General features: G+C 50.3%; 61 protein-coding genes (2 of these 61 running past the window's edge). 31 read left to right on the plus strand and 30 right to left on the minus strand.

Annotation, left to right across the window (positions count from 1 at the left end; genetic code table 11):
* Positions 1–74 carry the 3' end of a Re/Si-specific NAD(P)(+) transhydrogenase subunit beta gene (gene pntB / locus QMN38_RS03065; protein WP_005121173.1) on the plus strand. 1,315 nt of this gene lie to the left of the window's left edge, so the window shows 74 of its 1,389 coding nt (coding positions 1,316–1,389); its start codon lies off the left edge, out of view; the stop codon is at positions 72–74.
* A gap of 46 nt (positions 75–120) precedes the next feature.
* Here pntB and QMN38_RS03070 read toward each other — a convergent pair whose 3' ends face one another.
* The gene (locus QMN38_RS03070; protein ID WP_323604452.1) at positions 121–972 is read right to left on the minus strand and encodes an aldo/keto reductase; all 852 of its coding nucleotides are present in this window, start codon (positions 970–972) and stop codon (positions 121–123) included.
* 263 nt (positions 973–1,235) lie between these two features.
* Here QMN38_RS03070 and QMN38_RS03075 point away from each other — a divergent pair, with 263 nt between their 5' ends.
* On the plus strand, positions 1,236–2,432 hold the full coding sequence (locus QMN38_RS03075) for a multidrug effflux MFS transporter (RefSeq protein ID WP_271440547.1): 1,197 nt from the start codon (positions 1,236–1,238) through the stop codon (positions 2,430–2,432).
* A gap of 31 nt (positions 2,433–2,463) precedes the next feature.
* Here the strand turns inward: QMN38_RS03075 and QMN38_RS03080 are convergent, their stop codons facing one another.
* Positions 2,464–3,498: an AI-2E family transporter gene (locus QMN38_RS03080; RefSeq protein WP_323604453.1), complete on the minus strand. Its 1,035-nt coding sequence runs from the start codon at positions 3,496–3,498 to the stop codon at positions 2,464–2,466.
* Positions 3,499–3,628: 130 nt separating this feature from the next.
* Here QMN38_RS03080 and QMN38_RS27175 point away from each other — a divergent pair, with 130 nt between their 5' ends.
* From QMN38_RS27175 to mdtI, 3 genes are all read left to right on the plus strand, one after another.
* The gene (locus QMN38_RS27175) at positions 3,629–3,799 is read left to right on the plus strand and encodes a protein YdgV (protein ID WP_086523670.1); all 171 of its coding nucleotides are present in this window, start codon (positions 3,629–3,631) and stop codon (positions 3,797–3,799) included.
* Positions 3,800–3,906: 107 nt separating this feature from the next.
* Entirely contained in the window at positions 3,907–4,272 is a 366-nt protein-coding gene (gene mdtJ / locus QMN38_RS03085; protein ID WP_271450424.1) for a multidrug/spermidine efflux SMR transporter subunit MdtJ, read from the plus strand.
* Positions 4,259–4,588, plus strand: a complete 330-nt coding sequence (gene mdtI / locus QMN38_RS03090; RefSeq protein WP_040233868.1) for a multidrug/spermidine efflux SMR transporter subunit MdtI — start codon at positions 4,259–4,261, stop codon at positions 4,586–4,588. Before mdtJ ends, mdtI begins: the two co-directional genes overlap by 14 nt.
* Before the next feature lie 34 nt (positions 4,589–4,622).
* Here the strand turns inward: mdtI and QMN38_RS03095 are convergent, their stop codons facing one another.
* From QMN38_RS03095 to asr, 3 genes are all read right to left on the minus strand, one after another.
* Complete coding sequence (locus QMN38_RS03095; RefSeq protein ID WP_271456442.1) at positions 4,623–5,444, minus strand: trypsin-like serine peptidase; 822 nt, start codon at positions 5,442–5,444, stop codon at positions 4,623–4,625.
* Between the two features lie 100 nt (positions 5,445–5,544).
* On the minus strand, positions 5,545–5,628 hold the full coding sequence (gene ydgU, locus QMN38_RS27180; protein WP_049259791.1) for a small membrane protein YdgU: 84 nt from the start codon (positions 5,626–5,628) through the stop codon (positions 5,545–5,547).
* Between the two features lie 86 nt (positions 5,629–5,714).
* Positions 5,715–6,170, minus strand: a complete 456-nt coding sequence (gene asr, locus QMN38_RS03100) for an acid resistance repetitive basic protein Asr (RefSeq protein WP_323604454.1) — start codon at positions 6,168–6,170, stop codon at positions 5,715–5,717.
* A gap of 271 nt (positions 6,171–6,441) precedes the next feature.
* Here asr and QMN38_RS03105 point away from each other — a divergent pair, with 271 nt between their 5' ends.
* From QMN38_RS03105 to QMN38_RS03115, 3 genes are all read left to right on the plus strand, one after another.
* Positions 6,442–7,524 carry a site-specific integrase gene (locus tag QMN38_RS03105; protein ID WP_323604455.1) on the plus strand — a complete coding sequence of 361 codons (1,083 nt, stop codon included), beginning with the start codon at positions 6,442–6,444 and terminating at the stop codon, positions 7,522–7,524.
* Between the two features lie 537 nt (positions 7,525–8,061).
* Positions 8,062–8,628 carry a hypothetical protein gene (locus QMN38_RS03110; RefSeq protein ID WP_323604456.1) on the plus strand — a complete coding sequence of 189 codons (567 nt, stop codon included), beginning with the start codon at positions 8,062–8,064 and terminating at the stop codon, positions 8,626–8,628.
* Positions 8,625–8,885: a pyocin activator PrtN family protein gene (locus QMN38_RS03115; protein ID WP_416348247.1), complete on the plus strand. Its 261-nt coding sequence runs from the start codon at positions 8,625–8,627 to the stop codon at positions 8,883–8,885. Before QMN38_RS03110 ends, QMN38_RS03115 begins: the two co-directional genes overlap by 4 nt.
* Before the next feature lie 128 nt (positions 8,886–9,013).
* Here the strand turns inward: QMN38_RS03115 and QMN38_RS03120 are convergent, their stop codons facing one another.
* Positions 9,014–10,501: a carboxypeptidase M32 gene (locus QMN38_RS03120; protein WP_323604457.1), complete on the minus strand. Its 1,488-nt coding sequence runs from the start codon at positions 10,499–10,501 to the stop codon at positions 9,014–9,016.
* Positions 10,502–10,738: 237 nt separating this feature from the next.
* On the opposite strand from QMN38_RS03120, the gene QMN38_RS03125 reads away from it, so the two are divergent.
* Positions 10,739–11,362: a CPBP family intramembrane glutamic endopeptidase gene (locus tag QMN38_RS03125; RefSeq protein ID WP_416348250.1), complete on the plus strand. Its 624-nt coding sequence runs from the start codon at positions 10,739–10,741 to the stop codon at positions 11,360–11,362.
* Between the two features lie 26 nt (positions 11,363–11,388).
* Here the strand turns inward: QMN38_RS03125 and QMN38_RS03130 are convergent, their stop codons facing one another.
* Positions 11,389–12,642: an MFS transporter gene (locus QMN38_RS03130; RefSeq protein WP_323604459.1), complete on the minus strand. Its 1,254-nt coding sequence runs from the start codon at positions 12,640–12,642 to the stop codon at positions 11,389–11,391.
* Positions 12,643–12,800: 158 nt separating this feature from the next.
* Between QMN38_RS03130 and QMN38_RS03135 the strand changes: the two genes are divergently transcribed.
* From QMN38_RS03135 to bioD, 3 genes are all read left to right on the plus strand, one after another.
* Complete coding sequence (locus QMN38_RS03135) at positions 12,801–13,700, plus strand: LysR family transcriptional regulator (protein WP_137381232.1); 900 nt, start codon at positions 12,801–12,803, stop codon at positions 13,698–13,700.
* Positions 13,701–13,828: 128 nt separating this feature from the next.
* The gene (mlc, locus tag QMN38_RS03140; RefSeq protein ID WP_271450419.1) at positions 13,829–15,049 is read left to right on the plus strand and encodes a sugar metabolism global transcriptional regulator Mlc; all 1,221 of its coding nucleotides are present in this window, start codon (positions 13,829–13,831) and stop codon (positions 15,047–15,049) included.
* A 124-nt stretch (positions 15,050–15,173) separates the two neighbouring features.
* A complete protein-coding gene (gene bioD / locus QMN38_RS03145) occupies positions 15,174–15,869 on the plus strand; it encodes a dethiobiotin synthase (protein ID WP_271440541.1) in 696 nt (231 codons plus the stop codon).
* Here bioD and clcB read toward each other — a convergent pair.
* The 6 genes from clcB to QMN38_RS03175 form a co-directional block, all read right to left on the minus strand.
* Complete coding sequence (gene clcB, locus QMN38_RS03150; RefSeq protein ID WP_323604460.1) at positions 15,825–17,114, minus strand: voltage-gated ClC-type chloride channel ClcB; 1,290 nt, start codon at positions 17,112–17,114, stop codon at positions 15,825–15,827. The genes bioD and clcB overlap by 45 nt on opposite strands.
* A gap of 120 nt (positions 17,115–17,234) precedes the next feature.
* A complete protein-coding gene (dmsD, locus tag QMN38_RS03155; RefSeq protein WP_271440539.1) occupies positions 17,235–17,849 on the minus strand; it encodes a Tat proofreading chaperone DmsD in 615 nt (204 codons plus the stop codon).
* 42 nt (positions 17,850–17,891) lie between these two features.
* Complete coding sequence (locus QMN38_RS03160; RefSeq protein ID WP_323604461.1) at positions 17,892–18,746, minus strand: dimethyl sulfoxide reductase anchor subunit family protein; 855 nt, start codon at positions 18,744–18,746, stop codon at positions 17,892–17,894.
* 1 nt (position 18,747) lies between these two features.
* The gene (locus QMN38_RS03165; RefSeq protein ID WP_323604462.1) at positions 18,748–19,365 is read right to left on the minus strand and encodes a DMSO/selenate family reductase complex B subunit; all 618 of its coding nucleotides are present in this window, start codon (positions 19,363–19,365) and stop codon (positions 18,748–18,750) included.
* Positions 19,366–19,375: 10 nt separating this feature from the next.
* Complete coding sequence (gene ynfF, locus QMN38_RS03170) at positions 19,376–21,802, minus strand: selenate/tellurate reductase subunit YnfF (protein ID WP_252362802.1); 2,427 nt, start codon at positions 21,800–21,802, stop codon at positions 19,376–19,378.
* A gap of 150 nt (positions 21,803–21,952) precedes the next feature.
* Entirely contained in the window at positions 21,953–22,261 is a 309-nt protein-coding gene (locus QMN38_RS03175; RefSeq protein ID WP_271456451.1) for a DUF1161 domain-containing protein, read from the minus strand.
* 103 nt (positions 22,262–22,364) lie between these two features.
* Between QMN38_RS03175 and QMN38_RS03180 the strand changes: the two genes are divergently transcribed.
* Positions 22,365–23,075 (plus strand): YnfC family lipoprotein, encoded by a 711-nt coding sequence (locus QMN38_RS03180; RefSeq protein WP_271448885.1) that lies wholly within the window; start codon positions 22,365–22,367, stop codon positions 23,073–23,075.
* A 6-nt stretch (positions 23,076–23,081) separates the two neighbouring features.
* Here the strand turns inward: QMN38_RS03180 and speG are convergent, their stop codons facing one another.
* Both speG and QMN38_RS03190 read right to left on the minus strand, forming a co-directional pair.
* The gene (gene speG, locus QMN38_RS03185) at positions 23,082–23,642 is read right to left on the minus strand and encodes a spermidine N1-acetyltransferase (protein WP_271448884.1); all 561 of its coding nucleotides are present in this window, start codon (positions 23,640–23,642) and stop codon (positions 23,082–23,084) included.
* Positions 23,643–23,679: 37 nt separating this feature from the next.
* Positions 23,680–24,021, minus strand: a complete 342-nt coding sequence (locus QMN38_RS03190) for a DUF1283 family protein (protein ID WP_137383113.1) — start codon at positions 24,019–24,021, stop codon at positions 23,680–23,682.
* Between the two features lie 154 nt (positions 24,022–24,175).
* Here QMN38_RS03190 and QMN38_RS03195 point away from each other — a divergent pair, with 154 nt between their 5' ends.
* From QMN38_RS03195 to QMN38_RS03215, 5 genes are all read left to right on the plus strand, one after another.
* Positions 24,176–24,502, plus strand: coding sequence for a YnfA family protein (locus QMN38_RS03195; protein ID WP_005121149.1), 327 nt, complete (start codon positions 24,176–24,178; stop codon positions 24,500–24,502).
* 107 nt (positions 24,503–24,609) lie between these two features.
* Positions 24,610–25,824 (plus strand): starvation-sensing protein RspA, encoded by a 1,215-nt coding sequence (gene rspA, locus QMN38_RS03200; RefSeq protein WP_005121148.1) that lies wholly within the window; start codon positions 24,610–24,612, stop codon positions 25,822–25,824.
* Between the two features lie 13 nt (positions 25,825–25,837).
* A complete protein-coding gene (locus QMN38_RS03205) occupies positions 25,838–26,857 on the plus strand; it encodes a Zn-dependent oxidoreductase (protein WP_323604463.1) in 1,020 nt (339 codons plus the stop codon).
* Positions 26,858–26,910: 53 nt separating this feature from the next.
* Complete coding sequence (locus tag QMN38_RS03210; RefSeq protein WP_271455610.1) at positions 26,911–28,290, plus strand: MFS transporter; 1,380 nt, start codon at positions 26,911–26,913, stop codon at positions 28,288–28,290.
* A gap of 165 nt (positions 28,291–28,455) precedes the next feature.
* Complete coding sequence (locus QMN38_RS03215) at positions 28,456–29,931, plus strand: mannitol dehydrogenase family protein (protein WP_323604464.1); 1,476 nt, start codon at positions 28,456–28,458, stop codon at positions 29,929–29,931.
* 66 nt (positions 29,932–29,997) lie between these two features.
* On the opposite strand, the gene ydfZ is transcribed toward QMN38_RS03215, so the two are convergent.
* From ydfZ to ydfG, 3 genes are all read right to left on the minus strand, one after another.
* Positions 29,998–30,201 (minus strand): putative selenium delivery protein YdfZ, encoded by a 204-nt coding sequence (ydfZ, locus tag QMN38_RS03220; RefSeq protein WP_003032393.1) that lies wholly within the window; start codon positions 30,199–30,201, stop codon positions 29,998–30,000.
* 190 nt (positions 30,202–30,391) lie between these two features.
* A complete protein-coding gene (locus QMN38_RS03225; RefSeq protein WP_323604465.1) occupies positions 30,392–31,078 on the minus strand; it encodes a GntR family transcriptional regulator in 687 nt (228 codons plus the stop codon).
* An 86-nt stretch (positions 31,079–31,164) separates the two neighbouring features.
* Positions 31,165–31,911, minus strand: a complete 747-nt coding sequence (gene ydfG, locus QMN38_RS03230; RefSeq protein ID WP_137383108.1) for a bifunctional NADP-dependent 3-hydroxy acid dehydrogenase/3-hydroxypropionate dehydrogenase YdfG — start codon at positions 31,909–31,911, stop codon at positions 31,165–31,167.
* 137 nt (positions 31,912–32,048) lie between these two features.
* Here ydfG and dcp point away from each other — a divergent pair, with 137 nt between their 5' ends.
* The 3 genes from dcp to QMN38_RS03245 all read left to right on the plus strand — a co-directional run bounded on the left by dcp (position 32,049) and on the right by QMN38_RS03245 (position 35,931).
* Positions 32,049–34,094: a peptidyl-dipeptidase Dcp gene (dcp, locus tag QMN38_RS03235; protein WP_323604466.1), complete on the plus strand. Its 2,046-nt coding sequence runs from the start codon at positions 32,049–32,051 to the stop codon at positions 34,092–34,094.
* 90 nt (positions 34,095–34,184) lie between these two features.
* Complete coding sequence (locus QMN38_RS03240; RefSeq protein ID WP_323604467.1) at positions 34,185–34,718, plus strand: hypothetical protein; 534 nt, start codon at positions 34,185–34,187, stop codon at positions 34,716–34,718.
* A 286-nt stretch (positions 34,719–35,004) separates the two neighbouring features.
* On the plus strand, positions 35,005–35,931 hold the full coding sequence (locus QMN38_RS03245) for a diguanylate cyclase (RefSeq protein WP_271442141.1): 927 nt from the start codon (positions 35,005–35,007) through the stop codon (positions 35,929–35,931).
* Between the two features lie 238 nt (positions 35,932–36,169).
* On the opposite strand, the gene QMN38_RS27185 is transcribed toward QMN38_RS03245, so the two are convergent.
* Both QMN38_RS27185 and mgtS read right to left on the minus strand, forming a co-directional pair.
* Positions 36,170–36,214, minus strand: a complete 45-nt coding sequence (locus QMN38_RS27185) for a hypothetical protein (protein ID WP_424953288.1) — start codon at positions 36,212–36,214, stop codon at positions 36,170–36,172.
* Positions 36,214–36,309 carry a protein MgtS gene (gene mgtS / locus QMN38_RS03250; RefSeq protein ID WP_003032406.1) on the minus strand — a complete coding sequence of 32 codons (96 nt, stop codon included), beginning with the start codon at positions 36,307–36,309 and terminating at the stop codon, positions 36,214–36,216. The genes QMN38_RS27185 and mgtS overlap by 1 nt, the downstream gene beginning before the upstream one ends.
* A gap of 485 nt (positions 36,310–36,794) precedes the next feature.
* Between mgtS and urtA the strand changes: the two genes are divergently transcribed.
* The 5 genes from urtA to urtE are packed head-to-tail and all read left to right on the plus strand — an operon-like array spanning position 36,795 to position 42,262.
* On the plus strand, positions 36,795–38,066 hold the full coding sequence (gene urtA / locus QMN38_RS03255; protein ID WP_271442140.1) for an urea ABC transporter substrate-binding protein: 1,272 nt from the start codon (positions 36,795–36,797) through the stop codon (positions 38,064–38,066).
* A gap of 43 nt (positions 38,067–38,109) precedes the next feature.
* On the plus strand, positions 38,110–39,684 hold the full coding sequence (gene urtB / locus QMN38_RS03260) for an urea ABC transporter permease subunit UrtB (protein WP_323604468.1): 1,575 nt from the start codon (positions 38,110–38,112) through the stop codon (positions 39,682–39,684).
* Positions 39,684–40,757: an urea ABC transporter permease subunit UrtC gene (gene urtC / locus QMN38_RS03265; protein WP_323604469.1), complete on the plus strand. Its 1,074-nt coding sequence runs from the start codon at positions 39,684–39,686 to the stop codon at positions 40,755–40,757. Before urtB ends, urtC begins: the two co-directional genes overlap by 1 nt.
* Positions 40,757–41,554, plus strand: coding sequence for an urea ABC transporter ATP-binding protein UrtD (gene urtD / locus QMN38_RS03270; RefSeq protein WP_323604470.1), 798 nt, complete (start codon positions 40,757–40,759; stop codon positions 41,552–41,554). Before urtC ends, urtD begins: the two co-directional genes overlap by 1 nt.
* Before the next feature lie 9 nt (positions 41,555–41,563).
* Complete coding sequence (gene urtE, locus QMN38_RS03275) at positions 41,564–42,262, plus strand: urea ABC transporter ATP-binding subunit UrtE (RefSeq protein WP_323604471.1); 699 nt, start codon at positions 41,564–41,566, stop codon at positions 42,260–42,262.
* A 40-nt stretch (positions 42,263–42,302) separates the two neighbouring features.
* On the opposite strand, the gene ydeE is transcribed toward urtE, so the two are convergent.
* Positions 42,303–43,490, minus strand: a complete 1,188-nt coding sequence (gene ydeE, locus QMN38_RS03280; RefSeq protein WP_323604472.1) for an efflux MFS transporter YdeE — start codon at positions 43,488–43,490, stop codon at positions 42,303–42,305.
* Positions 43,491–43,688: 198 nt separating this feature from the next.
* Between ydeE and eamA the strand changes: the two genes are divergently transcribed.
* Positions 43,689–44,588: an O-acetylserine/cysteine exporter gene (eamA, locus tag QMN38_RS03285; protein ID WP_271442134.1), complete on the plus strand. Its 900-nt coding sequence runs from the start codon at positions 43,689–43,691 to the stop codon at positions 44,586–44,588.
* A 30-nt stretch (positions 44,589–44,618) separates the two neighbouring features.
* On the opposite strand, the gene marB is transcribed toward eamA, so the two are convergent.
* The 3 genes from marB to marR are packed head-to-tail and all read right to left on the minus strand — an operon-like array spanning position 44,619 to position 45,704.
* Positions 44,619–44,837 (minus strand): multiple antibiotic resistance protein MarB, encoded by a 219-nt coding sequence (gene marB, locus QMN38_RS03290; RefSeq protein ID WP_005122747.1) that lies wholly within the window; start codon positions 44,835–44,837, stop codon positions 44,619–44,621.
* Between the two features lie 30 nt (positions 44,838–44,867).
* Positions 44,868–45,251 (minus strand): MDR efflux pump AcrAB transcriptional activator MarA, encoded by a 384-nt coding sequence (gene marA / locus QMN38_RS03295; RefSeq protein WP_003032424.1) that lies wholly within the window; start codon positions 45,249–45,251, stop codon positions 44,868–44,870.
* An 18-nt stretch (positions 45,252–45,269) separates the two neighbouring features.
* Positions 45,270–45,704: a multiple antibiotic resistance transcriptional regulator MarR gene (gene marR / locus QMN38_RS03300; protein ID WP_137383096.1), complete on the minus strand. Its 435-nt coding sequence runs from the start codon at positions 45,702–45,704 to the stop codon at positions 45,270–45,272.
* A gap of 257 nt (positions 45,705–45,961) precedes the next feature.
* On the opposite strand from marR, the gene QMN38_RS03305 reads away from it, so the two are divergent.
* On the plus strand, positions 45,962–46,627 hold the full coding sequence (locus tag QMN38_RS03305) for a MarC family NAAT transporter (protein ID WP_137383095.1): 666 nt from the start codon (positions 45,962–45,964) through the stop codon (positions 46,625–46,627).
* Positions 46,628–46,661: 34 nt separating this feature from the next.
* Here the strand turns inward: QMN38_RS03305 and QMN38_RS03310 are convergent, their stop codons facing one another.
* The 5 genes from QMN38_RS03310 to QMN38_RS03330 form a co-directional block, all read right to left on the minus strand.
* Entirely contained in the window at positions 46,662–47,858 is a 1,197-nt protein-coding gene (locus QMN38_RS03310) for a sugar transporter (protein ID WP_323604473.1), read from the minus strand.
* 184 nt (positions 47,859–48,042) lie between these two features.
* Entirely contained in the window at positions 48,043–49,362 is a 1,320-nt protein-coding gene (locus QMN38_RS03315) for an MFS transporter (protein ID WP_271457446.1), read from the minus strand.
* A gap of 65 nt (positions 49,363–49,427) precedes the next feature.
* Positions 49,428–50,378, minus strand: coding sequence for a phosphoglycerate dehydrogenase (locus QMN38_RS03320; RefSeq protein ID WP_271457447.1), 951 nt, complete (start codon positions 50,376–50,378; stop codon positions 49,428–49,430).
* A 50-nt stretch (positions 50,379–50,428) separates the two neighbouring features.
* Entirely contained in the window at positions 50,429–51,313 is an 885-nt protein-coding gene (locus tag QMN38_RS03325; protein ID WP_323604474.1) for a dihydrodipicolinate synthase family protein, read from the minus strand.
* 3 nt (positions 51,314–51,316) lie between these two features.
* Positions 51,317–52,474 (minus strand): iron-containing alcohol dehydrogenase, encoded by a 1,158-nt coding sequence (locus tag QMN38_RS03330; protein WP_323604475.1) that lies wholly within the window; start codon positions 52,472–52,474, stop codon positions 51,317–51,319.
* Positions 52,475–52,645: 171 nt separating this feature from the next.
* Between QMN38_RS03330 and dtnK the strand changes: the two genes are divergently transcribed.
* Genes dtnK through QMN38_RS03345 form a run of 3 tightly spaced genes read left to right on the plus strand, consistent with a single transcriptional unit; the run spans position 52,646 to position 55,632 of the window.
* On the plus strand, positions 52,646–53,890 hold the full coding sequence (gene dtnK / locus QMN38_RS03335) for a D-threonate kinase (RefSeq protein ID WP_323604476.1): 1,245 nt from the start codon (positions 52,646–52,648) through the stop codon (positions 53,888–53,890).
* Positions 53,883–54,869, plus strand: a complete 987-nt coding sequence (locus tag QMN38_RS03340) for a D-threonate 4-phosphate dehydrogenase (RefSeq protein WP_323604477.1) — start codon at positions 53,883–53,885, stop codon at positions 54,867–54,869. The genes dtnK and QMN38_RS03340 overlap by 8 nt, the downstream gene beginning before the upstream one ends.
* 1 nt (position 54,870) lies before the next feature.
* Positions 54,871–55,632: a DeoR/GlpR family DNA-binding transcription regulator gene (locus QMN38_RS03345; RefSeq protein ID WP_137383087.1), complete on the plus strand. Its 762-nt coding sequence runs from the start codon at positions 54,871–54,873 to the stop codon at positions 55,630–55,632.
* Here the strand turns inward: QMN38_RS03345 and ptrR are convergent.
* A protein-coding gene (gene ptrR / locus QMN38_RS03350; RefSeq protein WP_061067887.1) for a putrescine utilization regulator PtrR crosses the window boundary here: on the minus strand, positions 55,629–56,341 show its 3' portion. The gene runs 163 nt beyond the window's last position; the window shows 713 of its 876 coding nt (coding positions 164–876); its start codon lies off the right edge, out of view — the gene reads right to left on this strand; the stop codon is at positions 55,629–55,631. The two genes, QMN38_RS03345 and ptrR, sit on opposite strands and share 4 nt — an antisense overlap.

Raw genomic sequence — 56,341 nt, forward strand, 5'->3', positions numbered from 1 at the left:
TCTTTAAAGAAAACACCCATATGCTGTTTGGCGATGCCAAAGCCAGCGTGGATGCGATTCTAAAAGCGTTGTAATGCGTGCCTAAAAGTAAGACGGCCTCTGCGGAGGCCGTTTTTTTTGTTAAACATCCAGTTTACGCTGGGTAATCCATTCCACACGAGCCGGATCGCGATGCGAGAAAAATGCACTGATCCCGGCGTCCATAGCGGCAATTTGCGTCATTTCTTCAACCGTTAAGGTAAAATCCAGTATCTGAATATTCTCTGTCATACGCGCTTTACGCACGGTTTTCGCCAGAGAAATAATTCCGCGTTGATAAATCCAACGCAGCACCACCTGGCCGACGCTTTTCCCGTACTTCTCACCAATCGCGGCCAGTGTCGGATTTTGAAACAGGTCATTACGCCCCTCGGCGAACGGCGCCCAGGCTTGTGGTTGAATATTGCGGCTCTGCATCCAGGCTACGGCATGCGGTTGCTGGTGGAAGGGATTCACCTCTATCTGATTCACCGCTGGGATGATGCGGTTGAAGGCCATCAAATCTGCCAGGCGGTCCGGGTGAAAATTGCTGACGCCAATCGCGCGAATTTTCCCTTCCTCGTAGAGTTCCTCCATAGCACGCCAGGCGCCGTGCACGTCGCCATAGGGCTGGTGGATTAAATACAGGTCAAGGTAATCAAGCTGAAGACGCTGTAACGAACGCGCAAACTGAGCTTTCGCGCCAGCGTAGCTGGTATCTTGTAACCACAGCTTGGTTGTAATGAAGAGTTCATCGCGGGGTACGCCGCTTTGTTTCAGCGCATTGCCGACCTGAGTTTCATTCAGATAGGAGGCGGCGGTATCGATCAGGCGATATCCCGTTTCGATGGCATCCCGCACGGCTTGCTCACACTCGTTTGCTTCGGTCATTTGGTATACGCCAAAACCGAGCAGAGGCATCTCAACACCGTTATTTAAGACAGTTGTATTCATGGAACGCTCCTGAACATCATTTTTTGCATTGGCAGCAGATTAGCAAAAATCTGTTCACACCATTAGTCGGTCAAATCGGCATAGACCTATGAGCTAAATTCATTTTTAGCAGGATAATATGCGAAGTTTGTCACATATGTCTGGTGCGAAAAGGGTGTTATTCATGATTGATACTCATAAACTTATGCTTCTTTCGCTATCTAATCACTGCCATTCACCCCGTATATACTGCCACCTGACTTTTCCCAAGATAACAGGACGCTATGCGTACACGTGAACAGCGCTCACCGGTTGCGACGGCAAGCCACACCGGTCTCTCTTTTATTCTTATCCTCAGCGGCTTGATGGCCTTTACTTCACTTTCAACCGATATCTATCTCCCGGCAATGCCGACCATGGCAGGGGATTTAAACGGTAATGTGGAGCTTACTGTTACCGGTTTTTTGGTGGGTTTTGCTATTGCGCAGTTGATCTGGGGACCGATCAGCGATCATCTGGGCAGGCGTACGCCGCTGTTTATCGGCATGGTGCTGTTTATCATCGGTTCGGCGGGGTGTGCGTTGTCTACAGATATCACGCAAATTGTTTTCTGGCGGGTCTTTCAGGCGCTGGGGGCCTGTACTGGACCGATGCTGGCGCGTGCCATGATTCGTGATCTCTTTGCTCGAACTCGTGCGGCACAAATGTTGTCAACCCTGGTACTGGTTATGGCGATTGCCCCCATCGCAGGGCCATTGATTGGCGGGCAAATTATTCGACTGAGCACCTGGCACTCTATTTTTTGGTTGCTGGTGGTCATTGGCGTGCTGATGTTTATTTCGTTGCTGTGGTTGCCGGAAACACTTCCTGAAGAAAGACGCGTAAAAGCCTCACTGGCAGGCGCATTTCGTCATTACCGCGCGCTATTAACCAATGGTCGATTTATGCGCTACACCCTGAGTCTGACCTTTTATTACGTGGGTGCGTATGCGTTTATTACCGGTTCGCCATTTGTTTACATTCGCTATTACCATGTCGACCCACAGCATTACGGCTGGTTATTTGCGTTAAATATTGTCGGCGTTATGGCGATGAGTGCGGTCAATCGCCGGCTGGTGCAACGGCATGCGTTAGAACAGTTACTGAAGTACGCGACGATGTTAGCGGCACTGGCTGCTGTTGCATTGGCACTGCTGGTTAAGCTGGAAATAGGGGGGGTTATTGCCATTATCATCACTGTGTTTCTGCTGTTTTCGATGAATGGGATCATTGCAGCAACGTCGACGGCCGCCGCGCTGGATGCGGCCCCCAATATCGCCGGTTCAGCTTCGGCGTTGATTGGTTCATTACAGTATGGCAGTGGCATCATCTCATCGTTACTGCTGGCGAGATTGAGTGACGGCACCCCCTGGACTATGGCATGGATTATTGCGCTATTCACACTGATGAGTGCTGCATTGGTATTCCGTGTCAAACAGTAGGTGAACAGCCCCGCGATAGCGGGGCATACATTTATTCTTTGTTAAGATCGCTCAGCAGGACGGCAATACTTTGACCACCATTTGTTTGCTCAAGGGCAATTTTTACGATGATGGTCAGCGGTACTGAAAGCAGCATTCCAACGGGGCCGAGCAGCCAGCCCCAAAAAATCAGCGACAGGAATACCACCAGCGTAGAAAGTCCCAACCCGCGCCCCATGATGCGGGGTTCCAGGATATTGCCGAATACCAGGTTAATCACAAGATAACCTGCCAGCACGAGCAGCGCATCGTAAAAACCACTGAATACCAGGACCTGAGCAATAGGAGGAATCGCTGCCAGCACCGAACCAATGTTAGGAATATAGTTCAGGGCAAAGGCCAGCAGTCCCCAGACAAACGCGAAGCGGACATCCAGTGCAGCAAGCATGCCCCAGGCGACCAGGCCGGTGACGATACTGATGGCGGTTTTTAGCACCAGATAGTGTGAAACACTGTCGATAGCGCGTTGGATCGCGGCCATTCCTTCAAGAGGGCGGTTCATCATTTGTTTAAGTTTGCCGGGGAGTTGTGGTACTTCCAGCAGCATAAAAACCACGGTCAGCAACAGTAGAAATATCGAGGACATCGCATTGGAGAGTTGCGTCAATAAATTGGTGACCAGCGTCATCGCAGCATTCGGATCGACATATTTCGCCAACTCGTCGACGGAAACACCGATCCCCGCACGTTGTAGCCACGGTTCGATATTTTTCAGCGGGATAACTAATGACGAACGATATTGCGGTAGTGTCCGTGCCAGCTCATTTAAGGATGTACCTAAATAAGCCAGAAGCAGCACCATTAGCATGACAATAATAACAACCAGCAATGACACGGCGAATACACGCGGTATACGGAGCCTAACCATGCGCTGTACTACGGGATTGAGCACGACGGCGATAAATAACGCCAGAATAAACGGTACAATGATATCGGCGGCAAATCGGATACCGGTTAAAATGATAACCAACATGCCGAGCATAATAACTATTTTTAGGCCGTTAAGCGTGATGATCGGTTTTGCCATGTGAATCCCTGAGTTTTTTATCAATATAATAATGTGATCTGCCTCGAGCCGTTATAACAAAAATCAAACGAGTCGGGTAAAGAAGTGAAAAGATTTTGAGTTCGCATTGAACCTATGATACAAATCACCTGTGTTTAACTACCGAGGACAATTATCATCCGCGATGATGAGAAGCAACACTGCGGATAATTGTAATATTATGGACAATACGTTCAGGATGTTTTTGCGTTTACCTACACTTCTTCGTACCTCTTCCACTTTCTTGCTTGCGGGTGAGCAACACTGGCGCAACGCGCTTTAGTCCCTTCTTCTGCCTGAGCTGGCGTTATGCGCTGAGCTATTTGATTCTATTTTTTGGTTTACTGCATGCAGTAGGCCCAAAGGACTATATTCTCAAGCAGGAGAAGCATCATGTTTTACTGGATATTATTAGGTCTGGCCATTGCGGCTGAAATAACCGGTACGCTGTCAATGAAATGGGCAAGTGTAGGCCATGGTAATGCGGGCTTTATTTTAATGCTGGTAATGATCGCTTTATCGTATATTTTTCTAAGTTTTGCCGTTAAAAAAATCGCCCTTGGTGTGGCCTATGCCTTATGGGAAGGTATCGGAATTTTATTTATTACGCTGTTTAGCGTGCTGTTATTCGACGAAACCTTGTCAACGATGAAAGTTGCTGGACTGGTCTCGCTGGTGTTAGGCATTGTGTTGATCAAATCGGGTACACGCAAGCCGGCAAAAGCGAGGAGGGAGGTGACCCATGCAGCAGTTTGAGTGGGTTCACGGCGCCTGGCTTGGAATGGCGATTGTTCTTGAAATCGTTGCTAACGTCTTCTTAAAATTTTCCGATGGTTTCCGCCGTAAGGCTTATGGCGTGTTGTCGCTGGTGGCGGTGTTAGCGGCCTTTAGTGCGCTATCCCAGGCGGTAAAAGGGATCGACCTTTCTGTCGCCTACGCGCTGTGGGGAGGATTCGGGATCGCCGCAACGTTAGCCGCAGGATGGGTGCTTTTTGGTCAGCGTCTGAATAACAAAGGCTGGATTGGCGTCGCCTTGCTTCTGGCCGGAATGATAATGATCAAACTTGCCTAATCTACGTGCTGCCCGCAAACGTGGGCAGCATGTGTTATCCCTTCGCCAGTGCTTCGAGTTTATCGCGAAAACCCGTCACGGAAATGGCGCGATTATCTGCCCGCCAGCGATCTTTTGCTGCTGGAGCGGAGCTTTGCACACCAATCAATTGCCAGCCTGAATCTGTCTTTAACATCAATGGGGAGCCGCTGTCGCCAGGGAGCGTATCGCACTGATGCGACAAGACGGTATTTTGCGCCCAGCCAGTTACCACGCAATCCTGATGCGTGTACAGGTCATCCAGGTGATCTTCTGGGTACCCCGACTGAGTCACTTTACGGTCTGCCGTTTTTAGCGCAGCGGTTAACGCGGCTTTATCACCGTCAAATAACGGTAGCGGCGTGATCCCGGAAGGGGGATAACGTAGCACCACCAGGCCAAAATCCCACGGGGCCGCAGAAGGTGGGACAATCCAGCCGTCACCATCTGCTTTTAAACGCTTGCCGAGAGAGGGATCAACCCGTCCTTCAATGCCGTGGATTTCATAGCGCCAGATACCCTTTTTCGACACAAAACGTAGCGCGACGGCTTTATCCGGCTTGCCTTTCGGTGGGGTGAGTAAGCAGTGCCCGGCAGTCAGGGCCAGGTGAGGTGAAATGAGCGTAGCCGTGCACAGGTTACCGCTGGCGGTTTCCAGTTGCCCGATAGCGTCCCACGGTGATTGCGTCGGGTCAGTCACCCTCACACGATCGTCATGACCAAAAAACAGCGTTTTTATGTTATCGGCTTCAGCAACGGTCGTTGCAGGCTGCTCCGCATGTGCAACGACAGGAAATAGACAAATTGAACCCAGTAATACCGCAATGGTTTTATGCATATCACACTCTGGTGGGGAATTATGATTATTAACAGCAAACCCTCAGTTAATACTATAGACGGGACGGCGGGAAAGTGGGAGTAAAATCAGATAACTACACTCAGGAAAGATAAAAATGCATGGCGATAAGAGCGCAAATTATCAGGGTAATAAGAATGAACTCAAAGCGGTAATGTGACACCATTTTACCCTCCGAAAGGCGGCGCTAAATCAGAATGATTTAGCGCCGTATGCTATGGCATGGGGGACGCCATGGTTACTACAGATGTTTTATGCAGCCGGTTGAGCAGCTGGTTTAGCGGTTTCGTGTTTTACTGCTTTTTTGGTGTGTTTTTTAGCGGCCTGAGCTTTCTGCTCTGCGGCTGGTTTGGTTGCAGCTGGTTTAGTTGCTGCTTTTTTGGTGTGTTTTTTGGCAGCCTGAGCTTTCTGCTCTGCAGCTGGCTTGGTTGCTGCTTTTTTGGTGTGTTTCTTCGCAGCCTGAGCTTTCTGCTCTGGCGCTTTTTGTTCTACAGCCGGTTTAGCTGCGGATTTTTTAGCGTGCTTTTTGGCAGCCTGTGCTTTCTGCGGCGCTGCTTTGTGTTGTTTTTTATGATGAGTGGTTTTTGCCGGTGCGGCTTTCGTGGTCGCAGCAGCAGTCGGAGCGGTAGTAGCAGTTGTTTCAGCAGCAAATGCAGCAGAAGACAGACCCATAGCAGCGGCAACAACCAGAGCTAATACTTTTTTCATTCTCATACCCTCGATTTGGTTTTTCATTCAACCCCACTGCGGGGCCGTTGAAATAACTATATCGCTGTAATCTCTGGGCTTCCGTGAGTCATTGGTTTCGGCGTGTAACCGTTTGTACACTTCCTGCCTAAATAAAATATCCCTTCAAAATCAGACGCATGCGAAAGCACTCTAAGACCTTGTCAGGGGAATTGCCCGCTATTATTGTATATTTATTGATATTTATCGCGGGGTAGTACCCCCAGCAGCACCCCCAGGGGAGGCATTTACGATGGCGTTTTACACTATTGAAAAGAGGATTACTACCAAGGGCGATATACGCTACCGCGTAACGGTGGGAGTAAAGGAGGGCGGAAAGTACATCCACCGGGAAAACAAAACATTCCCAAGAAAGCCCTTGGCGGTCACGTGGGGTGCACAGCGTGTCACAGAGATAGAAACAGTGGGGTTAGTAAAGAAAACGCCGGGAGTCAATTTGCGGGGGCTTATCTTGCGATACTTAAGCGATAGAACCATAACCAACGGCGTGAGCAAGAAAAGCTCGCTAAACACTATAATGAATTCATCGTTAGGCGATCTGCTATTGGGTGACCTGACCATGAATAGATACATTGAATACGCCAGGGTGAGACGGCAGACGGTCAAGCCGTCAACGCTTGGGACTGAGCTTTCTTACTTAAAAACGGTCTTAGATGTGGTCTTACCTTTCTATGATATCCAGACGCTACCAGCGGAACTGAGCGCCGCAAAAATCTACCTGACACGTAAAAACATTATTACGCCATCAGACAAAAGAACGCGCAGACCAACAAGGGAAGAATTTAATTTACTTTATCAGGAGCTAACGAGGGCGTTTAATGGTTCGCGCCTGAAAATTAGATATCACGATGTTTTTGAATTCGCCGTTTATTCGTGCATGAGGCGCGGTGAAATATGTCGCATAACATGGGGTGATGTTGATTTTAACAGCCGTTCTGTAATTGTTCGTGACCGTAAAGATCCAAGAAAAAAGCTTGGTAATCATATGGTTGTTCCGCTTCTTGGGAGGGCTTGGGATTTGCTGGAGGCTCAGCCAAAAATAAGTAATTATATTTTCCCTTACAAGCCATGCACTATTAGCGAAGCCTTCAGAAGGGCACGTGATAAATTAAAAATATCGGATATAAGGCTTCATGATATGCGGCGCGAGGCGGCGAGCCGCTTATTTGAACATGGTTTTTCAGTTGAGGAGGTAGCTCAAGTCACGGGGCATAAAAACCTAAAAACACTCTGGACCGTTTATCGAGAGATTTACCCCGAATCGTTACATGACCGTTTCAACGAACTACAGGCACGCAGTAAAAATAACTCATAAAAGAGCCGAAAATGTGCTTCCCTAAAAAGGAGCCGGGGTTTCGGCTTGCTGTCTCGGTAACTATTCCGGGATAGAGCGTGGTCATATTCGTTGAGGCGAAATGCTTGGTGCTTGAGGCCACGTAAGGGAAAAATCCGACAAGCCCCCCAAAAGTATCGCCGAGGATTTGCGCAAGAGTTCCGGGAATGCTGCTCAACGTTGATGAGTGACAGTGAGCTGAGAGTTAGCGCCACGTAGAGCGGTAATCACTTCAACGATGCAACCCGGATGGTGAGAGCGTTAGGCGGCCTGAAAAGTTAGCAGGTTAGGGTATCTCACAGGGAGAACGAAAGGCTAAACCGGGTCTCCCCGCGAGTGAAGGGCATCAGCGAGAGCTGGTGTCTTTTTGCTCCCGTACAGAACAACCCACTATTGGTGTGTGTGTGATCACCAAGAGTCACTTGCGTGAAGGGGGTGCGGGGGAGGAGTAATATTTTTTTGGCAGGAATAATTTCTGCCACCACATCGGCCATGGAGCCACATCAGCGAGATATGCTGATGAGTACCAAATCATCACGACATCGTAGCAAGGCTCGGGATAACCCCACGACAGAGTTACAGGAACGCCGCAGGGCTCAAGATGGTTTTATGATGCCGGACCGCATCAAAAATGTTGACCTGCGCTCACCGCTCGAAGTGGAGGACATGTACAGGGACAGGATGAGGGCTATTTGCAGGGCGGGAGGCGCAAATTTCCAACGCGTGCTGGAACTTGAAAGCGTACTCGAAGTGGCAAATGCCGAGCTACAGGAACGCCGCGAGGCTGGTAGTGCTGAGCCAGTAATGTACGCATTAACATGGGCTGATGGTGAGGTGTTTTGCACGTACGCACAGCGAAGCTACGCGGAAGTTCATCGCGATTTAATAATAAGTGAAGATGAAGATTACGCCGCGAGTTTGAGTCTTGTACCACTGTACGCCACACCGCGGCCAGCACCAGACAGCGAAGCGCAAGCCACGCTAAAGAGGCTTGCTGTGATTCTTCACGGCTTGGAGGTTGATTTAGGCATGCTAACGATAACTGCTCAATCGCTGATGGATAGATGCAAGCAAAGGTCGTCATGATGAACACGTTGTATTTCCTGATGGCTGAGTTTGAAACCGTCACCCCGGCGCTATCAGATATATGTGAAAAGTACCTGGGAATGAAGCCCAGGACAGCAGAGGATAAGGCGGCAATAGGGAAATTGCCGATACCAACATTCAGACTTGGCGATACGCAGAAGGCACCGCGCCTGGTTCACCTGGAGGATTTGGCCTTTCATATCGACAAAATGAGGCAGGACGCCAGGGATTTACACAGTAAATTTTTCCCATCATAACCCCGCATTGCGGGGTTTTTCTTTGCTGCTTAGCACCCCATACAGCACCCCTGCCGAATGTAACTCATTGAAAAACGCCGCTATGTTTTCGACGTGTAACCGTTTGTACAATGACTCACGGTATACGATTACAGATAACGGGCTTCCAGATGGGCGCGGAAATAGCGGCTGCTCAGCGGCTCTCCGGTTGCCTGAGTAATGAGCTGCTCGGTCGTGAAACGGCTGCCATGTTGCCAGATATTCTGGCGCAACCAGTCAAACAAGGCGCTAAAGTCTCCTTGCGCAATGGCGTGGTTTAAGTCTGGCAATGCACGGTTAGCCGCACTGAAAAGCTGCGCTGCATACATCGCCCCCAATGTGTACGAAGGGAAATAACCAAAACCGCCATCGGTCCAGTGGATATCCTGCATACAGCCGTTACGGTAGTTCCCGATCGTAGACAGCCCTAACCAGGCCTGCATTTTTTCATTCCACAAGGCAGGAATATCATCGACCTCAATGTCGCCGTTAATCAACGCGCGCTCGATTTCATAACGCAGGATCACGTGAGCAGGATAGCTAACCTCGTCAGCGTCAACGCGGATAAAGCCCGGTTTGACCTGCTGGTTCCAGGCGATGAAATTGCTTTCCTCAAAGGCGGGTTGATCGCCGAAATGTCGGGTTACTGCGGGAATTAACCGTTTCAGAAACGCCGGGCTGCGGCCTAATTGCATTTCAAAGAACAGGCTCTGAGATTCATGGATGGCGGTTGATCGTGCCAGGGCAATAGGTTGCCCTGACCAGTTTTGAGGTAGATTTTGCTCATAACGCGCATGACCTGTCTCATGAATGACGCCAAATAACGCGCTGAGCAGTTCGTTTTCATCATAGCGGGTGGTAATCCGAACATCTTCTGGTACGCCGCCACAGAACGGATGCGCACTGATGTCCAGGCGTCCCGCGGTAAAATCAAAACCCAACTGCGCCATGGTTTCAAGACCCAGTTCACGCTGAACTGCAGTCGGGAAGGGGCCAACCGGGGCGATAAGCGATAGTTGTGATTGTTTGGCCACCACTTTATTGAGCAATTCGGGTAGCCAGCTTTTGATGTCGGCAAAGAGAATATCCAGCCGGGCGCTGGTCATCTCTGGTTCAAAGACATCCAGCAATGCGTCGTAAGGCGAGCATCCTTTCGCTTCTGCACGCAGTCGGGCTTCTTCGCGGCTGTACTTAACCACTTCTTTCAGGTTTTCAGCAAACCCTTCCCAGTCATTGGCCGGGCGTTGGCTGCGCCAGGCATGTTCGCAACGACTGCCCGCCAGTGATTTCGCTTCTACCAGTGATTCGGGTAGCAAGGACGCTTGATGGTGTAGCCGTGACATTTCGCGCAGATTGGCCTGCTCGACATCGTTCAGGTCTTCCTGCTGTGCGGCGGCGATCCACTTTGCCACATTGGCATCGGTTAACAGTTGATGTTCAAGCACGCTCAGTTCAGCCAGCGCTTCACCCCGGGCTTTGCTACCGCCAGGCGGCATCATGGTAAACATGTCCCAACTGGCAATAGCCGAGAGGTGGGAAAAGCGAGAGAGGCGCTGGAACGTGCGGGTGAGTTGATGGTAATTATCACTGTGACTCATTTTTTGTTCTCGTTCTGTTGGACCAGATTTCAGAGTCTAACGCGATTTCGCAAATTAACCCATTCATCGTAGGTGATGGGAATTTTGGTAGCTTGTAAATGATAATGATACTTTTTATCATAATTGTGCATTGTTCAGATAACGAGAACATTTCATTTTATCTAAGGAGCAGGTGTGCAACAGGAAGTCAGTAACGAATATATCGCAAGGACAAAAGCGGTGGCTGGTTGTTTCTCTATGTTTTTGTTGATGTTCGGCCTCACATTTTCCCCATTATTTTTCCCTGCCAGTCAAGACCTGCTCGCCGAAGGGTTACTTTTTCCGCTGCTGTTTACACTGGAATTTGTCGTCCTGGTGCCGTTGTATTACGTTTTCTTTAGAAAAAGGGACGGTCTAGGGAAAGGAACATTCAACGCCCGGTGGTTTGCCATATTGTTTGTTGCGCTGCTAATTGTACAGCTAGTCCTGCCCTGGGTATTGGGGATCAGAAAGACCGAAGAGTGGGTGACAAGCCAGGTCTCACTGAACAGCTACGCGTTTTTGTTATCCAGCGTAACGCTGATATTTATCGCACCCGTGTATGAAGAAATCATCTTCAGGGGCTGCCTGTTCAATGCTTTTCAGTACTGGTTCAATAATAAAACAGCATTGTCGTCAGTGGTGGTGTCGGCTATTTTCGCCGTGATGCATACACAGTATGTGGATCTGAGAACGTTATTGATGTTGTTTATCGTGTCTCAGGTTTTGATCCTGGCGAGGCTGAAAAGTAACGGTTTACTGATGCCGATTATGCTACATATTTTGATGAACGGTACGGTAATTGCTCTGCAAATTAGCGCCCAGACGTTTATGTTATCGTGAGATGCCCGGTTTTCGGGCATCATTGATTATGCGTGCAGACGGTGGTGCAAACGGGCACCAACCAATAGCGCCAGCACCAGCATCAGTGCGATAAACCCGCCCACGCCGTTCCAGCCATAGCTATGCCAGAAAATACCCCCCAGTGTCCCGGCAATGCTTGAGCCCAGGTAATAGCTGAACAGATACAGTGAAGAGGCCTGACCTTTAGCGCGTTTGGCTCGCGGCCCGATCCAACTACTGGCCACGGAATGCGCCGCAAAAAAGCCGGCTGAAAAAAGCAACATACCGGCAAAAATCAGCCATAACGAGGTAAACAGGGTCATTATTAACCCGAACAACATCACGCCTGTCGAGAACAACATTACCGGGCCTCGTCCATAACGGGTAGTCATGGAACCGGCTTTGGGTGAGCTCCAGGTGCCGGTAAGATAAGCCACGGACAACAAACCGACGACAGCCTGGCTGAGTTCCCACGGAGACAGCATCAGACGGTAGCCGATGTAGTTAAACAGTGTGACAAACGATCCCATCAGCAAGAACCCTTCTGCGAACAGCAACGGAAGTCCTCTGTCACGCCAGTGCAAACGGAAGTTGATAAATAACGTTTTAGGCCGTAACGATGTCGGTCTGAAGTGCCGTGATTCCGGTAAGATCTTCCAGAACATGAGCGCGGAGGCGAGGGCAAAGCAGCCAATGGCCGCCAGCGCGATTCGCCAGTTAAAAAAGTCAGTAAATACGCCGCTAATCAAACGACCACTCATACCACCAATCGAGTTTCCGCTGATGTATAAGCCCATTGAAAATGCGACAAAACTCGGGTGAATTTCCTCACTTAAATAGGTCATTCCCACGGCCGCCACGCCGCTCAGTGACAGTCCAATCAGCGCGCGCATGATTAAAATACCGTGCCAACTGGTCATCATTGTAGAAAGCAACGTACAGCAGGAGGCCAGCAGCAACGCGGTGACCATCACCGGTTTACGGCCTATGGCGTCGGAAAGTGGGCCGGTAAACAGTAAGCCGATTGCCAACATGGCCGTTGAGATAGAAAGTGAAATACTACTGCTAGCTGGCGATACGCCAAACTCATGCGACAGCACGGGCAGTATGGGCTGGACGCAATAGAGAAGGGCAAATGTCGCCAGTCCGGCAGAAAAAAGCGCCAGCGTGACGCGCATAAAAGGGGATGTACCGCGTTTAATAAAACCATCCGGCGCAGTGACTCTTTGTTCATCAACATCGCTCGCCGGTGCGGTATCGACAGTAGTTGTACGGCTCACTTAAAATCCTTGCTCAATCATTTGCATCTATACCCTGCGTTTTTCAAGCCACGCAATGCGACGTGAAATCCATTGGGTCTACAGGACCAGCCTTAAGAGTATGAAAATCACAATATTCTGTCTAATATATTAATAATCTCAAATAATATCTTAAAAATATGAATATTGAACTGCGTCACCTACGTTACTTTGTGGCAGTGGCGGAAGAGCTGCATTTTGGTCGTGCAGCGGCACGACTGAATATTTCGCAACCTCCGTTGAGTCAGCAGATCCAGATCCTCGAACAGCAGGTGGGTGCACGGCTACTGGCGCGGACTAACCGCAGCGTGGCGCTTACCGCTGCCGGGAAACAGTTTCTGGCGGACAGTCGGCAGATCCTGGGGCTGGTAAATGAGGCTGCCGCCCGTGCCGAACGATTACACCTGGGAGAGTCGGGGGAACTGCGCATCGGTTTTACGTCATCAGCCCCGTTTATTAAGGCAGTGTCCGATACGCTGTCTCTTTTTCGCCAATGCTATCCTGCAGTGCATATGCAAACCCGCGAAATGAATACGCGCGAGCAAATTGCCCCGCTCAACGAGGGTGCACTGGATTTGGGGCTCTTGCGCAATACGCAACTTCCGGACACATTGGCGCGGGAGGTCATTTTGCATGAACCGCTGATGGCGATGATCCCACGCGCACATCCTCTGGCGCAAAAGCCGGTGGTGACGCTGGCGGAGCTGGCAAATGAGCCGTTTGTCTTTTTTGATCCGCATGTTGGAACGGGGTTGTATGACGATATTCTCGGCCTGATGCGCCGTTACGATCTGAAACCAACCATCACCCAGGAGGTCGGTGAGGCGATGACTATCATTGGACTGGTGGCCGCAGGGTTGGGGGTTTCCATTTTGCCAGCCTCTTTTAAACGGGTGCAATTGTATGAAATGTGTTGGATCCCCATTGCGGAAGACGATGCGGTCTCCGAAATGTGGTTGGTGTGGCCGAAGCATCATGAACAAAGCCACGCAGCGCAACGTTTTCGCCAGCAGCTTTTAGCCGCGGTGCAGCGCGGTTAATTTAGTTTAAAAATGGTCGAAAATGTGCAGTAAATCACAAGGCTAAGTAAAAAGTTGACGGAAACCATTGAAGTGCTTCACCATAGCCCGCAGATTATTTCGGAGCGCGAAAATAAAGGGAGTAAGTGGTGGTTGCTGATAGTCAGCCTGGGCATATCGATCAAATTAAGCAGACCAATGCGGGCGCGGTTTATCGTCTGATTGATCAGCTGGGACCGGTATCGCGTATTGATCTCTCTCGCCTGGCACAATTGGCCCCTGCCAGTATTACCAAAATTGTCCGAGAAATGCTGGAAGCGCATTTGGTGCAGGAGCTGGAAATAAAAGAAGCCGGTAACCGTGGACGTCCGGCTGTAGGGCTGGTGGTTGAAACAGAAGCCTGGCATTACCTTTCTATTCGTATTAGTCGTGGCGAGATTTTCCTGGCGCTGCGCGATCTGAGCAGCAAACTGGTGGTCGAGGATTGTCTTGAAATGGCGCTGGTCAGCGAGACACCGTTACTGGAACGGGTTGTTGCGCAAGTCGATCAGTTTTTTATCCGTCACCAGCAAAAACTCGAGCGCTTGACCTCTATTGCGATTACCTTACCCGGCATTATTGATACAGAGAACGGTATTGTACATCGTATGCCGTTCTATGATGACGTCAAAGAGATGCCGCTGGGCGAAACGCTGGAGCGGCATACTGGCGTACCGGTGTACATTCAGCACGATATCAGCGCCTGGACCATGGCAGAAGCGCTGTTTGGTGCATCACGTGGGGCGCGTGATGTTATTCAGGTGGTCATCGATCACAATGTGGGTGCAGGGGTGATCACTGATGGTCATTTACTGCATGCAGGCAGCAGTAGCCTGGTCGAAATAGGTCATACGCAGGTGGACCCTTACGGCAAACGTTGCTACTGCGGTAACCATGGGTGCCTGGAAACGATCGCCAGCGTCGACAGCGTGCTGGAGCTGGCGCAGGTGCGACTGAAGCAGTCAATGAGCTCCTCTCTGCACGGGCAACCGTTGACGGTAGACGCACTGTGTCAGGCGGCCATGCAGGGTGATTTATTGGCGAAAGATATTATTAACGGCGTTGGAACCCATGTTGGTCGTATCCTGGCTATCATGGTGAATTTGTTCAACCCGCAAAAGATATTGATAGGATCTCCACTCAGTAAAGCCGCTGACATTTTGTTCCCGACCATTGCTGACAGCATTCGTCAACAGGCGCTTCCGGCCTACAGCCAGCACATTGTTGTCGAAAGTACGCAATTCTCTAATCAGGGAACGATGGCGGGGGCTGCCCTCGTTAAGGACGCGATGTATAACGGTTCTTTGTTGATTCGTCTATTACAGGGTTAACATTTTTTAACTGTTGTACGAAAAATTGCGCTATCTCAAGCTGGTTCTGGCCGTCATACCTTAGACTTTCTCCACTGTTTTATTTTCCTGACTTATATTTTCATAGCATACGGTGGAGTTAGTGATGCTGAAGCGTTTCTTTATTACAGGTACAGACACTTCTGTTGGGAAGACCGTGGTTTCCCGCGCATTACTACAAGCGTTAGCGTCAGGGGGTAAAAGTGTGGCGGGTTACAAACCTGTCGCCAAAGGCAGCAAAGAGACACCGGAAGGTATGCGCAATAAAGATGCGCTGGTACTGCAAAGCGTGTCATCCATCGAACTGCCGTACGAGGCGGTTAATCCTATCGCGCTGAGCGAAGACGAAAGCAGCGTGGCGCATAGCGGTCCTGTTAACTACACCCTGTTATCCAATGGACTGGCAAGCCTGAGCGAGAAGGTTGATCACGTTGTTGTTGAAGGCACAGGTGGCTGGCGTAGTCTGATGAACGATCTGCGTCCGTTATCGGAGTGGGTGGTACAGGAGCAACTCCCGGTTCTGATGGTGGTGGGTATTCAGGAAGGCTGTATTAACCATGCCATTCTTACCGCACAGGCGATTGCCAGTGACGGGTTGCCGTTGATTGGCTGGGTAGCGAACCGTATTAACCCAGGATTGGCGCATTATGCCGAAATCATCGACGTGCTAAGCAAAAAATTGCCGGCACCGTTGATAGGTGAATTGCCTTATTTGCCACGAGCAGAGCAGCGCGAGCTTTCTCAGTACATTCGTCTGTCAATGCTCGGCAGCGTGTTGTCTGTAGATAGAGTCATGGCGTAACGTTCGCGACAGCACTGACGCCACGACGCATGCAATCAACAGGCCGGGGAGTAGTTGATACTCCCCGGTCATTTCACAGACCATCAATGTCGACATAATGGGGGCATGGGTCGTCGCCGCCAGCAGTGTAGCCATTCCTGTTAAGCCCAACAGCACCGCAATTTCATCCGTCCCCGGAAGCCAGAATCCCCATACCCGACCCAGCAACATACCGACTGACAAACCGACGAACAGCGTGGGTGTAAACACGCCGCCGGGTGCCCCTGACCCGCTACTGGCGAGTACGGCCAGTAACTTGCAGATGAAAATTCCACTGATGACGGCGAGCAAAGGGGGAGAGAGTAAATACGATTGTACTACGCTGTAACCGTTGCCCCAGACCGCAGGAGTAAATAGCGACAACAGACCAACGATCAGCCCGCCCAGGGCTAACTGGCCTGGTGGTGCGAGCTTTAAGCGCAAAAAGCTGTTGTGACTGGTGGTCATAAGCCACATAAAAAGAGGTCCGCAGAGACCGGCTAACAGACCAGTGCTGATAATCATCACATATTCCAGCACATGCAGTTGCCGTGTCAGATGAACGGTATACAGCAGCGCGTTGCTGTCGCTAAGCGCATTGGTGGTTAACAATGCGACGACGGCGGAGACAACCACCGGCCCTAATGAGGCGAGGATCAACGTGCCAAACAGCACTTCGGCAATAAATAAGCTACCCGCCAACGGCGCGTGATACGCACCAGCCATACCTGCAGCCGCCCCGCAGGCAATCCATAATTTCCATTCTGAACGCGGTGTGAAGCGTTGTGCGAAGCACGAAGCCGCCAGTGCGGCCAATAAAATCATTGCCCCTTCACGACCAATGGCGCTGCCGCTTGCCACGACGACCAAAGAGGCCAGTGATTTCACCAGACTTGCGCTGACGTCGAACTGTCCGTCAGTCTGCAGGGCTTCCATATAGTCTGTAGGGGCCTGTGGGCGTAAACGATTACATTTTTGCCAGCCCCAAAGCAAGAGTCCTGCCGCCAGACCACCGAGCGCAGGTGTCAGCATGCGTCTGAACGGCGGCAGATTTGTCGCGGCGTTGACCAGGCTTCCCGTATCGTTACTCAGGAACAGCCACTCAAGCAATTGCATCGCATGACGAAATCCTGCAACGGCCAGGGCTGCAAGGATACCAATCAGCGCGGCGATCAGTAGACGCCGAAACAGGGTACGCAGGTCAGGATAAGCATGTAAACGATGCATGGGTTGCCAGACAGGAAAATTCAGACGGTCTATTTTGAGGGTAATTAGCCGCAGAAGCAAAAGCTCAGCGTGCGAAACTCAGCGGGAAATGGGCAGGAAATATCCTGCCCATGGGTGACATTAACGGAACAATGGTTTATCTGCCACCGGAACTAATAACTGCGACTGCCATTGTGCCAGCGTCAGGCGTGCCAGTTTACCCAATGCCTGGTAGAATGGATGGTCCGCCTTCTCGATAAAAACATCGAGGAAGCGAGCCGACCACGGCAGTAGGTGCCAGGCCAGCAACTGCTCACATTCGGTGTGGCGGCCATTTTCAGCAAGCCAGGCAGTTAGCAGTAACAGCGAACCAAAGTGATCTTCTGGCTCATTCTGTTGCAGCGCAAACTGAATGCCGTTGTCGCGCATCCATTGACGTAACGCCAGAGTGGATTCACCAAACAACACGTTTTCGCGATCCAGCCAGACCGAACCCCAGGGCGGGGATGGCAATGCGTAGGGGCCGATAAACAAACGTTGCCAGGCTTGCGGGAGCGTTTCATCGCTATCTGTCTGCATCTGTGCAGCCAGTGGCGACAGCGTAGCTTCCGGCAGTGGCCACTGTGCTTGCCAGCCATCCGCTTTTAACGCACTGACCATCGCAGATGCTTCTGCGCTATCTGGTGCATAGTAGAACAACGCGCCCAGAACGCGCGCAGCGGTTGAAAAGTTGTCACATTGTGAAAAATGGGTCATGCAAACAATCCTGAACAGTGCGGGTTGCCCCGCACCCGAGAGTTAACCTGCAACAGCCATTCCGACTGTCATATGCAAACCATAAAACAAACCACGACCAATGATTTCACCGGCCAGGACTAAAATTAAACCTAACGCCAGCCCAGCGGCCTGCGGATCTTTACGGCGGATAAGCGGGCATATCCAGCACCCAAGACCTGCAGCCAGCAAGAGGATGCGCCACACCTGTAAGCTGCCGTAGTCAGGTACCAGCGCGTTGGCGAATTGCACTGAACTGTGGATTGTGCCGAGGGAAAGTCCCTGCAGGACAATCACACCCGCGCTAACCAGCAACGCCAGCACACTGATCCCCGCGAACACGTTGGCATTAAAAGAAACACCAGCAGCACGCAGTAGCAGGGCGGCAAAGAGTGGCCCGCTCAGAAGCAGGGTCATGAAAAAGGCCACCGTAGTGTAACCATTATACCAGGTCGGTACGGTATCTATCTGGTAAACGTTGGTCATCGCCCAGACAAACACCACGCCCAGCAGCATGCCTACCAGCAGCCATATTTTACCTAATGCAGCAGGCATTTTACCGAGAAAAGCGACCAACCACCATAAACCACCGACGGCAAAAAACAGCGAGCCGCTGGCAATTTCATTACTTAGCGCTGACTCACCGATTCTGTTCAGCGAGTTAAATGCGCGTAGCGGAGACCCCAAATGCATAACCGAGGCCAGGAATGCGATGCCCATTACCAACCAAAGAAAAAACATACTGCGAACAATGCGCTGTCTTACAACATCGTCTTTGGCGGTAAACCAACCCAGACCACTGACGATTAGCGCGCCTGCCACGCATTGGCCCAGAACCGTGAACAGTACCAGCGGCCATTCATGCCATCCACTTCCCATTTTAGACCTCCTTCGGATTAGCCAGATAACCCGTGGTATCCCCGGTCGGGCGGCTATTGGCATTTGGTTTGATGACGATGCTTGGTTTGGTAAAGTGCGCGGCAGGGAGCGGCGCAACCGCGGCCAGGGTGCCGTGTTTTTTACGCAGTTCCTCTATCGGGCCGAAGTCCAGCGCCCGCAGCGGACAGGATTCGACACAGATGGGTTTCTTACCCTCCGCAACGCGTTCATGACAGCCATCGCACTTGGTCATGTGCCCTTTGGCAGCATTGTATTGCGGTGCGCCATACGGGCAGGCCATGTGGCAATAGCGACAGCCAATGCACACGTCTTCATCCACGACCACAAAACCATCTTCACGTTTGTGCATCGCGCCGCTTGGACACACCTTGGTGCAGGCCGGGTCTTCACAGTGGTTACACGCAATGGAGAGGTAGTAGGCGAAAACGCTCTGGTGCCAGACACCGTTATCTTCCTGCCAGTCACCGCCGGCGTATTCGTAGATACGGCGGAAACTGACGTCCGGCGTTAAATTTTTGAAGTCTTTGCAGGCCAGTTCGCAAGTTTTACAACCGGTGCAACGGGCGGAGTCGATAAAAAATCCGTATTGAGTCGTCATGGGTTACACCTTACGCCTTTTCAACCTGAACGAGATTACTGTGGGATGGATTCCCCTTCGCTAACGGAGAAGGGCGATGTGACGTGAGAATGTTGATAGAGCCACCGTGATCGATCTGGTCACCAAACATATCAGCATTGAGCCATGCGCCTTGGCCGATGGCTGTCACGCCGGGCAAAATACGCGGTGTGACTTTCGCGGCGATCAGCATCTGACCATTGCTGTTAAACACCCGTACCGTATCGCCGTGATGAATGCCACGTGAACGGGCATCGACGGGGTTAATCCAGATTTCCTGCGGGCACGCCTGTTGTAAAACATCAATGTTGCCGTAGCTTGAGTGAGTTCGCGCCTTATAGTGGAATCCGGTGAGCTGTAGCGGATACGTTTTGCGTTTGGGGTCATCCCAGCCGTCAAAGCCTGGCGCATAAGCCGGTAGCGGATGCACAATCTCGTCTTGCTTGAGTTCCCATGTCTCGGCAATGGTGGCCAGCCTTTCAGAGTAAATCTCAATTTTCCCTGAGGGCGTTTTCAACGGGTTTGCCGCAGGATCTTCGCGGAATGAACGGAAGGCGACATAGTGTTCTTCCGGGCATTTTTTCTTGAAAATACCGGTTGTTTTCATCTCTTCGTAATCCGGCATTTCTGGGTTACGTTCTTTGGTTTTGGCATGCAGATATTTCACCCACTCGTGCTGGGTACGGCCTTCCGTGAATTTTTGATAGACGTCCGGGCCCAGGCGTTTCGCGACTTCACTTAACATCCAGTAAATGGGTTTTCGTTCAAATTTAGGTGAGGTCGCGGGCTGTCCGAGGATCACATAGCCCATATTCCCGGCGGACTCATGTGAAATGAGGTCTTCTTGTTCAGTAGGCATCAGATCCGGCAGCAGGATGTCGCAGTACTTCGCCGATGCGGTCATAAAGTGCTCAATGCCGACAATCATTTCGCACTTACTGTCATCCTGTAAAACGTCATGAGTATGAGCAATATTGCCATGCTGGTTGATGAGCGTATTACTGGCATAGCACCAGATAAACTTGATAGGCACATCCAGTTTATCTTTACCGCGTACACCGTCGCGGGTGGCTGTCATTTCTGCGCCATGATCGATAGCATCTGTCCAGGTGAACACCGATATCTGTGTTTTGACCGGGTTCTCTAACATGGAAAACCATTCAACACCCAAATCCCACGTCCCTTCACGCATACCGGAGTTACCGCCGTTAATTCCCACGTTTCCTGTCAAAACAGAGAGCATGGTGATTGCTCGGGCTGTCTGTTCACCGTTGGAATGGCGTTGTGGTCCCCAGCCCTGACAGATGTAAGCCGGTTTTGCTGAACCGATTTCACGCGCTAACTGGATGATTTTGTCTGCAGGGATGCTGGTAATCTGAGATGCCCATTGCGGTGTTTTGGCAATTCCGTCCGGGCCGTCACCTAATATATAGGCCTTGTAGTGCGCATTACGCGGTGCGCTGGCGGGGAGCGTGGTTTCATCGTAGCCGACGCAGTATTTATCAAGGAAAGGTTTATCAATCAGATCTTCTGTGATCAGCACCCAGCCGATTGCGGCGGCCAGTGCAGCATCCGTCCCTGGGCGAATAGGCAGCCATTCATCTTCACGACCTGCGGCGGTGTCGTTGTAGCGTGGATCGATAACGATCATTCTGGCATTTGACCGCTCACGTGCCTGCTCGACATACCAGGTTACGCCACCGCCGCTCATACGCGTTTCGGCTGGGTTATTACCAAACATCACAACCAGCTTTGTGTTGGCGATATCGTCGGGGCTGTTACCGTCGTTAGCACCGAACATATATCCCATGGCGGCGCTGATTTGTGCGGTGCTGTAACTCCCGTAACGGCTTAGATAGCCCCCACAGGAATTCATCAAACGGTAGGGGACGTTGGAGTTCGTGATATTACCGCCATCCACACCGGTACCGTAAAGAACGTGAACGGCTTCATTACCGTAATCATGCAAAATACGCTTCAGATTTCCGGCAACGGTATCCAGCGCTTCATCCCAACTGATACGCTCAAATTTACCTTCACCGCGTTTACCAACGCGTTTCATCGGGTATTTGAGGCGGTCAGGGTGGTTCATTCGACGGCGAATCGAACGACCACGCAAGCAGGCGCGAACCTGGTGGTTACCGTAGGTATCATCGCCGGTCGTGTCAGACTCAACCCAGTAGACTGCATCATCTTTCACATGCAGACGTAATAGGCAACGGCTGCCGCAGTTTACCGTACAGGAACTCCAGACAGCTTTATCTTCAACAGGCTGCACTGATTGCTGTACGGCAGCAGCAGCGGCACGAATACCAAAGGGTAGTGACAGGCCTCCGGCAGCAAGTGCCAGTGAACCTATAGCCGAGGATTTGACTAACGTCCTGCGGCTAATACCTCCATATTGCTCATCTTCAGACATAACCCACTCCATTGTAATTGTCGTTATATATATTGTTTTATAATGAAATAACTAGCTTGCTAACAATGAAGTTGAGTCTACCCATTTATAGGTAAATCTTATTAATGCATATCAAACAGGAGTGACCCTCCGCGAACGGAGGGTAAAAATTTATTGCGGTTCAGCCACGTGTCCGTCTTGAGAAGGGCTACTGTTTGCGGGCGTGTTACCGCTGTGGGTTCGGGTATAGAGGATCTTGTGCGTATCATTGGCACAATGACCGACCACCAGTGAATCAGGCTGATCGGCCTGATCATTAGGAACAATATTCAGCGTGAAACTGGATTCCGCGACACCATTATTAATAATGCGCTGTTCGATATCACTCTTCACGCGCTCACAGGACGCGGGCGCCGCCAGGATCTGCGGGGAAGCGACCAGTAATAAGCTCGCGGCAATTCCTGTTATGTATTTCATCATCAACTCCTTTCGTGATCGACATAAACTAAGATTAGCATTTCTGGTGTAAATAACTGTATTTGCTAATATGATTGAGAATTATCTACTTATCCCGGTGAAAAATGTGAAGAAACAGACCCTGTTAGGTTTCCTGTGTATCGTGTTGGTTGGGTGTGATAACGCCAAAGGGCTGGTTTCCTTTACGCCGGAAATGGCCAGCTTCTCCAATGAGTTTGATTTTGATCCGCTTCGCGGCCCGGTGAAAGATTTTAGCCAAACACTGCTCAACGACAAAGGCGAAGTGACTAAGCGCGTCACAGGTACGCTCTCGCAGGAAGGCTGTTTTGATACGCTGGAATTGCATGATGTCGAAAATAATACGGGTATGGCATTAGTGCTGGATGCGAACTTCTATCGGGATGCAGAAACGCTGGAAAAACGGATCCGTTTACAGGGGAAATGCCAACTGGCGGAACTGCCTTCTGCGGGCGTAGTGTGGGATACCGACGATAACGGTTTTGTTGTGTCCGCCACGGGAAAAGAGATGAAGGTGCAATACCGGTATGACGCGGAAGGCTACCCGCTCGGCAAAACCACCATCAGTAAGGACAATACGCTGCAGGTTGACGCTAAGCCATCAGCCGATCCATTGAAAAAACTGGATTACACGGCAGTAAGCATGCTGAACGATCACCCTTTAGGTAACGTCAAACAAACCTGTGAGTATGATTCGTATGCTAATCCGGTCAACTGCCAGCTGGTTATCGTTGACGAAAGCGTAAAGCCGGCAGTTGAACATCATTACTCGATTGAAAACACCATTGATTACTACTAACCGTTTTTACTGAGCGGTAGGTTGTAACAGGTTGGGACCCGGTGTTTTGTGATCTGCCAGATATTGCTGTTGGAAGATACACATGCGAATGGTGTTACGGTATTGGCCGTTAATAAAGAACTCATGAATCAGTTCACCTTCCACCATAAAGCCAAGTTTGCGGTAGATGTGAATTGCTTTTTCGTTCTCTTTATCAACGATCAGATACAGCTTATATAAGTTAAGCACGGTAAAACCGTAATCCATCGCCAGTTTTGCCGCGCGCGTTGCCAGACCTTTGCCCTGGTAATCCGGGGAAATGATGATCTGAAATTCAGCCCGGCGGTGCACATGGTTTATTTCAACCAGCTCCACCAGCCCGGCTTTCTCACCGTCACACTCGACCACAAAACGGCGTTCACTTTGGTCGTGAATGTGTTTGTCATACAGGTCTGACAGCTCCACAAACGCTTCGTAAGGTTCTTCAAACCAGTAGCGCATGACGCTGGCGTTGTTATCAAGCTGATGGACGAAACGTAAATCTTCACGCTCCAGCGGGCGCAGCTTTACACTGAGGGCGCTTGCCATATCGTATCCTTTCAATATCTTCTGGTGAGCACAATGATTATGGGGCAACGGTGCGGCCAGTGCGACGATCGAGACAACGCAGGGTGTTAGGCTCCCAGTACGCATTCAGGTTCGCGCTTTGTTCGCATTTATCACGGCTATCAAAAGCAGCATCGGCTTTGTCCCACTCTTTCTCTGTACGCTTGTTGACTTTCTGACGCAACTGACGCGTATCGTTCCATTGTTCCTTTTCCATTGCGGCCTGTTGACGACTTTGCGCACTGTCCCCGGACTCTATGACCAGTTTACTGGTTTCAGCAAATGCGGAAGAGGTGTACACAGCCGCCGCCAGCGTCAGCATCGCCGTCAGGCACAGGCGTTTGGTCAGTGTAATTTTCATGGCGAATTCCTTTAATGAGAAAGGGAAAAAAACGATAAAACAGGGTTAAATTCTACACTATTCCTGCGTCAGGGCATACCCACTGGGCGCATATGGATACGTTGGACATATTCTGTCGTATCATGGTTAAACCGAAGGTAACTGAATAACTTCAATGCTTAAGACAACATTACTTTTCTTCGTCACCGCGTTATGCGAAATCATTGGCTGCTTTTTACCCTGGCTCTGGCTTAAGCGTGGGGCGACGGCCTGGCTGCTGGTTCCCGCTGGGGTGTCATTAGCGCTGTTCGTCTGGTTGCTGACGCTACATCCGGCGGCGAGCGGGCGGGTATATGCCGCGTATGGTGGCGTCTATGTGGTGACTGCATTGCTATGGTTACGCATTGTCGATGGCGTAAAACTGAGCCTGTACGACTGGTCCGGTGCGTTAGTGGCATTGTGTGGGATGTTGATCATCGTGGCTGGATGGGGGCGCGCATAGCGCCTTTTTTGTGATCAGTGAGTGCTTTTTCGATATTCATACTTGTATGGTAGTAGTTCAGTTGGGTAAATTTCCTGCATCACAAGAAGAGATGTAAGGATTAAAAAATGAAGATTGTCGGGGCTGAAGTTTTTGTTACCTGTCCAGGACGTAATTTTGTCACGCTGAAAATCACGACAGACGATGGGATCACCGGATTAGGGGATGCCACGCTCAACGGGCGTGAATTATCCGTGGCGTCCTACCTGAAAGATCATGTGTGTCCACAGCTCATTGGGCGTGATGCGCATCGAATTGAGGATATCTGGCAGTTTTTCTACAAGGGGGCTTACTGGCGTCGCGGCCCGGTAACGATGTCGGCGATTTCTGCGGTAGATATGGCCCTGTGGGATATCAAAGCGAAAGCGGCGAATATGCCGTTGTACCAGTTGCTGGGTGGCGCATCACGCGAAGGCGTCATGGTGTACTGTCACACAACGGGCCATTCCATTGATGATGTGCTGGAGGATTACGCGCGTCATAAAGAGATGGGGTTTAAAGCGATCCGTGTGCAGTGTGGTGTACCGGGGATGAAGACCACCTACGGTATGTCTAAAGGTAAAGGCCTGGCCTACGAACCTGCGACCAAAGGCCAATGGCCGGAAGAGCAGCTGTGGTCGACGGAGAAATATCTCGATTTCACACCGAAATTGTTTGAAGCCGTTCGCAACAAATTTGGTTTTGATGAACATCTTCTGCATGACATGCACCACCGCCTAACGCCTATTGAAGCGGCCCGTTTCGGCAAAAGTATTGAGCAATACCGTCTGTTCTGGATGGAAGACCCAACCCCAGCTGAAAACCAGGCGTGCTTCCGCCTGATCCGCCAGCATACGGTCACGCCGATTGCTGTAGGGGAAGTCTTCAACAGTATCTGGGACTGCAAGCAGCTTATTGAAGAACAGCTGATTGACTATATCCGCACCACTATTACCCACGCAGGCGGTATCACCGGTATGCGTCGTATTGCTGATTTTGCCTCACTTTATCAGGTACGCACGGGTTCTCATGGGCCTTCCGATTTGTCGCCAGTCTGCATGGCCGCTGCGCTGCATTTCGATCTGTGGGTACCAAACTTCGGTGTGCAGGAATATATGGGGTACTCAGAACAGATGTTGGAAGTGTTCCCGCATAACTGGACCTTTGATAACGGCTATATGCACCCAGGTGACAAACCAGGGCTCGGTATCGAGTTTGACGAAAAACTTGCAGCGAAATATCCGTACGATCCCGCATATCTGCCGGTCGCCCGCCTTGAAGATGGCACGCTGTGGAACTGGTAAGGAGTGATTTGTTATGAATAGTATTGTGATTGAAAAACCGAATACGCTTGTTATCGCGCAGCGACCAGTACCAGAACCTTCAGCAGGAGAGGTCCGGGTAAAAGTAAAACTGGCGGGGATTTGCGGTTCAGACAGCCATATTTATCGTGGACATAATCCATTTGCGAAATATCCGCGAGTTATTGGCCATGAATTCTTTGGTGTAATAGATGCTGTAGGTGAAGGAGTAGAGCGTTCGCGTATAGGTGAACGTGTGTCCGTTGATCCGGTTATCAGTTGTGGACACTGCTACCCTTGCTCAATTGGTAAACCAAACGTTTGCACCTCGCTGGTTGTATTGGGTGTTCATCGTGATGGCGGTTTTAGTGAGTACGCGGTTGTACCCGCGAAAAATGCCTGGTTAATCCCTGACGCAGTGAAAGATGAGCACGCTGTTATGGTGGAACCTTTTACCATCGCGGCGAACGTGACCGGACAAATTCAACCAACAGAGAACGATATCGCACTGATTTACGGAGCCGGCCCGATGGGGCTCACGACTGTTCAGGCACTTAAACATGTTTACAACGTAAAAACAGTAGTGATTGCAGACAGAATTGACGAACGTCTGACGATGGCAAAACAGTGCGGCGCTGACTGGACAGTCAATAATGGGCAGCAATCATTGCAGGATTTTCTTGCTGAGAAGGCGCTGAAACCTACGATTATCGTGGATGCGGCTTGTCATCCATCCATTTTACAGGAGGCTATCACGCTGGCATCACCGGCTGCGCGAATCGTTTTAATGGGATTCTCCAGCGAGCCTTGCCAGATTGTGCAGCAAGGTATTACAGGGAAAGAGCTTTCAATCTATTCTTCAAGATTAAATGCAAATAAATTCCCGGTAGTTATTGATTGGTTGGTCAAAGGACTTATCGACCCTAATAAACTCATTACCCATACTTTTGACTATCACCACGTTACCGACGCAATTGAATTGTTTGAGAAAGATCAGCAGCACTGCTGCAAAGTTTTACTCACATTCACTGAATAATATTAATAACTGCGAGTAAGTGGTACGCATCTTACCTCTTAGAGATAGCCAATATGAATCAAGAAAAACACGAAAGGTCAACGAAAGATCTGGTGAGAGCAGCCGTTTCAGGATGGTTAGGGACAGCTCTCGAATTTATGGATTTCCAATTATATTCATTGGGTGCTGCACTGGTATTCCATGAAATATTTTTCCCGGAACAATCTGCCGCGATGGCACTCATTCTGGCAATGGGTACATACGGGGCAGGGTATATTGCACGAATAGTTGGAGCGTTTATTTTCGGTAAAATGGGGGATAGTATTGGTCGAAAAAAAGTGCTGTTTATTACAATAACTATGATGGGGATCTGTACAACATTAATTGGTGTGTTACCGACATATGCGCAAATTGGAATTTTTGCTCCTGTTTTGCTGGTGACGCTGCGTATTGTGCAGGGACTTGGTGCAGGAGCCGAAATCTCTGGTGCGGGTACAATGCTCGCAGAGTACGCACCAAAAGGAAAACGCGGTATCATTTCCTCTCTTGTTGCAATGGGAACTAACTGCGGCACATTAAGTGCTACTGCAATCTGGGCCGTAATGTTCTTTGCCCTTGATCGTGAGGAATTGTTAGCCTGGGGTTGGCGAATTCCGTTCCTGGCGAGTGTAGTGGTTATGATTTTTGCCATCTGGTTGCGCATGAACCTCAAAGAAAGTCCAGTATTTGAGAAAGTTAATGATGAGGAGAATGCACCTGCATTGAATAACCCGTCAGAAAATACGCTGGGTGCAATGTTTAGTAGTAAGTCTTTCTGGTTGGCAACCGGCTTACGTTTTGGACAGGCGGGTAACTCAGGTTTAATTCAGACTTTCCTTGCCGGATATTTGGTGCAAACACTGTTGTTTGATAAATCAATACCGACAGATGCCTTAATGATTAGTTCTGTTCTTGGCTTTATTACAATACCTTTATTAGGCTGGTTGTCAGATAAATTTGGTCGCCGTTTGCCATATATAATTCTGAATATATCTGCAATTATTCTTGCTTATCCAATGTTATCGATTGTTGTAGATAAAACGTATAGCCCCGGCGTCATTATGACTGCGCTGATTGTTATTCATAATTTTGCGGTGCTGGGATTGTTCGCACTCGAAAATATTACCATGGCTGAAATGTTCGGTGCACGTAATCGCTTCACCCGAATGGCAATTTCAAAAGAGGCCGGTGGATTGGTGGCCGTTGGTTTTGGCCCTGTTCTGGCGGGTATTTTCTGCAACATGACTAATTCCTGGTGGCCGATTCTGGTGATGGTTATGGCTTACTCGCTCATTGGTTTGGTTTCAGCACTGCTAATGCCTGAAGTGAAAGACCGTGATTTGAGTGTCCTGGAAGATGCTGCGGAAGTGAGCAAAACCGAGAAGGTTCGTGCCGGAGCCACTCAGGCAGGCTAGTACGGACAGGGTATGGTCAGGTCTGAACTGATGGCCTGACCATGCTATTACACAGCTTTCCATGATGTCATACCAATCATGGAAAGTTTAATGCAAATCAAAACATACAACCATACAGGCGTTACTCTGAGACAGTCCTGATTTCATTGATAAGTAGGTCATACAATGCAAAACAAGCTCTTAGCGGCAAAGGCTGCACTTCCTGGCTACGATCGTACAAAACTGGTACCACGTATTGTTCACCTGGGGTTCGGTGCTTTCCACCGCGCACACCAGGGGGTATACGCTGACATCCTGGCAGCAGATCACAATAGCGACTGGGGATATTGCGAAGTAAACCTGATTGGCGGAGAGCAGCAGATTGCTGATTTGAAACAGCAAGATAACCTGTACACCGTTGCGGAAATGTCTGCGGATGCCTGGACAGCAAGAGTTGTTGGCGTGGTTAAAAAGGCATTGCATGCACAGGTTGATGGTCTGGAAGCTGTACTGGCTGCGCTGTGCGAACCGCAGGTGGCGATCGTTTCCCTGACCATAACTGAGAAGGGATATTGCCATTCTCCGGCAACCGGGCAATTGATGTTGGATAACCCGATGATTGCCGCCGACCTGCAAAACCCAAAACAGCCGAAGACCGCGCCGGGTGTGGTGGTTGAAGCACTTGCACGCCGTAAAGCTGCAGGTTTAGGTGCGTTTACCGTGATGTCCTGCGACAACATGCCAGAAAACGGTCATGTGATGCGCAATGTTGTGACCGCATATGCACGCGCGGTGGATGCTGAGCTGGCCGCATGGATCGAACAACATGTGACGTTCCCGTCAACAATGGTTGACCGTATTGTCCCGGCGGTAACCGCAGATACGCTGGACAAAATTGAACAACTTACCGGGGTACGCGATCCGGCGGGTGTGGCATGCGAACCGTTCCGTCAGTGGGTCATTGAAGATAACTTTGTCGCTGGGCGTCCAGAGTGGGAAAAAGCCGGGGCTGAGCTGGTGGCAGATGTTATCCCGTTCGAAGAGATGAAGTTGCGCATGCTTAACGGCAGCCACTCTTTCCTTGCTTACCTCGGCTACCTGGCAGGATATCAACACATCAACGATTGTATGGGGGATGAGAACTATCGTGTCGCCGCCCGCGCCTTGATGCTGCAGGAGCAAGCACCAACATTGAAGGTGAAAGGGGTGGATCTCCAGCATTATGCCGACTTACTGATTGACCGTTATAGCAACCCGGCGTTGCGCCACCGTACCTGGCAGATTGCCATGGATGGTAGTCAGAAACTGCCGCAACGTATGCTTGACTCTGTGCGTTGGCATATTGTGCACGGTAGTGGTTTTGATCTGCTTGCACTCGGTGTGGCGGGTTGGATGCGCTATGTCGGGGGTGTGGATGAGCAGGGGCAAGTCATTGAAATTAGTGATCCGCTGCTGCCTGTGATCCAGAACGCGGTACAGAACAGTCACGAAGGTGAAGAGCGTGTGCAGGCGCTATTGGCTATAGACGCTATTTTTGGTGACGAACTGCCACAGATTGAACTGTTTAAAAAGCGGGTTACAGAAGCGTACCTGACTTTGCTGGCGGAAGGCGCGAAAGCAACGGTTGCGAAATATGCTGCGAAATTACAGTCAGTAAGATAACTCTCTATGTCGCCATCCGGCTTTAACAACAGCCAGATGGCGCATTGTTTTTGGCATTCACACCAATTAGTTCATGCCTAAACGAATCAGTTCGAGGGGGGCATATTTGCCTTCACATCCTTCGATTTCCACTGTTTTACCGCGGCGGATTTGCTCAGCGGTCAGGCCATCGGTGTCAATGGCTGTAATACGGCCGGTGAGTCCGGTGTCACTAATCATGACACGGCTGCCAGTGGTGATTGCGTTGCGGTTACGATCGTATGTTTTCATGGTGTTTTCTCCTTTCCAACTTACCGTCAAAGCCCGTGGGCTTTTAGTCCCACGTAACGGGCGCAATATAAATACGCTTCTCGTTAATGATTTTTTTTGTTTTCGATCAAAATCACAGCTTTTTTTATGGGGATATGCAGGAGAGGGAATCGTTCGGGGAAACTCACCTCAGTGAGAGGTGAGCTACGTATTAGTCTTCGCTAAACCAGTCGCTATTTTCATGACGAATAAGCTGAACAGATTCGCTAATTTCCTGTAGATGCAGCTTCATTGCATACTCGACGGCATCGCCATCATGTTTTACCAGCGCCGCAAAAATATCATGGTGCTGACGAAGTAGCATTTCAGGCGGGGAGACGTGATCCAGACTCATATAGCGTACCCGGTCAATCGTGGCTTTAATATTCTCGACGGTGTCCCAGGCAAGCTGGCAATCAGCGATTAATGCCAGTTTCTGATGAAACTCATCATCAAGCTGGAAGAAATCGTTGAGCTGCTTACGGTCAATGGCAATGCGTTGCTGATGCAGGTTTTGTTCAAGTTGATAGCACTGGTTGTCGGTGATCATCGAGGCGGCGCGGCGGGCCACGGCACACTCAATGGCCTGACGTACAAAACAGCCATTTTGCACCTGCGACAGCGAGATTTTATTCACGTAACTGCCACGTTGTGGACGGATCTGAATCAAACCGTTTTCTGCCAGTTTGATGAATGCTTCTCGTACCGGCTGGCGAGACACGTTAAAGCGTACGGAAACCTCTTTCTCCGACAATGGCGTACCGGGTGCAATCAGACAATGCACGATATCGCTGCGAAGAATACGATAAATCTGTTGATTTACCGGCTGTGTAGGGTTGAGCTGCGTTTCTACGGTCATTCATTCTTACTTATTAGAGAGTTAACCCGGATATTTTATCACTTATCGAGCGCTTTCTATACCCGGCACAAGGCCGGGTATCTCATTTAGCTTCGATGCACGCTGAGCCCGGCAAAAGACTGGGTGACAGGCATCATCTCAAGGGTATTGATGTTGACATGAGCCGGTAACGAAGCAACCCACCATACGGCTTCAGTGACATCTTGCGGAGTCAGTGCAGTGGTATTTTCGTAGGTTTTACCTGCTTTATCATCGTCGCCTTTGAAGCGCACATTAGAGAACTCGGTACCGCCAACCAGTCCGGGTTCAATGTCGGTCACGCGGATCGCTGTGCCGTGTAAGTCTGTACGCAGGTTCAGACTAAACTGACGAACAAACGCTTTGGTTGCACCATACACGTTCCCGCCAGCATACGGCCAGCTACCGGCGGTAGAGCCGATATTAATAATGTGGCCGCGGTTACGCTCGACCATGCCAGGTAGAACGGCACGAGTCATATAAATCAGGCCTTTGTTGTTGGTATCGATCATGGTTTCCCAGTCATCGACATTCGCTTTGTGGGCTGGCTCAAGACCCAGCGCCAGACCGGCATTGTTGACCAGGATATCGATATTGCGCCATTCGGCGGGCAGGGCGTCCAGCATCTCTTCAATGGATGCGCGATTGCGGACGTCAAGCTGGGCGGTATACAGATTATTACCCAGTTCATCTTTCAGTTCCTGCAGACGTTCCTGGCGGCGTCCGGTGGCAATAACTTTATGCCCATTCTCAATAAAACGACGCGTAATGCACTCACCAAAACCTGCTGTTGCTCCGGTTACTAAAACGATCATCTCACTGTTCCTCAACGCTTTTTATGTAGTACTACCATAGCACGTCATTTCTGCTCAGAGCTATTACTGCTTAACGAGATTGCGGTCGAATCCTGGGAGGCCTACTCTAGTAAACAAATCGTTTTCAGGAGGAAAAGATGTCGTTAACAAATCCTTTTTTGCACCACAGCACATTACCTTACCAGGCACCGCAATTTGATCAGATTGAAGATTGCCATTATCGGCCCGCGTTTGATGAAGGTGTGAAACAAAAACGCGCTGAAATAGCGGCGATTGTGCAAAACCAACAGGCTCCTGATTTCACAAATACATTGCTGGCGCTTGAGCAAAGTGGGGCGTTGTTGACGCGCGTCACCAGCGTTTTCTTTGCGATGACGGCAGCGCATACCAACGATGAGCTTCAGCGTCTTGACGAGGCGTTCTCCGCTGAACTGGCCGCGCTGGCCAATGATATCTACCTCAATGACGCACTTTTTGCGCGTATAGATGCCGTCTGGCAGCAACGCTCTTCGCTGGATCTGGAAGGTGAGTCATTGCGTCTGTTGGAGGTGGTTCACCAACGATTTGTGTTGGCAGGGGCACGTCTTAATGACGCCGACAAATCGCGTCTGAAAGCGCTAAATACGGAGTCAGCAACGTTAACCAGTCAGTTCAATCAGCGTTTGCTGGCGGCGAACAAAGCAGGTGCACTGGTCGTGGATGATGTCCATCAACTTGACGGACTCAGTGCAGAGGAAATTGCCGTTGCGGCAGAAGCCGCCAGAAACAAAGGACTTGAGGTTCGCTGGGTTATCCCACTATTGAACACCACACAACAACCGGCACTTGCTGCGTTACGCGATCGACAGACACGAAAAAACCTGTTTACCCAGGCCTGGACGCGGGCGGAAAAAGAGGATGCCAACGATACACGCGCTATTATTAAACGGCTGGTGGAGATCCGCCGAGAGCAGGCAACATTGCTGGGTTTTGCGAATTTTGCAGCCTGGAAAATTGCCGATCAGATGGCGAAAACGCCAGAAGCGGCACTTTCTTTTATGCGGGCGATCGTGCCCGCAGCACGTCAACGTGCGCTCAATGAGCAGGCTGAAATTCAGAAAACGATTAATCAGCAACAGGGCGAATTCGAGGTTGAGGCCTGGGACTGGGCATTTTATGCCGAGCAGGTGCGTCGTGAAAAATATGCTCTTGATGAAGCTCTGCTTAAACCTTACTTTGCCCTGGATACGGTGCTGAATGAAGGTGTTTTCTGGACAGCAAACCAACTGTTTGGCATTAAATTCATCGAGCGCTTTGATATCCCTGTTTATCATCCGGATGTACGGGTTTGGGAGATTTTCGATCATGATGGTGTAGGACTGGCGCTGTTTTATGGTGATTTCTTTGCCCGTGACTCAAAAAGTGGTGGTGCCTGGATGGGGAATTTTGTTGAGCAATCGCTGCAAAATGAAACCAGACCGGTCATTTACAACGTCTGCAACTATCAGAAACCTGCTCAGGGCCAACCCGCCTTGCTGCTGTGGGATGATGTCATTACGTTGTTCCATGAGTTCGGACACACGCTACATGGTCTGTTTGCCAGCCAACGGTATGCAACGTTGTCAGGCACGAATACACCGCGTGATTTCGTCGAGTTCCCGTCGCAGATTAACGAACACTGGGCGAGTGATCCGCAGGTATTCGCACGTTATGCTCGCCATGTTGAAACGGGCGAAAAAATGCCCCAGCCATTGCTGGAGAAGATGCAACGGGCCAGCTTGTTTAACAAAGGCTATGATATGACGGAGTTGCTCAGTGCTGCATTGCTGGATATGCGCTGGCACAGCCTGGAGCAGAGTGTGTCATCACTGTCAGTCGATGAATTTGAGCAACAGGCCCTGGCTGCGGAAGGATTGGATCTGCAGGCTGTACCGCCGCGTTATCGCAGTAGCTATTTTGCCCATATCTTCGGCGGTGGTTATGCCGCAGGGTATTACGCTTATTTATGGACGCAAATGCTGGCCGATGACGGCTATCAGTGGTTTGTAGAGCAGGGCGGGTTGACTCGTGAAAACGGACAGAAATTCCGCGAAGCGGTTTTGTCCCGTGGTAACAGCACTGATTTAGCAGAGCTTTATCGCCAGTGGAGTGGCCGCGACCCCAAAATGGAGCCAATGCTCAAACACCGTGGTTTGAGCGCTTAAGACATTCTCCGCCAAAAAATTGAACCGGGCGCGATGCCCGGTTTTTAGCCGGATTTTTTCTTCATCAAAATGTGAAATGGACGAATGCGAATGAGGTTGCCAACAAAGGTAGAGCTGATTTCATTCTGCTTTGCTGTTACCTGGGTTATTTGGTGTGCATGGGCAGACAAAATTACCCATGACACTTACCTTTTTGACGGGGTGCTTTATAAGTCCGTTATTGTTGGAATCTCCTTCCTGATAAGCGTGTTCATGGCCTGGCGCGTGTACCTAAGAAATAAGTACGCAGCAGATAGGGTTAAGAGGTTTTTTGGCGTTTGCCTGACCGTTATGATGTGCCTGAGTTTTACTTTTTGGAACGTTCCAGAATTAGTAATGATCTCATCAGCTAATCAGCATGTGAGTGACAATTACAGGTTCAAGATGAAATACCCCGTACAATCTGGAGGTAGAGCCCGGTCATGTAAGACTCGTGTTATCTACTATGACACGTATCTGAAGCGTGAAATCGCGCTCTGCCACTGGGATGATGCTCCCTCTTTTTTCTATAAGGATTATATTCGCGTAGATAAGTTGATTTCAGGTATGGGCGGGCAGATTCTTTACCACGAAGCCGTTCATTGAGGAAACTGTCTGCAAATATCACATGTCGTGAGGTTAATATTATCGTCTTTTTTTGCGATTTAACTCAGAGGTGTTTTGTTTCATTAAATATAAAGCAATAAAAAACATACTCACTCTATTGCGTTGATTATTATGGGTATTTTAATTGCAAATTAATTTATTATCATGCGAGGTAATCTTTATTTGCTTTCCTTAAAATTAATTACTATTAAAAAATTTACATAAGTTTTCCTTTTTGGCGCTAAAATACCCATGTCTAAATGTTCATACAGGGAAGGAAACCGTGATGATCAGAAGAACGAAGGAAATAGATGCAATTTTAATCGAACTTAACAAATCAATTGATGCTCATTATAAGTGGCTAGTGAAAATGTTTCGCTGTGTGGTGTCATCAGACGTTACTCAGCCTGATATTACGGGCGATGACGCTCACTTCGTTTGTCAATTTGGGCAGTGGCTCAAAGACCATCCACAGCACGATGATGATGAATGTAGTTATGTCAGCAAGATTAACGCGACTCACGAGAAAATGCATTTGTTAGGCAAGGAATTGCTCTTGGCAATCGTGGAAGAGCGTAGCCATTCATGGCATTTCGACAGTTTCCAGGATGCGTTACTGGCATTTACGTCTGCGGTCATGGACTACAAAATATATTTACTGACTATTCGCAGTAATATTGATGTCTTAACAGGTTTGCCTGGCAGAAGAATGCTTGATGAGTCGTTTGATCAGCAGTTACTCGATGCTGAGCCGCTTAACCTGTACATATTGTTGCTGGATATCGACCGCTTTAAACATGTTAATGATACCTACGGGCATCTGGTTGGTGACATGGTATTGCGTAACCTGGCGTCAAATTTATTATCATGGACTCGATACGATGAGGTTGCCTATCGCTATGGTGGTGAGGAATTCATTGTCATCATCCGAACCAAAACGGACGAGCAGGCGTGCCAGGCAGGGTTGCGTCTTTGTCATCTGATTGGCCAGAAAAAAATCCCTTACCCAGAAGGCGAAATCGGTATAACGGTAACGGCTGGCATTACCAGAGTTCAACAGGGTGAAACGCTGGACAACGGTCTTGGACGTGCTGACAGAGCCATGTATGAGGGGAAACAGACCGGCAGGAATCGCTGCATGTTTATGGATGAAAAAGAGAAAATCACGTTAGTTGGCACCAATGATCAACTGGCACCGCTCGTCAGAGCGTGAATTTAATCAGCGCAGATCGGCTGTAGTTACGTTTCGTTTAACTTCCATTGTGGTTGTCGATGATATGTTAGCCGACTATTCGTTATCTTCGCAGGGAATTGCCAGATAACGGATAAAGCAAAACACAAATCTATCCATGCAAGCATTTACCGCTGGTTTTCCGGCGGTTTTTTTTACCTGTAATTCAGAGAAATGATTCAGGGAAGGGAAGCAGGTAAAAAAATGGCCCCTTGTGCAGTTACGCTACAAGGGGCCGGTTCGGTGCAGGACTATCTCCGTTCATCAATCATCCCATCTGTGGCTAAAATACGCGGCCAGGAAACCGGAAAATAAAATAATTCCCAGAACAGCCATAAAAATATTCATATTACCCAGCATAGTAAATGCTCCTTTATCTATGAGTTTCCTCTCTTACCTTAATTTCACCTCGTTAATGACTATAGTAGCAATTCGAACTTAAACAAAGAGTGAACTGTGTGATTATTTCGTCTGAAATGTAAAGTTATGGCCTTTTCTCGTCGAAGAAAATAAATAATAGTGATGAAACGGGTACCCCCATCAACAAATAATCACAATTTTATCCTGTAATCCGTGGCAGCTGTCGGGTTGTCCGGACACAATATGTTGCACGTTTATAATGCAACACTGTGTCATGGTGGTTCAATTCTTCACTCTTACCGTCATGACGATGCTTTCTTTTTATCCGCGCTTCATTGATGATATTTATAATTCTTTGAATTATATGTTGTTTTTATATCTGGCACTGTTTTTGCCTTATCACTTCTGAACACCCTTAATTTGCACCGTTTTGTCTGCCCGGTAGCACCGGAGCTTTCAGCAAGTCTACTTTCAGGAGTGAAACTATGCAGCGTCGTACATTATTAAAAGCCTTTGCTCTTTCGGCCTCTGTTGTGGCTATGGGGATGAGTTTTTGCGTACAGGCTGCCGACACCATTAAAGTTGGCATCATGCATTCGTTGTCCGGAACAATGGCTATTTCTGAAACACCGCTGAAGGATGTGGCGTTGATGACCATTGATGAGATCAACGCCAAAGGCGGTGTACTGGGGAAAAAACTGGAGCCGGTAGTGGTCGACCCGGCGTCAAACTGGCCGCTGTTTGCCGAAAAAGCCCGTCAGTTGTTAAGCCAGGACAAAGTGGCGGTGGTTTTTGGTTGCTGGACATCGGTTTCGCGCAAATCGGTACTGCCGGTATTTGAAGAGTTAAACGGCCTGTTGTTTTATCCCGTACAGTACGAAGGTGAAGAGATGTCACCTAACGTTTTCTATACCGGCGCAGCGCCCAATCAGCAGGCCATTCCGGCGGTTGAGTATCTGATGAGTGAAGACGGTGGCAGTGCAAAACGTTTCTTCCTGCTGGGCACCGACTACGTCTATCCGCGAACAACCAATAAAATTCTTCGTGCCTGGCTGCATTCAAAAGGCGTTGCGGATAAAGACATTGAAGAAGTTTATACCCCATTTGGTCACAGCGATTACCAGACCATCGTCGCCAGCATCAAAAAATTCTCCGCAGGGGGGAAAACGGCGGTGGTCTCTACCATTAATGGCGACTCTAACGTTCCGTTCTATAAAGAGCTGGCAAACCAGGGCCTGAAAGCGACCGATGTTCCGGTCGTTGCTTTCTCTGTTGGAGAAGAGGAGTTGCGCGGTATTGATACCAAACCCCTTGTAGGCAATCTTGCGGCCTGGAACTATTTTGAATCCGTTGATAATGCCACCAATAAGCAATTTATCGCTGATTACCGCGCCTATGCGAAAGCACACAAACTGCCGAATGCTGATTCTGTGGTCACGAACGATCCGATGGAAGCAACGTATGTTGGCCTGCACATGTGGGCGCAGGCTGTTGAAAAAGCGGGGACGACGGATGTGGATAAAGTTCGCGCAGCCATGGCGGGGCAATCATTCGCTGCACCTTCTGGCTTTACGTTGACAATGGATACAACGAACCACCACCTGCATAAACCCGTCATGATTGGCGAAATCGAAAACAACGGTCAGTTTAACGTGGTATGGCAAACGGATGCCACGGTCCGTGCCCAACCGTGGAGCCCGTATATCGCCGGGAATGATAAAAAATCTGAGCAGCCCGTTAAAACCGCCAGCAACTGATCTTACGCCCTCCTGTGGGAGGGCCTAATAGGAGAACGCTATCATGAAAGCCATGCGTTTTATTCGTGGTATGTTGTTGCTGACGTGGCTTTTGCCGTGGATAGCGCAGGCAACAGATGCCGATACTTTCGCTGCGGCCAGTCGGACACAGCAGGCGACATTACTGGAACAATGGGCGATTAACCCCGATGTGCAGCGTTTACCTTTGCTTAATGCCTTGAGTGGCGAAAACCTGCTGACCGATGACGCTAAAAATGCATTCACGATGAACGGTTCGCATGTGCAATCACTGGGGGCGGCCAGCATGCCCAGCGGTGAATTAAAAAAAATCCGCCTGACTAACCGCCTGCGTAATCTGGTGGCTGGCACATTGGCTATTCATCAACTTTTAGGTGACAGTGTCACATTGAGGATGGCTGCCGCCCGGACATTACTGCGTGAAGCACTGCCAGACATGTTGCCATTTTTGCAGCACAGGCTGCTGCAGGAGACGGATGCTGGCGTGAAATCCACCCTTGCCGCTGCTCTGGCAAACCTGCAACTGAACAGTACTTCGCCCGAAGTCAGGCGTCAGGCCATCGAATTGCTGGGCGCATCCAATGATCCTGAAACACAAGCGCGGTTACAGCCTTTCACCCAGGTGGAGCATGAACCCGATGCGCGCGTACGCGCTGCCGCCAGCGAAAGCTTGAATACCATCGGACATCGAATGAAGGTTGGAGAGCTGCTTGGCCAGGCGTTTATGGGATTATCGCTGGGGTCTATTTTATTGCTGGCGGCGCTGGGGCTGGCCATCACCTACGGGCTGCTCGGCGTCATTAATATGGCGCACGGTGAAATGCTGATGCTTGGCGCTTACTGTACCTGGATAGTGCAACAACTGATGAGCCAGTTTTTCCCTCAGTGGTTAGCCTTTTATCCGCTGATTGCGCTGCCGGTTGCCTTCTTGCTGACTGCCACTATTGGGATGCTGCTGGAACGTGGAGTGATTCGCCATTTGTACGGACGCCCACTTGAAACGCTACTGGCAACATGGGGGATTAGCCTGATGCTGATCCAGTTGGTGCGAATGACCTTTGGTGCGCAAAACCTGGAGGTAGCTAACCCGGCGTGGCTGTCGGGTGGTATGCAGGTCTATGCCAATCTGATTTTGCCATGGAACCGGGTTGTGGTACTGGGATTTGCCATTCTGGTGCTGTTTTTCACCTGGTTGTTGCTGAATAAAACCCGTCTGGGTATGCGCGTGCGTGCGGTGACGCAAAACCGCAGCATGGCAGATTGCTGCGGCGTTCCCACGGGGCGCGTGGATATGTTGGCATTTGGTCTTGGGTCCGGCATTGCCGGGCTGGGGGGCGTGGCGCTATCGCAGTTGGGCAACGTGGGGCCAGAACTGGGGCAAAGCTACATCATTGATTCATTTTTGGTGGTGGTGCTGGGTGGCGTTGGACAGCTTGCCGGGAGCGTCGCGGCGGCGTTTGGGTTGGGGATTTTCAACAAGATTCTCGAACCGCAGGTTGGGGCAGTTCTCGGCAAAATTATGATACTGGTGCTGATTATTCTGTTTATTCAAAAACGTCCGCAGGGGCTGTTTGCGCTAAAAGGGAGGGTCATTGACTGATGACGATGCCAATGACATTAACGCTGGCGCGCAAAGCGCCGCGTATTACCGGTGTGCTGGGGCTGACTTTACTGCTGGCGCTGATTATTCTTCCATTTCTCGCACTTCTGCCTGCGGATCATCCGCTGGCGATATCTGTCTGGACACTGACACTGGTCGGGAAAATTCTCTGTTATGCCATTGTGGCCGTTGCCCTGGATCTGGTGTGGGGATATGCCGGAATGCTGTCGCTGGGCCACGGTATTTTCTTTGCGCTGGGCGGTTATGCGATGGGGATGTACCTGATGCGCCAGGCATCTGGTGCAGGGGTGCCCGCGTTTATGTCGTTCCTGTCGTGGACTGAACTTCCGTGGTTCTGGTGGGGAACACAGCATTTTCTTTGGGCGATGGTGCTGGTTGTTTTGGTGCCAGGTTTGCTGGCGTTGGTGTTTGGCTGGTTTGCCTTCCGTTCAAAAATCAAAGGCGTCTATTTTTCCATCATGACGCAGGCGCTCACCTTTGCCGGCATGCTGCTGTTCTTCCGTAACGAAACCGGGTTTGGTGGTAATAACGGATTTACCGGTTTTACCACTATTCTGGGATTTTCGGTGACGGCGACCACGACGCGTATCGCGTTGTTCCTGGCGACAGTTGTGTTGCTGGTTATGGCGCTGTGGATCGGGTTGGCGCTGGCTCGCAGTAAATTTGGCCGCATTTTGACCGCCGTTCGCGACGCTGAAAACAGGTTGATGTTCTGCGGATATGACCCAAAGGGCTTCAAACTCCTGGTGTGGACGCTCTCAGCAGTCCTGTGCGGGCTGGCGGGGGCGTTGTATGTTCCGCAGGTGGGCATCATTAACCCCAGCGAAATGTCACCCACCAACTCAATTGAAGCCGCGATTTGGGTCGCACTGGGTGGACGCGGTACGTTGATTGGCCCGGTGTTTGGCGCGGTGCTGGTGAACGGCGCTAAAAGTTGGTTTACCGTCATCATGCCGGAATACTGGCAATTTTTTCTCGGCCTGATTTTTATTGGCGTTACGCTGTTTTTGCCTCGCGGCGTGATTGGTCTGTTTCGCAAGGGAGACAAATAATGCAGCCAGATGAAGGACTTTTTACCCGCCAGATGCCAGGCGATCGTTTTCGCAATCAAACCGATCCGGTGCTCCAACTGGAAAAAATAAACGTTAACTTTGATGGTTTCCAGGCGCTAACAGATTTGACGCTCAATATTGGGGTTGGAGAGTTACGCTGCGTTATTGGACCCAATGGCGCGGGAAAAACCACCTTGATGGATGTCATCACCGGTAAAACGAAACCGCAAAGTGGGCAGGCGATTTACGATCAATCCATTGATTTAACATCACTCGACGCCATCGCCATTGCTCGCCAGGGCATTGGTCGCAAATTTCAGAAACCGACCGTATTTGAAGCGTTGACGGTGGAAGAGAACCTCGAGTTGGCGATGAAAAATGATAAATCCGTTTGGAGTGCCTTACGGGCGAGTTTGTCGGGAGAACAGCGGGATCGCATCGATGACATATTGATGCTGTTGCGACTGAGTAACGAACGCGCCCGTCGTGCCGGCCTCCTTTCGCATGGACAGAAACAATTTCTGGAGATTGGTATGTTGCTGGTGCAGGAGCCGCATTTGCTGCTACTGGATGAACCGGCTGCCGGGATGACGGATGCCGAGACGGAATACACCGCTGAACTGTTTCGCCAGCTTGCCGGAAAACATTCTCTGATGGTGGTTGAGCACGATATGGGGTTTGTTGAAAGCATTGCTGATCACGTTACGGTATTGCACCAGGGGCGGGTGCTGGCCGAGGGGAGCCTGCGCGATGTTCAGGCCAACGAGCAGGTGATTGAAGTGTATCTCGGACGCTAAGGAGTGCTGATGCTACAGGTAAATGAACTAAATCAATACTATGGCGGCAGCCATATCCTGCGCGGTGTGAGTTTTGAGGCGTGTATCGGTGAAGTAACATGTCTGCTGGGGCGTAATGGGGTTGGCAAAACAACACTGCTGAAGTGCCTGATGGGGCTGATTCCAACCCGCAGCGGCAGCGTTATCTGGCAGGGTAAAAACATGACTCACCGTAAGCCACATCAGCGGGTGCAGGCGGGGGTGGCGTATGTGCCGCAGGGCCGCGATATTTTTCCTCGCCTGACGGTGGAAGAAAATCTGCTGTTGGGACTCTCCCGGTTTTCAGCACAAGAGGCAAAACGTGTGCCGGATGAAATTTATGCGTTGTTTCCGGTATTACAGGAGATGAAATACCGGCGGGGCGGTGATTTATCGGGCGGTCAACAGCAACAGTTAGCTATTGGCCGGGCGCTGGCCAGTCGCCCGCAGTTGTTGATCCTCGATGAACCAACAGAGGGAATTCAGCCTTCGGTCATTAAGGAGATTGGCCTGGTTATCAGCCAACTGGCCCATCGTGGTGATATGGCTATATTGCTGGTGGAGCAGTTTTATGACTTTGCCGAACAGCTTGCGGACAAATACCTGTTAATGTCGCGGGGAAGCATTATTCAACGCGGAACAGGTGAAAACATGGCAGCAGAAGGTGTGCGTGGGTTGGTTGCCATCTGAATCAGGCGACAGTGCAGTTATGTCACTGTCGCCGTAATGTTCAGCAGACTGCCGGCTGGCTCCAGGGTTTGGTGCGCATGCCTTTTATCATTAACGCCCAGGCAAGGACAATCGCCACCATCAGTGCGACAAACAGCGACCATGGGGGCAGAGTGGTCAGGATGACTCCACTGACTAATGGGTTGACCGCCGCGCCAAGCCAGCCCAGTGACTGGGCGGAAAAGTAACTGGCTTTCATGCCTGCCGGCGCGATGTTGTCGATCAGCATGTATTCACCCGGTGCATAGATGACTTCGCCAATGGTGAAAAAGGCGGCTGAAATCCCCCAGAACAGCAGGCTGTTGCCAGAGAAGGTAAAACCGACCAGACCGATAACAAAAAACAGTGTACCTGCAGCCATCAGTGGGCGGATGTTTGCAGACGTCAGTCTGCGTCCGACAGCATATTGCAGCGATACCACAATTGCGGCGTTGACGGGCAGAACGACTGCCACTACTTTCTCAGCAAAATCACCATCGGCAACCACCATCACGTACTGAGAAATACAGGATGCAAATGCACCACCGACAAACGAGGCCAGAAAAGCAGACAACGTAAACCAGCATAATGCTTTATCGCGCAGCAAAACCGAGGGTGACCATACTGTCGCGTTCAAACCTTCAGAAGGGATAGCGGAGCGCTTTACCCATGTCTGGATAAATACCAGTGGGAAGGCTGAACATATGGCCGCCAACCAGAACGGCAAGTTGATGCTTTGCATGACCAGCAGCGTGCCCAACGGTGGACCAACGGTCCATCCGATGTTCAACACGGTGTAGTTAAGTGAGAAAATCTTTGTTTTATTGGTGGCAGAGAGGTTGTCGGCAAACCAGGCTTTCAGCACGGTGGCAAACACGGAGTAGGCGCAGTTGATCAGCGCGAAGAGCAGAACTACCACCACAACGTTATGCACCAGAGGGATCGCGATAAAGCCGGATGCGAAACCCGCGATCGCCAGCAGCATAAAGCGTTTTTTTTCAAACTTATCGGCCAGAATACCGAATCCAAGGCTGAAAACGACGCCAATAGTCAGTGCTACCGTCATTGCATAACCGATCAGATCGACACCCAGACCATACTGACGACTGAGGTAAATCGTCATGAATGGTAGCGTGGCTCCGCGTCCAATGGTTAATAGTAATGATGACGCGAGTAATGCAAGGGTCGACCTTCTCAGCGAGATATTCATTTTTTTGCCCGACAGCGCATGTTGTTATGTTTTTTTTAGATATCAGAAACAAATAGCATGCTAAAAGTGTGATGTACACTCAATAAGTTGTCTGAAAATGCCCTGTGTGGCCTACCTGAATTAATGATCTGTTACGGTACAACGATTTCCGTTACCTTAACTTGTTTACAAAAATTTAATATTTGCAGGGGCGGTGGTATGTCGCGTAAAGATGGGTTGTTGGCGTTACTGGTTGTCGTGGTATGGGGGCTTAACTTTGTCGTCATCAAAGTGGGCTTACACAATATGCCGCCGTTGATGCTGGCAGGCTTGCGCTTTTTACTGGTGGCGTTTCCCGCGATTTTTTTTGTTGCCCGCCCGAAGATCCCGCTCTCTCTGTTACTTGGCTATGGCCTGACCATCAGCTTCGGTCAGTTCGCTTTTCTGTTTAGCGCCATCAAGTTTGGGATGCCTGCCGGTCTGGCATCGCTGGTTTTACAGGCGCAAGCGTTTTTCACTATCGTGCTGGGGGCGTTCGCCTTTGGCGAGCGTTTGCAGGGGAAGCAACTGGTCGGTATCGCGCTGGCGGTGTTTGGTGTACTGGTATTGATTGAGGCGAGTCTCAATGGACAACATGTCGGTATGCTTGGCTTTATGCTGACGCTGGCGGCGGCACTGAGCTGGGCCTGCGGCAATATCTTTAATAAGAAAATTATGCAGCATACTTCGCGTCCAGCGGTCATGTCGCTGGTGGTGTGGAGCGCATTAATTCCTGTCGTTCCGTTTTTTCTGGCATCGGCATTGCTTGATGGCCCAACGCAAATCGTGCAGAGTCTTGTGGCGATCGATATGACTACCATCCTGTCACTGGTGTATCTGGCCTTTGTGGCGACCATTGTGGGCTATGGCATTTGGGGTTCTCTGCTGGGGCGCTATGAAACCTGGCGTGTTGCGCCACTGTCGTTGCTGGTACCCGTGGTGGGGCTGGCCAGTGCCGCCGTGCTGCTGGATGAAACGTTAACCGGACTGCAACTGCTTGGTGCGTTGTTGATCATGGCGGGGTTGTATATTAACGTGTTCGGTTTTCGACTGCGCAAAATTGCACAGGCGCGGGGCTAAAAAAAAGCCCCGCAGTGACGGGGCAAAAAATTACAGGCTGTGCATATTGTAATAAGGCACGCCTAGCTCATCGGATTTATCGCTGCCGGCACCCATATGATTAAAATCGAACGGTGACTGATCGTGCGCAGGGGGCATAATCATCGCGTCGCGATTATTTTGCGTTGTTGGCTGCGGGGTCTGTTCCGCCATGCTCTGGCCCGACACAACAAGCAGCAGGGCCAGCATCGCATAAGACAGAAGTTTCATGATTTCCTCGGTTACGTCGTTAACTGGCGATTAGCAATTACATTGATTGAGCGGTAGCAAATACCGGGATTCGCCATGCATATTCGTCATCCGATATTTATGCGGCGGTACATCAAAATAGTTCTTGAATGTCCGGGTCAGCGTTTGCTGAGACTCAAAACCGTAACGCTCCGCAAGATAGAGGATCGGTTCGTTACTCTCTTTCAATTTTTGCGCTATTTCAGTCATTTTACGGCTACGGATGTATTGACCTAATGAATGGCCAGTTTCTTTTTTGAACATCCGCTGCAGGTGCCATTTGGAGTAACCTGAACGCTCAGACACTTTTTCCAGCGAGAGTGGCGATTCAAGGTTATTTTCGATCCAGTCCAAAATGCTATGAATAGTGATTGTGTCAGTATTGCGTCTGGACATCGTCATACCTCTTTCTGTTTACGGCAGGATTCTCTTAAGCAAATGCTCAAGTGTTGCTACTTCTTCCGCCGTTAAGTTTTTTGTTAGTTCCTGGTGCAGGTCTTGCCCTACTAATTGATGACACTGCTCGCAAATTGCTGCGCCGTCTTCGGTGAGTTTCACCAGCACGCCGCGCTTGTCATGTGGATTCGGAAGCCTTTCTATCCAGCCTTTACAGGCCAGTCTGTCCAGCATCCGTGTCAGGGCGCCAAGATCGACAGACAGCACTTTTTTCAATTCGACAGGGGTAATGCACACCGCGCAACGGATGGAGCAGAGCACCTTAAATTGCGATGCCGTGATATCCAGCGGTGACAAATAGTCGTTTAGTAAACGATCTTTTTTCTGATTAACCATGTAGATCAAACGACCCAGTGGGATGATTTCATTGAACAGATCACTGGTGCTTTTCACAATGGTTGCCCTGGCAAGTAGTTAGTCACGGCTGATATTATTGCTTAGGCAAATATAAGTCAAATGAATGAGTCTCCGCATGCCACGTTTTGCTAAATCATCAGGCCCGGCGAATGGCGCATCTATTTTTAACGTTTTGATAATTCTGGTTTATCCGCCAGGATGAAAAATGAATCCTTACATCGCTACAATGGCTTATCTCAGCGATTTCACCTTATACTTGCCGTTGACGATTAACGCACAGGAAAGATGACATTATGATGGACTTGTTTAAAGCGATAGGACTGGGGCTGGTAGTCCTGTTACCGTTAGCCAACCCGTTAACCACCGTGGCGTTGTTTCTCGGGTTAGCCGGCAACATGAACAGCGCAGAGCGTAACCGTCAGTCATTAATGGCGTCTGTTTACGTGTTTGCCATCATGATGGTCGCGTACTACGCCGGGCAACTGGTGATGAATACTTTCGGGATTTCGATTCCCGGATTGCGTATTGCGGGCGGGTTAATCGTTGCGTTTATCGGCTTTCGTATGCTGTTCCCTCAGCAGAAAGCGCATGAGTCTCCGGAAGCGAGAAGCAAATCCGAAGAGCTGGAAGACGAACCGACGGCCAATATTGCCTTTGTTCCGCTGGCAATGCCGAGTACTGCCGGCCCGGGGACGATTGCAATGATCATCAGTTCGGCCTCCACCGTGCGTCACGGCTCCGAATTCCCGGACTGGGTGATCATGGTTGCGCCACCCATTATTTTTGCCGTCGTCGGGATTATCTTGTGGGGATGTCTGCGCAGTTCCGGCGGAATTATGCGGCTGGTGGGGAAAGGGGGGATCGAAGCTATTTCCCGTCTGATGGGCTTCCTGCTGGTGTGTATGGGTGTGCAGTTTATTATTAACGGCGTGCTGGAAATCATCCAAACCTACCATTAAACAACGGGCCCGGTATGTCTACCGGGCCCGTTTCTTATTGCTGCTGTGGTTGCTCTTCCAGCGTTACCGGCCATTTGCGGAAGATAATCACTGACCAGATCAGCGCGGCAACGGCAGGGAGTGCGCCGACGTAACCAATCGTCGACATCGACCAGTGCAGGCTTACCTGATTTCCCACCAGCGCCCCCGCGCCAATACCAATATTAAAGATACCGGAGAACAGCGCCATTGCGACGTCAGTGGCATCCGGAGCCAGCGCCAGTACTTTCACCTGCATTCCCAGACCGATCACCATAATGGCAATGCCCCAGAAAATACTCAGGACCGCAAGGTGCATTTCGCTATCAGCAGCAGGCAGTAGCAGTACCAGGCACAGGGTCAACAGGGCGATCGCCGCGCTGATCAATACCGAGGCATACTGATTACCCAACTTGCCAAAAATAACGCTGCCAATAATACCCGCTCCACCGAGGACCAGAAGCAGCACGGTGGCAAAGTTAGCGCTCAGCCCGGCGACCGTCTGGACAAACGGTTCGATATAACTGTAAGCCGTGTAGTGTGCGGTCACCACTATCACCGTTAACAAATACAAACTCATCAGCGCAGGGCGACGGAACAACAGTGGCAGGCTTTTTAATGAGCCTGAATGCTCGCTTGGTAGTTTAGGCAACAGCTTAATCAGGCAAAGAAGCGTGATTAACGCCCCCATACCGATGACAAAGAAGGTGGTACGCCAGCCAAAATATTGCCCAACAATACGCCCGATAGGCAGGCCTAATACCATCGCCAGTGCGGTACCGGTGGCAATCAGGCTCAACGCCTGTGCGCGTTTCCCGGCAGGGGCCATGCGAATAGCCAGTGACGCGGTAATTGACCAGAAGATGGCATGGGCAAAGGCAATCCCAATGCGACTCATGACCAGTACAGTGAAGTTCCATGCGAGGAAAGAGAGAACATGGCTGGCAATGAACACCACAAACAGGCAGATCAGAAGCTTACGTCGTTCCATCTGGCTGGTGAGCAGCATAAATGGCAGCGACATCAGGGCTACCACCCAGGCGTAGATCGTCAACATGATCCCAACCTGCGCGGTTTGCATATTAAAGCTTTGCGCGATGTCGGACAGCAAACCGACCGGGACAAACTCAGTGGTATTGAAAATAAAACCGGCAATAGCAAGCGTAACTACCCGTAGCCACGCGATCTTGCGGGAAACAGTGTTTGTTGTCATATGTATAAATCGGGTTAGCTGCAAAAAGGAGAGGTGGCGATCTTAAAACGTTTACTGGTGAAAATACAATCATTTCGTGATTAAGATCACGCTGCTTTGCGGATGATAACGGGGTGTGTTACGAGAAAAAATAAAGCCGGTCAGTACGACTGACTGACCGGAGAATACCGTTGCCAGAGCGAATTTAGTGCTGTTGCGCTTCTTTCATGCACAACGCTTCATGTTCGCTGTCGATGATTGGCTCAACTTTGCCCATCAAAAATAGATAGTTCAAAATTCCCAGAACCACCAGTGCGGCAGAGAACACTAGCGCCCAGGTAAAGGAGCCAGTGGCTGCAACAATGGCACCGGTAATAATGGGTCCTACCGCGCCCCCCATATTGGAGACAGTATTCTGTAACCCTGCAACAATCGATACACTGTTTTTAGGCGCAACGTCACCCGGTAGTGCCCAGACCTGCGAGGCGGCAACCGTGGTGCCTGATTTCGCCACACACAGTAAAAACACGGTCATAAATACGGAATCAGTGAAAGGGGCAAAACCAATACATAAAGCCATTAACAGACCGATTGTCAGGAATAATTTTCTTGTGGCGGTCAGCGACAGGATCCGCTTATGTACCATACGGTCAGAGGCCCAGCCGGCAAAGACTTCTATCACCATCCCACATAATAATGGCAGGGCGGCAACCATCCCCATTTTGATAAAATCCATTCCTTTGTCTTTTACCAGATAGGTGGGCAGCCAGGTAATAAAGAAATAGGATGTATAGTTGATGGTAAAGAAACCGATACACATTGCCCAAATATTCCGGTAGCGCAACAGTTTATACCAACGCATCGGTAATACGGATTTGTCGCCGTGTTTTTGCTTTTGCCCTTCGCGAATATGTTTAATTTCGCTTGCACTGATCCTTTTGTGGTCTTCCGGGTTTTCTGTATAAATAAAATACCAGGCAATGACCCAAAAAACGCCTACACCACCAATAATCAGAAATGTCATCCGCCAGTCAAACTGGTAGATCATCCAGACAATAAGCGGCATCGCGACGGCACCACCAAATTTAGAGGCACTGTCAAACAATCCTGAGACGGTGGCTCTTTCCCGATCCGGGAACCAACGCGCAGCGATCCCTGCATTGCTTGGATAGGCGGCGGCTTCACCGACGCCCAGAGCAAGTCTCAATGCGAGTAGAGATTTAAATCCAGTGGCTAACCCCATCATTGAGGTGGCGATTGACCACCACGCGACGGCAAAACCCAGACCTTTTTTCTGACCAAAACGGTCTGCAAACCAACCTGCTGGTATTTGCAGTAAAGAATATGACCAAAAGAACGCCGCCATAATAAACCCCATCATTTCAGGATCGAGTTTTAGCTCATCAATGAGGTGAGGTGCAGCAGCCGATAATACCGTCCGGTCAATATAGTTAATTGCAATAGCAAGCCACATTAATCCCGCAATCCACCAACGAATTCGGGATTTTTCTGCAAAATTATTCATATATCTGGCCCATGGTAGATGTTCATTTTTATTATTGTGGAAAGGGTAGGGTTATCTCCACAATGTTATAATCCGTTCATGATGTTTTTAGGCTTACGCTGATGAATGACATGTTCAATGATGTTATAAACGCATTGCTCGCCGATATTGCTGATCGCCCCCTCGGTATATCCTGCGATATGTGCAGTAGGTATGAAATTATCGAGCGCAAATAAGGGGTGTGAATTGCACGGTTCTTGTAGAAAGACATCGGCAGCAGCACCCTTAATGACACCCTGCGTCAGAGCCAGAAAGAGATCCTCTTCATTAACAACACCACCGCGTGAAACGTTAATGAGATAACTACTGCTTTTCATTTTTTTCATCTGTGCTAAATCAAAGAGATCTTTGGTTTCTGGCGTCAGCGGTGTGTGTAACGTGATGAAATCACTTTGTTCTGTTAGTTCATCGAGCGAAACGTATTCAATGTGATTATCTGCGGCGAACTGTGCATCCTGCCATGCGTCGTGAGCCAGTACGCGCATATTAAAGCCGCGGGCTCGCAGTGCAACCTGCTTACCGATGTTACCTAACCCAATAATGCCAATCGTTTTTCCATATACATCGGAGGCGAAGATTCGTGGCCAGTTTCCTGCGCGGGTTTGTTCAATCGCATAGGGGAGCTGACGTGCACAGTTAAGGATCAGGGAAAACGCAAAGTCTGCGACGGCATGCTTATTGGCATCCGGCACATTGGTAACAAAAATACCTTTTTCACGCGTAATATTGAGGTCGATATTATCGACACCCACGCCGTGTTTGCAGACGATTTTCAGATTCGGTGCCGCCGCGATTAGTTCGGCATTAACATCGGTAAAAGCGACGATCATTGCCACTGTCTGTTCCAGATGAGGTGCAAGCGCTTCTAAACCGGCATCTGCAGGTAGCATGATTAATTCAAGTCCTGCGTCGTTAAGCCGTTTGATCGGCTGCTGATCGTATTTGGCAAATGAAGGTGATGTACAGATGACGTTCATAACACAATCCTGTTATTAGTTAAGCGGCGTTGCCGCCGCTGTAAAAATGTCTATCGCAAATAGTTATTGATAATTTGCTGAATCTGGCGTTCCTGATGCGCATCAAACGTGACAGCGTAACGACTTGCGCCCACATCATGGCCCATGATTTGTAATGCTTTTTTTACCGCAGCCGGAGAGAAGGCCACTTTATAGAGATCGGTGCGCAGACCCGTGACGCTCTCCTGAGCCTGATGCGACCCGGCAACGTCACCGGCGTTAAAGCGAGACCAGATTGCGTTGATTTCTTGTGGTGCGACGTTAGCCAGCCCCGAAATACAAGCAGAACAGCCATCAACAAACCCCTGGTGAATGAGCGAATCTGGTCCGTTCAGCACATCAAATCCCTCGATATCTTTTACTGCATCCAGGAATCTGCTAAGACTTTCATAACTGCCGGCACTGTCTTTGATCCCGATAATGTTCGGGTGTGCCGCCAGCACTCTGGCTGTTTCAGGCTCAATGGTGTTTCCCGTCCGCGCCGGAATGTTATAGAGAAATACCGGGACGGAGAGCGCATCGGCAATCGCGGTGTAATGGGCAATAAGTTCAGCCTGTTTTAGAGGAACAAAGTACGGGGTAATGACCGACACCGCATCGACACCCAGCTTTTCTATCTGTTTGCCCAGGCGGATGGTTTCACGGGTAGATATTTCGCCAATATGTGCTACTACATGTGCCCGACCCGCCACTTCCTCTACACAGGTCCGCGTGACGGCGATTTTTTCATCTTCGTTAAGTACAAAGAATTCGCCGTTGGTCCCGCCGCAGAAAATACCGTTTCCGGCGTTTAACTGGCGGTTTACCTGGTTTCTCAGTTCTTTAAGGTTAAGCCCGCCGTCGTGGTCGAACGGGGTAACGATTGCCGTCAGTACTCCTCGGATTTTGCTACTCATTATTCACTCCTTTGTCATCAGTTCTGGAAACAGAGTTTGATAAATGGCCTGAATATCGTTATGGCTCACCTTGCAGGGAGCATTATTCATCAGGCGCTTTACGTTCAGTGCGGCATCGGCCAGTGCGGGAATATCAGTAGACGGTACACCAAGCGTTGCCAGGTTATCGGGCAGGTTCAGGCGTTTCACCAGTGTGGAAAAGTACTCCACCAGGGCGCAGGATTTTTCTTCGGCACTGAGTGTGAGGTCAGCGTCAGGCAGCAGATCCCATACCAGGGCAAACTTGTCGACCACAAAAGGGCGAATCACTTGCATGCAGGGTGCTAACAGAATGGCGTTAGCGACGCCATGTGGGAGATGGTATCGACCGCCAAGCGGGTAAGAGAGCGCGTGAACCAGGTGAGTACCGGCATGATTAATCGCCACACCGCCGTAATACGATGCCCACAGCATCTCCAGTTTGGCCAGCAGGTTTTCCGGCTCATTGACGGAGGTTTCGATATGGTTGAGTAGCTTACGCAGGCCAATGAGCGCCGCGTTATCGCTTACGGGATTGGCGACAGTAGCGGTAAAGCATTCAATCAGATGACATAACGCGTCAATGCCAGTGGACGAGGCAATATGCGCCGGCATGCTGGTGGTGAGTTCTGGCAACAGGGCTACGAAATCCGGTAACAGCACGGGAGAGATGATACCGACCTTAGTGTTTTGCTCCGGGATAGCCAGAATGGCATTCGGGGTTGCTTCAGACCCCGTACCTGCCGTGGCGGGGATCAGCACAGAAGCAACGCGTTGCAGCGGTTTTTCTCCCGCCAGCATGGCGTCAAGTGTCGGAGATTCAGGATGGCATAAGACGGAGAACAGTTTCGCCACATCCAGTACGCTGCCTCCGCCGATACCGATAACCATTTCTACGTTGAGATCTTGTACGTTTTTTAATAGCACGCTGACATCGTGATGCCCGGGTTCTGCAGGCACATTGTCAATCAGAGCCACATGACGTCCATCGTTGGCCAGTAAGTTACGGATCTGTGTTACCGCGTCCAGCCCGACAATATTGCTATCCGTCACCAGTAACAGCTGGCGTTTCCCCGCCAGTAACGGTTCCAGTGCGGGGATGGCATTCGAACCGCTAATCACGGTGCTATTGATTGTTGCCACAACATTCTCCTGTTGTTCGAGTGATTGAATTCGCTCACTGAGATTCAGGAGCGATTGCATCATGGGCTAAATTTATAATTTATCTCGGAACCGAATAACTTGAACTTGCTTACATTTAATCAAATGTGATTGAATATAATCATTATCAACATACAACAACCCGGAGCATGGATGAGTAGACAGGTAGCAAGGCCGAAGGTACTGGTGATTGCCGACGACTTTACTGGTGGTAATGATGCGGGGGTAAGTCTGGCGCTGACGGGTATGACGGTGAATGTCGCTTTCACATTGCCCAGTGCCGATGATGCAGATGTGCTGGTCATCAACACGGATAGTCGTGCGCTGGAAGCAGAGCAGGCCGCCGCCAGAGTAAGTGAGCTGGCTCTTGCCAGTCAGGCAGGCCCTCAGACGCAGTGGCTTAAGAAAATGGATTCAACATTGCGCGGAAACCCAGGGGCCGAACTGGACGCGTTAATGCGGATTACAGGTAAAAAGCGGGCCATCGTGGCGCTGGCTTGTCCCTCAGCCGGGCGTACCACTGAGCAGGGGCAGTGCCTCGTTAACGGTATTCCCGTAACGCAGACTGAATTTGCCAGCGATCCGAAAACGCCGGTTATTAGCGCCGATATCTGTGAGGTGTTACAGGCGCAAACAGTCATTGCGTGTCGGGCAATGTCTCTGAGCGACTATCTGCAGCACCTCAGAGAGCCTGTTGCGAAAACGCCACAAATCTGGGTGGTGGATGCCCGCACGCAGACCGATCTTGATGTTATTGCTTCGGAAGCGCTGATGCAGGAGGAATCGCCGCTGCTGGTAGGGTCTGCCGGGATCTGTGACGCGCTGGCCCGCCATGTCCGGACACCGTCCTCCCAGTGTTTACTGGCGGTAGTGGGTTCAATGAGTGAAATCGCTCAACAACAGATTGCTGCAGTGTGTCAGAACCCGCGGGTGGAGACTGTATTCATTGATATCGAAAATATCTTCAGTGGTAACCGGACAGAGTATGTGCAGCGTATCGTCAGGGTTCTCATCTCAGGTAAACACTGCATCGTTCACACCTGCCCAGACATCGAAGCACGCCATCATATTGCAAAGCTGTGTGCATACCTGCAGATGAGCCGCGCGCAGCTCGGTGAAACAATCTGCCAGTTTCTTGGACAGCTTACCCGCCAGGTGCTGCACGAAGCCTCACCTGGGGCGCTGTATCTTTCCGGCGGTGATGTCGCGATGGCGATCGCGGATGCGCTGGAGGCAACAGGATTCCGTATTACCGACCGTGTGGCCCAGTGTGTGCCGTACGGCCATCTTGCCGGTAGCTACTGGCGACGCCCGGTTATGACAAAAGCAGGGGGATTCGGTGATGAAACCACTCTGCGTCAGGTTTTGAATTATATCGAGGAGAAAATGAGTGAATAACACGATTGCGGTAACCATGGGCGACCCGGCAGGTATTGGACCGGAGATCATTATTAAATCGTTGGTGGAGGGAGAGTTGTCTGGCGCGCCGGTCGTGGTTGTGGGTTGTGCACAAACGCTGAGGCGCATCCAGGCATTAAATGTCACGCCGCCTGTGGACTTTCGGGTGATCGATAACGTAACCCAGGCACAATTCGCCCCCGGTGTTATCAATGTAATTGATGAACCCCTTGCCGATCCTGCTGCGCTTGAACCGGGCGTGGTCCAGGCACAGGCTGGCGATCTGGCATACCGCTGTATTAAGCGTGCCACCGCGCTGGCGCTCAGCGGGGAAGTGAAAGCCATTGCCACGGCACCGCTGAATAAAGAAGCACTGCACATGGCAGGACATCATTATCCCGGCCATACCGAATTACTGGCGCAACTGACTAACAGCAAAGACTACGCAATGGTGCTGTATACCGAACAGCTTAAAGTGATTCATGTCACCACGCATATTGCACTGCGTAAATTCCTTGATACGCTCGGTGAACAGCGTGTGAAAACAGTCATTCGGGTCGCAGATGATTTCCTGCGTCGTGTCGGGTTTGATAATCCACGTATTGCGGTAGCGGGTGTTAATCCTCATGCCGGGGAAAACGGTCTGTTTGGTGATGAAGAGATGACCATAGTCGGCCCTGCGGTACAGGCTATGCGGGAGCAGGGGCTGAATGTCACCGGGCCTTGCCCACCGGACACTGTCTTTATGCAGTGCCACGAAGGTATGTATGACATGGTGGTGGCGATGTATCACGATCAGGGCCATATTCCGCTAAAATTGCTGGGATTCTATGATGGGGTGAATATCACCGCCGGATTGCCATTTATTCGCACTTCTGCAGACCACGGCACGGCGTTTGATATTGCCTGGACAGGTAAAGCCAAGTCTGAGAGCATGGCCGTGTCCATCCAGTTAGCAATGCAAATTACGCGGGATTAAAATGAAGGGATATAATCGGTTAGAACAGATTATGGATTATCTGAAAGGGCATAATCTGGCAACGGTTGAACAGCTTGTTGCTGTGACTCAGGCCTCTCCGGCGACCATTCGTCGCGACCTGATTAAACTCGATCAGGAAGGTGTTATCAGCCGTACTCACGGCGGCGTGACGCTTAACCGGTTTATCCCTTCGCAACCGACCACTCATGAGAAAATGCAGCGTAGCCTGATGGAAAAACAGGCTATTGCCAGCGCGGCGGCAAGCCTGGTGAAAGCCGGAGACGCCATTGTCCTGGACGCGGGAACGACGATGATTGAACTGGCGCGCCAGCTTACCCATCTGCCGTTGCGCGTCATCACCAGCGATCTGCACATTGCGCTATTTCTTTCTGAGTTCAAACAAATTGAAGTGACGATCATTGGCGGGCGCATTGATGACTCCAGCCAGTCCTGTATCGGCGAACACGGGCGTAAACTGTTGCAAAACGTGTGGCCGGATATCGCGTTTCTAAGCTGTAACGGCTGGGACCTGGCCCGCGGGATCACCGCTCCGACGGAAGAAAAGGCTGGTCTGAAGCGCGACCTGGTTGCAAACGCCAAACGTCGCGTACTGCTGGCAGACAGCTCAAAATACGGTGCATGGTCGCTTTTCAACGTCACACATCTGGATGCGTTGACGGATATCGTGACCGATGCCCGACTCAATGAAGAGGTACGGCAGCAGCTTGAACAACTGCCTTGCCATCTGACGTTCGCCAGTTAATCCGCATTCTGCGACAGCTGAGGTTCCAGTACCTCAATAAATGCTTCCAACTGTCGCGTCATCGCCCCCCGACGCCAGACCAGCCACGTATTTAACCAACGCCAGTTTTCGCTCAGCGGCCAGGCATTGACCTGATGGTGGCCCGGCATGCTTTCCAGCATAGAGCGCGGAATCAGCGCAATTCCCGCCCCCGCAATCACACAGGCCAGCATGCCGTGGTAGGACTCCATCTCATGGATTGTGCCCGGCATCGCACGATCGGCGTGAAACCAGCTTTCAAAATGGCGGCGATATGAACAGTTGGCGCGAAAAGCATAGATATTGTAACCATTCACATCGCTGGCTCGTTTGATGGGCGGGTGTCCGTGTGGGGTGACAATCATCATCTCTTCACGGTACACCGGCATTCCTTCAAGACCTGGATGGGTTATAGGGCCATCGGCAAAAGCGGCGTTCAGCGTACCGTCCAGCACACCGTCCAGCATGGTACCTGACGGTCCTGTTGCCAGTGCAAACTGGATTTTAGGGTAGCGCTGATTATATTCGGCAAGTGTGGCCGGAATACGTACGGCGGCTGTACTTTCCAGCGACCCCAGAGAGAACAATCCCTGTGGTTCATCTCCTGCGACCACCATCCGCGCTTCTTCTACCAGCGCCAGGATCCGCTGGCTGTAACGCAAAAAATTGTGCCCGGAGGGAGAAAGCCGCA

Origin of the sequence: Citrobacter sp. R-1.5.2 (genome assembly GCF_035064245.1) — a bacterium.
Taxonomy (GTDB): Bacteria; Pseudomonadota; Gammaproteobacteria; order Enterobacterales; family Enterobacteriaceae; genus Citrobacter.

Coding starts and splice junctions, on each gene's coding strand:
- QMN38_RS03310 (WP_323604473.1), bottom strand. CDS start 47,858: ATGACAACAAACACTGTTTCCCGCAAGATCGCGTGGCTACGGGTAGTT.
- mdtI (WP_040233868.1), top strand. CDS start 4,259: ATGCAGCAGTTTGAGTGGGTTCACGGCGCCTGGCTTGGAATGGCGATT.
- clcB (WP_323604460.1), bottom strand. CDS start 17,114: ATGCATCGTTTACATGCTTATCCTGACCTGCGTACCCTGTTTCGGCGT.
- marB (WP_005122747.1), bottom strand. CDS start 44,837: ATGAAACTTCTGTCTTATGCGATGCTGGCCCTGCTGCTTGTTGTGTCG.
- ydgU (WP_049259791.1), bottom strand. CDS start 5,628: ATGGTGTCACATTACCGCTTTGAGTTCATTCTTATTACCCTGATAATT.
- dcp (WP_323604466.1), top strand. CDS start 32,049: ATGTCGTTAACAAATCCTTTTTTGCACCACAGCACATTACCTTACCAG.
- QMN38_RS03325 (WP_323604474.1), bottom strand. CDS start 51,313: ATGAGTAGCAAAATCCGAGGAGTACTGACGGCAATCGTTACCCCGTTC.
- QMN38_RS03070 (WP_323604452.1), bottom strand. CDS start 972: ATGAATACAACTGTCTTAAATAACGGTGTTGAGATGCCTCTGCTCGGT.
- speG (WP_271448884.1), bottom strand. CDS start 23,642: ATGGCAAGCGCCCTCAGTGTAAAGCTGCGCCCGCTGGAGCGTGAAGAT.
- urtD (WP_323604470.1), top strand. CDS start 40,757: ATGCAGCCAGATGAAGGACTTTTTACCCGCCAGATGCCAGGCGATCGT.
- QMN38_RS03115 (WP_416348247.1), top strand. CDS start 8,625: ATGATGAACACGTTGTATTTCCTGATGGCTGAGTTTGAAACCGTCACC.
- QMN38_RS03320 (WP_271457447.1), bottom strand. CDS start 50,378: ATGAACGTCATCTGTACATCACCTTCATTTGCCAAATACGATCAGCAG.
- QMN38_RS03110 (WP_323604456.1), top strand. CDS start 8,062: ATGAGTACCAAATCATCACGACATCGTAGCAAGGCTCGGGATAACCCC.
- QMN38_RS03080 (WP_323604453.1), bottom strand. CDS start 3,498: ATGGCAAAACCGATCATCACGCTTAACGGCCTAAAAATAGTTATTATG.
- ydfZ (WP_003032393.1), bottom strand. CDS start 30,201: ATGAAAACATACGATCGTAACCGCAACGCAATCACCACTGGCAGCCGT.
- QMN38_RS03225 (WP_323604465.1), bottom strand. CDS start 31,078: ATGACCGTAGAAACGCAGCTCAACCCTACACAGCCGGTAAATCAACAG.
- bioD (WP_271440541.1), top strand. CDS start 15,174: ATGCTGAAGCGTTTCTTTATTACAGGTACAGACACTTCTGTTGGGAAG.
- QMN38_RS03125 (WP_416348250.1), top strand. CDS start 10,739: ATGTTTTTGTTGATGTTCGGCCTCACATTTTCCCCATTATTTTTCCCT.
- dmsD (WP_271440539.1), bottom strand. CDS start 17,849: ATGACCCATTTTTCACAATGTGACAACTTTTCAACCGCTGCGCGCGTT.
- urtB (WP_323604468.1), top strand. CDS start 38,110: ATGAAAGCCATGCGTTTTATTCGTGGTATGTTGTTGCTGACGTGGCTT.
- QMN38_RS03105 (WP_323604455.1), top strand. CDS start 6,442: ATGGCGTTTTACACTATTGAAAAGAGGATTACTACCAAGGGCGATATA.
- QMN38_RS03210 (WP_271455610.1), top strand. CDS start 26,911: ATGAATCAAGAAAAACACGAAAGGTCAACGAAAGATCTGGTGAGAGCA.
- QMN38_RS03305 (WP_137383095.1), top strand. CDS start 45,962: ATGATGGACTTGTTTAAAGCGATAGGACTGGGGCTGGTAGTCCTGTTA.
- ydeE (WP_323604472.1), bottom strand. CDS start 43,490: ATGAATATCTCGCTGAGAAGGTCGACCCTTGCATTACTCGCGTCATCA.
- QMN38_RS03135 (WP_137381232.1), top strand. CDS start 12,801: ATGAATATTGAACTGCGTCACCTACGTTACTTTGTGGCAGTGGCGGAA.
- marA (WP_003032424.1), bottom strand. CDS start 45,251: ATGTCCAGACGCAATACTGACACAATCACTATTCATAGCATTTTGGAC.
- asr (WP_323604454.1), bottom strand. CDS start 6,170: ATGAAAAAAGTATTAGCTCTGGTTGTTGCCGCTGCTATGGGTCTGTCT.
- urtC (WP_323604469.1), top strand. CDS start 39,684: ATGACGATGCCAATGACATTAACGCTGGCGCGCAAAGCGCCGCGTATT.
- QMN38_RS03120 (WP_323604457.1), bottom strand. CDS start 10,501: ATGAGTCACAGTGATAATTACCATCAACTCACCCGCACGTTCCAGCGC.
- rspA (WP_005121148.1), top strand. CDS start 24,610: ATGAAGATTGTCGGGGCTGAAGTTTTTGTTACCTGTCCAGGACGTAAT.
- ydfG (WP_137383108.1), bottom strand. CDS start 31,911: ATGATCGTTTTAGTAACCGGAGCAACAGCAGGTTTTGGTGAGTGCATT.
- QMN38_RS03165 (WP_323604462.1), bottom strand. CDS start 19,365: ATGACGACTCAATACGGATTTTTTATCGACTCCGCCCGTTGCACCGGT.
- QMN38_RS03205 (WP_323604463.1), top strand. CDS start 25,838: ATGAATAGTATTGTGATTGAAAAACCGAATACGCTTGTTATCGCGCAG.
- QMN38_RS03195 (WP_005121149.1), top strand. CDS start 24,176: ATGCTTAAGACAACATTACTTTTCTTCGTCACCGCGTTATGCGAAATC.
- QMN38_RS03190 (WP_137383113.1), bottom strand. CDS start 24,021: ATGAAAATTACACTGACCAAACGCCTGTGCCTGACGGCGATGCTGACG.
- QMN38_RS03240 (WP_323604467.1), top strand. CDS start 34,185: ATGAGGTTGCCAACAAAGGTAGAGCTGATTTCATTCTGCTTTGCTGTT.
- QMN38_RS03160 (WP_323604461.1), bottom strand. CDS start 18,746: ATGGGAAGTGGATGGCATGAATGGCCGCTGGTACTGTTCACGGTTCTG.
- ynfF (WP_252362802.1), bottom strand. CDS start 21,802: ATGTCTGAAGATGAGCAATATGGAGGTATTAGCCGCAGGACGTTAGTC.
- QMN38_RS03245 (WP_271442141.1), top strand. CDS start 35,005: ATGATCAGAAGAACGAAGGAAATAGATGCAATTTTAATCGAACTTAAC.
- QMN38_RS03095 (WP_271456442.1), bottom strand. CDS start 5,444: ATGCATAAAACCATTGCGGTATTACTGGGTTCAATTTGTCTATTTCCT.
- QMN38_RS03215 (WP_323604464.1), top strand. CDS start 28,456: ATGCAAAACAAGCTCTTAGCGGCAAAGGCTGCACTTCCTGGCTACGAT.
- eamA (WP_271442134.1), top strand. CDS start 43,689: ATGTCGCGTAAAGATGGGTTGTTGGCGTTACTGGTTGTCGTGGTATGG.
- mgtS (WP_003032406.1), bottom strand. CDS start 36,309: ATGCTGGGTAATATGAATATTTTTATGGCTGTTCTGGGAATTATTTTA.
- urtA (WP_271442140.1), top strand. CDS start 36,795: ATGCAGCGTCGTACATTATTAAAAGCCTTTGCTCTTTCGGCCTCTGTT.
- urtE (WP_323604471.1), top strand. CDS start 41,564: ATGCTACAGGTAAATGAACTAAATCAATACTATGGCGGCAGCCATATC.
- QMN38_RS03175 (WP_271456451.1), bottom strand. CDS start 22,261: ATGATGAAATACATAACAGGAATTGCCGCGAGCTTATTACTGGTCGCT.
- QMN38_RS03315 (WP_271457446.1), bottom strand. CDS start 49,362: ATGAATAATTTTGCAGAAAAATCCCGAATTCGTTGGTGGATTGCGGGA.
- dtnK (WP_323604476.1), top strand. CDS start 52,646: ATGAGTAGACAGGTAGCAAGGCCGAAGGTACTGGTGATTGCCGACGAC.
- QMN38_RS03345 (WP_137383087.1), top strand. CDS start 54,871: ATGAAGGGATATAATCGGTTAGAACAGATTATGGATTATCTGAAAGGG.
- QMN38_RS03075 (WP_271440547.1), top strand. CDS start 1,236: ATGCGTACACGTGAACAGCGCTCACCGGTTGCGACGGCAAGCCACACC.